The sequence below is a fragment of the Pseudonocardia sp. ZF1 genome, assembly GCF_056835605.1.
The window spans coordinates 1,182,241-1,238,661 of record NZ_JAJNBY010000001.1; the positions used below are offsets into that span (position 1 = coordinate 1,182,241).

At 74.6% G+C, this 56,421-nt stretch carries 54 protein-coding genes (2 of these 54 cut by a window edge); 28 read left to right on the forward strand and 26 right to left on the reverse strand.

The features are described 5' to 3' along the window. The 4 genes in view from ZF1_RS06015 to ZF1_RS06030 are tightly spaced (at most 5 nt apart) and all read left to right on the forward strand, a layout consistent with a single transcriptional unit that may run on beyond the window. Positions 1–228, forward strand: partial view of an energy-coupling factor ABC transporter substrate-binding protein gene (locus ZF1_RS06015; protein ID WP_062400669.1) — the 3' portion only. It extends 63 nt beyond the left edge of the window; 228 of the gene's 291 nt are visible here — the last part of the coding sequence; its start codon lies beyond the left edge, outside the window; it ends in the stop codon at positions 226–228. Next, positions 228–959 carry a cobalt ECF transporter T component CbiQ gene (gene cbiQ / locus ZF1_RS06020; protein WP_251785570.1) on the forward strand — a complete coding sequence of 244 codons (732 nt, stop codon included), beginning with the start codon at positions 228–230 and terminating at the stop codon, positions 957–959. Before ZF1_RS06015 ends, cbiQ begins: the two co-directional genes overlap by 1 nt. Beyond that, positions 956–1,804 (forward strand): energy-coupling factor ABC transporter ATP-binding protein, encoded by an 849-nt coding sequence (locus tag ZF1_RS06025; RefSeq protein WP_482636681.1) that lies wholly within the window; start codon positions 956–958, stop codon positions 1,802–1,804. Before cbiQ ends, ZF1_RS06025 begins: the two co-directional genes overlap by 4 nt. A 5-nt stretch (positions 1,805–1,809) precedes the next feature. After that, a complete protein-coding gene (locus ZF1_RS06030; RefSeq protein ID WP_405419013.1) occupies positions 1,810–2,643 on the forward strand; it encodes an SAM-dependent methyltransferase in 834 nt (277 codons plus the stop codon). Between the two features lie 6 nt (positions 2,644–2,649). On the opposite strand, the gene ZF1_RS06035 is transcribed toward ZF1_RS06030, so the two are convergent. Further along, entirely contained in the window at positions 2,650–3,465 is an 816-nt protein-coding gene (locus ZF1_RS06035) for a crotonase/enoyl-CoA hydratase family protein (protein ID WP_208819873.1), read from the reverse strand. A gap of 79 nt (positions 3,466–3,544) precedes the next feature. On the opposite strand from ZF1_RS06035, the gene ZF1_RS06040 reads away from it, so the two are divergent. After that, the gene (locus ZF1_RS06040; protein ID WP_482636682.1) at positions 3,545–4,774 is read left to right on the forward strand and encodes an MFS transporter; all 1,230 of its coding nucleotides are present in this window, start codon (positions 3,545–3,547) and stop codon (positions 4,772–4,774) included. A 9-nt stretch (positions 4,775–4,783) separates the two neighbouring features. Next, positions 4,784–5,572: a TrmH family RNA methyltransferase gene (locus ZF1_RS06045; protein WP_482636683.1), complete on the forward strand. Its 789-nt coding sequence runs from the start codon at positions 4,784–4,786 to the stop codon at positions 5,570–5,572. On the opposite strand, the gene ZF1_RS06050 is transcribed toward ZF1_RS06045, so the two are convergent. Together ZF1_RS06050 and ZF1_RS06055 are read right to left on the reverse strand one after the other, a co-directional pair. Then, positions 5,560–7,146, reverse strand: coding sequence for an AMP-binding protein (locus tag ZF1_RS06050; protein ID WP_482636684.1), 1,587 nt, complete (start codon positions 7,144–7,146; stop codon positions 5,560–5,562). The genes ZF1_RS06045 and ZF1_RS06050 overlap by 13 nt on opposite strands. 113 nt (positions 7,147–7,259) lie before the next feature. Then, on the reverse strand, positions 7,260–8,468 hold the full coding sequence (locus tag ZF1_RS06055) for an MFS transporter (RefSeq protein WP_482636685.1): 1,209 nt from the start codon (positions 8,466–8,468) through the stop codon (positions 7,260–7,262). A 45-nt stretch (positions 8,469–8,513) separates the two neighbouring features. Here ZF1_RS06055 and ZF1_RS06060 point away from each other — a divergent pair, with 45 nt between their 5' ends. Next, positions 8,514–9,719, forward strand: coding sequence for an ROK family transcriptional regulator (locus tag ZF1_RS06060; protein ID WP_476653967.1), 1,206 nt, complete (start codon positions 8,514–8,516; stop codon positions 9,717–9,719). 10 nt (positions 9,720–9,729) lie between these two features. On the opposite strand, the gene ZF1_RS06065 is transcribed toward ZF1_RS06060, so the two are convergent. Then, a complete protein-coding gene (locus tag ZF1_RS06065) occupies positions 9,730–11,466 on the reverse strand; it encodes a pyruvate dehydrogenase (protein ID WP_346106885.1) in 1,737 nt (578 codons plus the stop codon). Positions 11,467–11,660: 194 nt separating this feature from the next. Between ZF1_RS06065 and ZF1_RS06070 the strand changes: the two genes are divergently transcribed. Further along, positions 11,661–11,816: a hypothetical protein gene (locus tag ZF1_RS06070; RefSeq protein ID WP_178374212.1), complete on the forward strand. Its 156-nt coding sequence runs from the start codon at positions 11,661–11,663 to the stop codon at positions 11,814–11,816. A 128-nt stretch (positions 11,817–11,944) separates the two neighbouring features. Here the strand turns inward: ZF1_RS06070 and ZF1_RS06075 are convergent, their stop codons facing one another. Continuing rightward, entirely contained in the window at positions 11,945–12,832 is an 888-nt protein-coding gene (locus tag ZF1_RS06075; RefSeq protein ID WP_251785560.1) for a beta-keto acid cleavage family enzyme, read from the reverse strand. Between the two features lie 62 nt (positions 12,833–12,894). Here ZF1_RS06075 and aroQ point away from each other — a divergent pair, with 62 nt between their 5' ends. The 7 genes from aroQ to ZF1_RS06110 all read left to right on the forward strand — a co-directional run bounded on the left by aroQ (position 12,895) and on the right by ZF1_RS06110 (position 19,672). Next, positions 12,895–13,494, forward strand: coding sequence for a gamma subclass chorismate mutase AroQ (aroQ, locus tag ZF1_RS06080; RefSeq protein WP_482636686.1), 600 nt, complete (start codon positions 12,895–12,897; stop codon positions 13,492–13,494). 98 nt (positions 13,495–13,592) lie between these two features. Next, the gene (locus ZF1_RS06085) at positions 13,593–14,639 is read left to right on the forward strand and encodes a 2,5-dihydroxypyridine 5,6-dioxygenase NicX family protein (protein WP_251785558.1); all 1,047 of its coding nucleotides are present in this window, start codon (positions 13,593–13,595) and stop codon (positions 14,637–14,639) included. Then, the gene (locus ZF1_RS06090) at positions 14,636–15,397 is read left to right on the forward strand and encodes a maleate cis-trans isomerase family protein (RefSeq protein WP_459559834.1); all 762 of its coding nucleotides are present in this window, start codon (positions 14,636–14,638) and stop codon (positions 15,395–15,397) included. Before ZF1_RS06085 ends, ZF1_RS06090 begins: the two co-directional genes overlap by 4 nt. 200 nt (positions 15,398–15,597) lie before the next feature. Further along, a complete protein-coding gene (locus tag ZF1_RS06095) occupies positions 15,598–16,302 on the forward strand; it encodes a GntR family transcriptional regulator (protein ID WP_482636687.1) in 705 nt (234 codons plus the stop codon). Continuing rightward, positions 16,299–17,300 (forward strand): ADP-ribosylglycohydrolase family protein, encoded by a 1,002-nt coding sequence (locus ZF1_RS06100; RefSeq protein ID WP_482636688.1) that lies wholly within the window; start codon positions 16,299–16,301, stop codon positions 17,298–17,300. The genes ZF1_RS06095 and ZF1_RS06100 overlap by 4 nt, the downstream gene beginning before the upstream one ends. 12 nt (positions 17,301–17,312) lie before the next feature. Further along, complete coding sequence (locus ZF1_RS06105; RefSeq protein WP_062400696.1) at positions 17,313–18,758, forward strand: purine-cytosine permease family protein; 1,446 nt, start codon at positions 17,313–17,315, stop codon at positions 18,756–18,758. Next, positions 18,755–19,672, forward strand: a complete 918-nt coding sequence (locus ZF1_RS06110; protein WP_482636689.1) for a PfkB family carbohydrate kinase — start codon at positions 18,755–18,757, stop codon at positions 19,670–19,672. Before ZF1_RS06105 ends, ZF1_RS06110 begins: the two co-directional genes overlap by 4 nt. A 222-nt stretch (positions 19,673–19,894) precedes the next feature. Here the strand turns inward: ZF1_RS06110 and ZF1_RS06115 are convergent, their stop codons facing one another. From ZF1_RS06115 to ZF1_RS06160, 10 genes are all read right to left on the reverse strand, one after another. Beyond that, the gene (locus ZF1_RS06115; RefSeq protein ID WP_476653972.1) at positions 19,895–20,380 is read right to left on the reverse strand and encodes a hypothetical protein; all 486 of its coding nucleotides are present in this window, start codon (positions 20,378–20,380) and stop codon (positions 19,895–19,897) included. Positions 20,381–20,460: 80 nt separating this feature from the next. Beyond that, complete coding sequence (locus ZF1_RS06120; RefSeq protein ID WP_405418998.1) at positions 20,461–21,318, reverse strand: alpha/beta fold hydrolase; 858 nt, start codon at positions 21,316–21,318, stop codon at positions 20,461–20,463. Further along, positions 21,315–21,968, reverse strand: coding sequence for an isochorismatase family protein (locus ZF1_RS06125; RefSeq protein WP_346106905.1), 654 nt, complete (start codon positions 21,966–21,968; stop codon positions 21,315–21,317). Before ZF1_RS06125 ends, ZF1_RS06120 begins: the two co-directional genes overlap by 4 nt. After that, positions 21,965–22,537 (reverse strand): (2Fe-2S)-binding protein, encoded by a 573-nt coding sequence (locus tag ZF1_RS06130; RefSeq protein ID WP_482636690.1) that lies wholly within the window; start codon positions 22,535–22,537, stop codon positions 21,965–21,967. Before ZF1_RS06130 ends, ZF1_RS06125 begins: the two co-directional genes overlap by 4 nt. Further along, on the reverse strand, positions 22,534–24,888 hold the full coding sequence (locus ZF1_RS06135) for a xanthine dehydrogenase family protein molybdopterin-binding subunit (protein WP_482636691.1): 2,355 nt from the start codon (positions 24,886–24,888) through the stop codon (positions 22,534–22,536). Before ZF1_RS06135 ends, ZF1_RS06130 begins: the two co-directional genes overlap by 4 nt. Then, positions 24,881–25,666 (reverse strand): FAD binding domain-containing protein, encoded by a 786-nt coding sequence (locus tag ZF1_RS06140; RefSeq protein ID WP_405418995.1) that lies wholly within the window; start codon positions 25,664–25,666, stop codon positions 24,881–24,883. Before ZF1_RS06140 ends, ZF1_RS06135 begins: the two co-directional genes overlap by 8 nt. Continuing rightward, entirely contained in the window at positions 25,663–27,069 is a 1,407-nt protein-coding gene (locus tag ZF1_RS06145; RefSeq protein ID WP_482636692.1) for an MFS transporter, read from the reverse strand. Before ZF1_RS06145 ends, ZF1_RS06140 begins: the two co-directional genes overlap by 4 nt. Before the next feature lie 12 nt (positions 27,070–27,081). Next, positions 27,082–28,350: an FAD-dependent monooxygenase gene (locus tag ZF1_RS06150; RefSeq protein ID WP_405418991.1), complete on the reverse strand. Its 1,269-nt coding sequence runs from the start codon at positions 28,348–28,350 to the stop codon at positions 27,082–27,084. Between the two features lie 137 nt (positions 28,351–28,487). Further along, positions 28,488–28,988 (reverse strand): MarR family winged helix-turn-helix transcriptional regulator, encoded by a 501-nt coding sequence (locus ZF1_RS06155; RefSeq protein WP_244326204.1) that lies wholly within the window; start codon positions 28,986–28,988, stop codon positions 28,488–28,490. An 88-nt stretch (positions 28,989–29,076) separates the two neighbouring features. Then, positions 29,077–29,655: a TetR/AcrR family transcriptional regulator gene (locus ZF1_RS06160; protein ID WP_062400719.1), complete on the reverse strand. Its 579-nt coding sequence runs from the start codon at positions 29,653–29,655 to the stop codon at positions 29,077–29,079. Between the two features lie 176 nt (positions 29,656–29,831). On the opposite strand from ZF1_RS06160, the gene ZF1_RS06165 reads away from it, so the two are divergent. Further along, entirely contained in the window at positions 29,832–30,773 is a 942-nt protein-coding gene (locus ZF1_RS06165; protein WP_178374202.1) for an SDR family NAD(P)-dependent oxidoreductase, read from the forward strand. Between the two features lie 84 nt (positions 30,774–30,857). Here the strand turns inward: ZF1_RS06165 and ZF1_RS06170 are convergent, their stop codons facing one another. Next, a complete protein-coding gene (locus ZF1_RS06170) occupies positions 30,858–32,510 on the reverse strand; it encodes a glycoside hydrolase family 13 protein (protein ID WP_482636693.1) in 1,653 nt (550 codons plus the stop codon). 93 nt (positions 32,511–32,603) lie between these two features. On the opposite strand from ZF1_RS06170, the gene ZF1_RS06175 reads away from it, so the two are divergent. Next, complete coding sequence (locus ZF1_RS06175; protein ID WP_357546044.1) at positions 32,604–33,608, forward strand: LacI family DNA-binding transcriptional regulator; 1,005 nt, start codon at positions 32,604–32,606, stop codon at positions 33,606–33,608. Here the strand turns inward: ZF1_RS06175 and ZF1_RS06180 are convergent. Further along, a complete protein-coding gene (locus ZF1_RS06180; RefSeq protein ID WP_482636694.1) occupies positions 33,601–35,682 on the reverse strand; it encodes a copper-translocating P-type ATPase in 2,082 nt (693 codons plus the stop codon). The genes ZF1_RS06175 and ZF1_RS06180 overlap by 8 nt on opposite strands. Positions 35,683–35,808: 126 nt before the next feature. On the opposite strand from ZF1_RS06180, the gene ZF1_RS06185 reads away from it, so the two are divergent. From ZF1_RS06185 to ZF1_RS06195, 3 genes are all read left to right on the forward strand, one after another. Further along, positions 35,809–36,027 carry a hypothetical protein gene (locus ZF1_RS06185; protein WP_145983253.1) on the forward strand — a complete coding sequence of 73 codons (219 nt, stop codon included), beginning with the start codon at positions 35,809–35,811 and terminating at the stop codon, positions 36,025–36,027. 17 nt (positions 36,028–36,044) lie between these two features. Further along, positions 36,045–36,419: a cupin domain-containing protein gene (locus ZF1_RS06190; protein ID WP_062400727.1), complete on the forward strand. Its 375-nt coding sequence runs from the start codon at positions 36,045–36,047 to the stop codon at positions 36,417–36,419. Positions 36,420–36,481: 62 nt separating this feature from the next. Next, complete coding sequence (locus ZF1_RS06195) at positions 36,482–36,904, forward strand: META domain-containing protein (RefSeq protein WP_482636695.1); 423 nt, start codon at positions 36,482–36,484, stop codon at positions 36,902–36,904. Between the two features lie 131 nt (positions 36,905–37,035). Here the strand turns inward: ZF1_RS06195 and ZF1_RS06200 are convergent, their stop codons facing one another. Beyond that, complete coding sequence (locus ZF1_RS06200) at positions 37,036–37,812, reverse strand: alpha/beta hydrolase (protein ID WP_073576200.1); 777 nt, start codon at positions 37,810–37,812, stop codon at positions 37,036–37,038. Positions 37,813–37,863: 51 nt separating this feature from the next. Between ZF1_RS06200 and ZF1_RS06205 the strand changes: the two genes are divergently transcribed. Both ZF1_RS06205 and ZF1_RS06210 read left to right on the forward strand, forming a co-directional pair. Beyond that, positions 37,864–39,075, forward strand: coding sequence for a macrolide family glycosyltransferase (locus ZF1_RS06205; protein WP_482636696.1), 1,212 nt, complete (start codon positions 37,864–37,866; stop codon positions 39,073–39,075). 129 nt (positions 39,076–39,204) lie between these two features. Beyond that, positions 39,205–40,728 carry an alpha/beta hydrolase gene (locus tag ZF1_RS06210; protein ID WP_482636697.1) on the forward strand — a complete coding sequence of 508 codons (1,524 nt, stop codon included), beginning with the start codon at positions 39,205–39,207 and terminating at the stop codon, positions 40,726–40,728. 16 nt (positions 40,729–40,744) lie between these two features. On the opposite strand, the gene ZF1_RS06215 is transcribed toward ZF1_RS06210, so the two are convergent. Beyond that, positions 40,745–41,767: a YdcF family protein gene (locus tag ZF1_RS06215; RefSeq protein ID WP_482636698.1), complete on the reverse strand. Its 1,023-nt coding sequence runs from the start codon at positions 41,765–41,767 to the stop codon at positions 40,745–40,747. Between the two features lie 145 nt (positions 41,768–41,912). On the opposite strand from ZF1_RS06215, the gene ZF1_RS06220 reads away from it, so the two are divergent. Further along, positions 41,913–43,337 (forward strand): ferredoxin reductase family protein, encoded by a 1,425-nt coding sequence (locus ZF1_RS06220; RefSeq protein ID WP_482636699.1) that lies wholly within the window; start codon positions 41,913–41,915, stop codon positions 43,335–43,337. 34 nt (positions 43,338–43,371) lie between these two features. Here ZF1_RS06220 and ZF1_RS06225 read toward each other — a convergent pair whose 3' ends face one another. The 5 genes from ZF1_RS06225 to ZF1_RS06245 form a co-directional block, all read right to left on the reverse strand. Continuing rightward, positions 43,372–43,950: a hypothetical protein gene (locus ZF1_RS06225; protein ID WP_482636700.1), complete on the reverse strand. Its 579-nt coding sequence runs from the start codon at positions 43,948–43,950 to the stop codon at positions 43,372–43,374. A gap of 109 nt (positions 43,951–44,059) precedes the next feature. Then, positions 44,060–45,472: a benzoyl-CoA 2,3-epoxidase subunit BoxB gene (boxB, locus tag ZF1_RS06230; RefSeq protein ID WP_062400733.1), complete on the reverse strand. Its 1,413-nt coding sequence runs from the start codon at positions 45,470–45,472 to the stop codon at positions 44,060–44,062. A gap of 3 nt (positions 45,473–45,475) precedes the next feature. Beyond that, positions 45,476–47,188: a 2,3-epoxybenzoyl-CoA dihydrolase gene (gene boxC, locus ZF1_RS06235; RefSeq protein WP_482636701.1), complete on the reverse strand. Its 1,713-nt coding sequence runs from the start codon at positions 47,186–47,188 to the stop codon at positions 45,476–45,478. Positions 47,189–47,289: 101 nt separating this feature from the next. Next, the gene (locus ZF1_RS06240; RefSeq protein WP_178374194.1) at positions 47,290–47,733 is read right to left on the reverse strand and encodes a GNAT family N-acetyltransferase; all 444 of its coding nucleotides are present in this window, start codon (positions 47,731–47,733) and stop codon (positions 47,290–47,292) included. 96 nt (positions 47,734–47,829) lie between these two features. Next, positions 47,830–49,497: a benzoate-CoA ligase family protein gene (locus ZF1_RS06245; RefSeq protein ID WP_482636702.1), complete on the reverse strand. Its 1,668-nt coding sequence runs from the start codon at positions 49,495–49,497 to the stop codon at positions 47,830–47,832. 127 nt (positions 49,498–49,624) lie between these two features. On the opposite strand from ZF1_RS06245, the gene ZF1_RS06250 reads away from it, so the two are divergent. Next, positions 49,625–50,431, forward strand: coding sequence for a PIG-L family deacetylase (locus ZF1_RS06250; protein WP_062400735.1), 807 nt, complete (start codon positions 49,625–49,627; stop codon positions 50,429–50,431). On the opposite strand, the gene ZF1_RS06255 is transcribed toward ZF1_RS06250, so the two are convergent. Continuing rightward, positions 50,424–51,545 carry an acyltransferase family protein gene (locus tag ZF1_RS06255; protein ID WP_482636703.1) on the reverse strand — a complete coding sequence of 374 codons (1,122 nt, stop codon included), beginning with the start codon at positions 51,543–51,545 and terminating at the stop codon, positions 50,424–50,426. The genes ZF1_RS06250 and ZF1_RS06255 overlap by 8 nt on opposite strands. Before the next feature lie 237 nt (positions 51,546–51,782). Between ZF1_RS06255 and ctaD the strand changes: the two genes are divergently transcribed. From ctaD to ZF1_RS06275, 4 genes are read left to right on the forward strand one after another with little or no spacing between them, the layout of a single operon-like run. Further along, complete coding sequence (gene ctaD, locus ZF1_RS06260; protein ID WP_062404257.1) at positions 51,783–53,537, forward strand: aa3-type cytochrome oxidase subunit I; 1,755 nt, start codon at positions 51,783–51,785, stop codon at positions 53,535–53,537. A gap of 58 nt (positions 53,538–53,595) precedes the next feature. Continuing rightward, positions 53,596–54,807 carry a phosphoserine phosphatase SerB gene (serB, locus tag ZF1_RS06265; RefSeq protein ID WP_482636704.1) on the forward strand — a complete coding sequence of 404 codons (1,212 nt, stop codon included), beginning with the start codon at positions 53,596–53,598 and terminating at the stop codon, positions 54,805–54,807. Continuing rightward, positions 54,804–55,559 carry a peptidyl-tRNA hydrolase gene (locus tag ZF1_RS06270; RefSeq protein ID WP_482636705.1) on the forward strand — a complete coding sequence of 252 codons (756 nt, stop codon included), beginning with the start codon at positions 54,804–54,806 and terminating at the stop codon, positions 55,557–55,559. The genes serB and ZF1_RS06270 overlap by 4 nt, the downstream gene beginning before the upstream one ends. A 10-nt stretch (positions 55,560–55,569) precedes the next feature. Next, on the forward strand, positions 55,570–56,190 hold the full coding sequence (locus tag ZF1_RS06275) for a carboxymuconolactone decarboxylase family protein (RefSeq protein WP_482636706.1): 621 nt from the start codon (positions 55,570–55,572) through the stop codon (positions 56,188–56,190). Between the two features lie 22 nt (positions 56,191–56,212). Here the strand turns inward: ZF1_RS06275 and ZF1_RS06280 are convergent, their stop codons facing one another. After that, on the reverse strand, positions 56,213–56,421 hold the 3' portion of the coding sequence (locus ZF1_RS06280) for an organic hydroperoxide resistance protein (RefSeq protein WP_482636707.1). 208 nt of this gene lie beyond the right edge of the window; the window shows 209 of its 417 coding nt (coding positions 209–417); its start codon lies beyond the right edge, outside the window; it ends in the stop codon at positions 56,213–56,215.

Sequence of the window (56,421 nt, forward strand, 5' to 3'; positions counted from 1 at the left end):
CCGGTGCTGTTCGTGCCCGGCGAGTACGCCGGGTCCGACGGCCAGGCGGGCGAGGCCATCGAGGCCACCGGCTACCAGCCGTGGTTCAGCCCGGTGTGGGAACCGCCGTCGGGCGAGATCGAGTCCGGCATCTTCGCGATGCAGGCCGCGGCCGGCGCGGGCGTGCTCGGCTACTGCATCGGCGTCGCCCGCACCCGCAGCCGGGAGAAGGCCGCCCGGCAGAGCTGATGCTGCTGATCGACGAGACCGCCCACGCCAACCGCTGGCGATCCCGGCACCCCGGGGAGAAGGCGTTCCTTGCCCTGGGGCTGCTGCTGCTCGCCGTCGCGCTCCCACCGTGGCCGGGGGCCGTGCTGACCGGTACCGCGGCGCTGGCGCTGCTGCTGGGCGGGGCCCGGGTGCCGTGGCGCACCGCGCTGCGGCTGCTCGCGCTGCCCCTCGGGTTCGTGATCGTGGGGGCGCTGCCCCTGCTGGTGACCGTGGGCGGGGACCCGTGGCTCGCGCTCGCGCCGGGCGGACCGGCCCGGGCGGCCGCGCTCGTCGGACGCTCGCTGGCGGCGGTGTCCTGCCTGATCCTCTTCGCCGCGACGACGCCGCTCGCCGACACCCTGCCCCGGCTGCGGTGGGTGCCGCCTGCCGTCCTGGAGATCACCCTGCTCGTCTACCGGATGCTGTTCCTGTTGCTGGACTCGCTGACCGCGGTCCGGGAGGCCCAGTCCCTCCGGATGGGATTCCGGACGCGGCGGACCACCTTCCGGTCGCTGGCCGGGCAGGGCGGGGCCGTGTTCGTCCGCGCCTTCGACCGTGCCCGCCGCCTCGAGGCCGGCCTCGCCTCCCGCGGCTACGACGGCTCGCTGCGCGTCCGGGTACCCGCCCGCACCGTCTCGCCCGCCTTCGTCGCGGCGAGCACGGTGCTGCTCGTCGCCGTGCCCGTACTGGCCCTGGCGGTCGTCCCGTGACCGCGGTCCTGGAGGCCCGCGGGCTGGTCTTCGCCTACCCGGACGGGCCGGTCGTGCTCGACGGGGCGGACCTCGTCGTCGACCCGGGGCGCAGGCTCGCGGTGCTCGGCCCCAACGGCGGCGGCAAGACCACCCTGTTCCGGCTGCTGCTCGGGCTGCTCGCCCCGTCGGCCGGGCAGGTCCTGCTCGACGGCGAGCCGGTCCGCCGCACCCGCCGCGGGCTGCTGCGGCTGCGCGAGTCCGCCCAGCTCGTCCTGCAGGACCCCGACGACCAGCTGTTCTCCGCCGACGTCGCGCAGGACGTGTCGTTCGGCCCGCTCAACCTCGGTCTCGACGAGACCGAGGTCGACGCCCGGGTGCACGACGCGCTGTCCGCCGTCGGCATCGCCGACCTCGCCGACCGGCCGACGCACCGGCTGTCGTTCGGGCAGCGCAAGCGGGTCGCGATCGCCGGGGCACTCGCCGTCCGGCCCCGGGTGCTGGTGCTCGACGAGCCGACCGCGGGCCTGGACCCGGCCGGGGTGGAGGAGCTCGTCGTCGTGCTGGCGGACCTGCAGTGCGCCGGGACCGCGGTCGTGCTGTCCACACACGACGTCGACCTCGCCCACCGCTGGGCCGACGACGTCGCCGTCGTCGCGCGCGGGCGCGTCCGGCGCGGCCCGGCCGCGGAGGTCCTCGGCGACGCCGCGCTGCTCTCCGACGCCCGGCTCGGTCCGGCCTGGGCGCCCGCGGTCGCGCGGCTGCTCGCGCTGGCGGGCCACCCCGGCGTCGCCCCCGGCACCGCGGCGGAGCTGCACGATGTCCTGTCGGGACTTGCGACCCGGGAGACACCGGCGAGAGGGTGACGCCCATGACCGCCCCGGAGCCCGTGCCCGACCCGGTGGACGAGATCGACCTGACGCTCCCCAACCCGGCCCGCGTCTACGACTACATGCTCGGCGGCGCCCACAACTTCGCCACCGACCGGGAGTTCGCCGAGCGGGTGCTCGCCGCCCTGCCCGACACCCGGGAGGTCGCGCTCGCCAACCGGGCCTTCCTCGGCCGGGCCGTGCGGGCCTGCCTGGACCGCGGGGTGCGCCAGTTCCTCGACCTCGGTTCCGGCATCCCGACCGCCGAGCCGGTGCACGAGATCGCCCACCGCGCCGACCCCGCGGCGCGCGTGGCCTACGTCGACGTCGAGCCGGTGTCGGTCGCGATGAGCCGCCAGATCCTGACCGGTGTGGACGGTGCTTCGATCACCGCCGCCGACCTCACCGACGCCGGGGCCGTGCTCGCCGCGCCGGGTGTCGCGGGCCTGCTCGACCCGACCGAGCCGGTCGCCGTGCTCGCGGTGTCGGTGCTGCACTTCGTCCGCGACGACGACCTGCTCGGGGCCCTGTTCGACCGCTACGTGACGGCGTTCGGGCCCGGCAGCATGCTCGTCGTGTCGCACGGCAGCACCGACGTCGACGACCCGCACACCGCCGAGCGGATGCGCACCATCGAGCGGTTCACCCGGGACACCGCGCAGCCGGCGCGCTCCCGCGACCGCGCCCTGCTGCGCCGGCTGTTCGTCGACCGGCCCGGGCACCGGCTGGAGCTGCTGGAACCGGGCCTGGTCGACGTCAGCGACTGGCGGGCCGAGGACGGGCAGCCACCCGCAGGGATGTACGCGGTCGTCGGGGAGGTCGTCGGGCGACGGTAGGGCGGGTCAGTTCCGGTAGACGCCCTGGCGCTTCTCCATGAACGCGCTGACGGCCTCGGTCAGGTCGGCCGAGACCAGCTGGCCGCCGTTCCAGGTGGCGATCTGGTCGAGCCCGTCGGCGACCGAGTGGTCGCGGGCGTAGGTGATCGCGTGCTTGGTGCCGCGCAGGGCCAGCGGCGACTTCGCGGCCAGCGACGCGGCCAGCTCGGCGACGCCCGCCTCCAGCGCGTCGGCGTCGGCGTACACGCCGTTGACCAGGCGCAGCTCCTTCGCCTCGGTGCCCGACACCGGCCGGCAGGTGTAGGCCATCTCGCGGGCCACACCCTCGCCGACGATCCGCGGCAGCCGCTGCAGCACGCCGACGTCGGCGGCCAGGCCCATGTCGACCTCCTTCAGCACGAACGACGCGTCGGCGGTCGCATAGCGCAGGTCGCAGGCGACGGCCAGGTCCAGGCCTGCCCCGAGGCAGACGCCCTGGATCGCGGCGACGACCGGCTTCCGGCAGCGCTCGATCGCGGTGAGGCAGTCCTGCAGGTCGAGGATGGTGCGGCGCAGCGCGTCGGCGCCGTGCCCCACCGAGTCGTCCGACGCGGTCTCGCGCAGCCCGCCCAGCATCGACACGTCGATGCCCGAGCAGAAGTGCCGCCCGTTGCCGCTGATCACCACGACCCGCACGGCGGGATCGGCGTCCAGCTCGCGCACCGCGTCGCGCAGCCCGAACCACATCGGCTCGTGCAACGCGTTCGCCGCCTTCGGGCGGTCCAGGCGCAGCCGCGCGACCCCGTCCGCCACCTCGACCGCGATCCCCGTCGGTTCACCCATGTCGTGTCACTCCGTCCTCGTCGCCGGTCCTCGCTGCGGAGGCTACCGGTAGGTAACCCCCGGCTGGCAGGATGCGACGGTGCGGCAGGGAGGCCGGGGGGACCGGACGTGGCTCGCGGCCTGCGGGCTGTTGTTCGCGACGGCCTTCGGCACGAACGTCCCGACCCCGCTGCTGCTGGTCTACCGGGCCGAGCTCGATCTGTCGGCGAGCACGCTCGCCGCGATCTTCGGGGTGTACGCGCTCGGGCTGGCGCCGTCGCTGCTGCTGGGCGGGCCGGCGTCGGACCGGTTCGGGCGGGTGCGGGTGCTGCTGCCGGTCGCCGCCGGGGTCGCCGGGGCGTCGCTGCTGTTCCTCGGCGGGGCGTCGGCCCTGTGGCTGCTGTTCGCGGCCCGGTTCCTGCAGGGGCTGGCGTCGGGTGCGGTGTTCTCGGTGGGCAGCGCCTGGCTGCAGGACCTCGCCGGGCCGGACGGCGCGCCGCGGGCCGCGCGGGCGGCGTCGGTCGCCCAGACCGCCGGCTTCTGCCTCGGGCCGCTGACCTCCGGGCTGCTCGCGACCTCCGGGCCGCTGCCGCTCGCCCTGCCCTACCTCGTGCACGTGGCCCTGGTGGTGGTGGCGGTCGCCGCGGTGCTCGCCACCGTCGGGACGGGGGCCCGCCCGGCCGGGCCGCCGTCCCGCGGCCTGCTGCCCCGGCCGGGCCTGACCCCGGCCGCGCGGCGGGTGTTCGTGCGGGTGGTCGTGCCGACCGCGGTGTGCGTGTACGCGTTCCCGTCGGTCGCGGTGACCGTGCTGCCGCTGCTGCTGCCCGGGATCTCCGGCGCGGTCGCGTTCACCGGGCTGCTCGCCGCGCTGACCCTGGGCACCGGGACGCTGGTACAGCCCTTCGCGCACCGCCTCGGCCGCCGCACCGGGCCCGCCGGGGCCGGGCTGGGCGCCCTCGGGGCCGCCGCCGCGACGGTCACCGCGCTGCTCGCGCCGCCCGGACCGGCCGCGGTCGCGGGTGTCGCGGTGGCCGGGGTGCTGTTCGGCGCGGGCGGCGGGCTCTGCCTCAACGCCGGGCTCACCCGCGTCGGCCGGCTGGCGCCGGCGTCCGGGCGGGGCGCGGTGAACGGGCTGTTCTACACCGCCGCCTACTCCGGGTTCGCCGCGCCCTGGCTGGCCACCGCATTCGTCGCGACGACGGCGCTCGCCGCCCCGCTGGCGGTGCTCGCCGCCGCGGCCGCGGTCACCGCCGGGTGGCTCGCGGTCCGCTCCGGAGACCCGGACGGGGCACCCGGTCCCGGCCGGTCCCCGGACGCCCCGCCGTCCTAGGCTCGTCGGGTGCCCGACCTGACCAGTACCGCCAACCCGCGTGTCAAGAACCTGGTCCGGCTGCGCACCCGCCGCCACCGCGACGCGGCGGCCGTCACCGTGATCGAGGGGCACGACGAGCTGGCGCTCGCGCTCGACGCCGGCGTCGAGCCGACCGAGGTGTACTGGGCGCCGGACCTCGTGCGGTCGGACGCGCTGCTGGCCCGGATGCCGTCGGCGCGGGTGTTCTCGGTGACCCGCGAGGTGTTCGCCCGGATCGCCTACCGCGAGTCCCCGGACGGCTGGCTCGCCGTGGCCCCGGCCCCCGGCCGCCCGCTCGACGAGCTGGACCTCGGCCCGGACCCGCTCGTGCTCGTCGCCGAGGGTGTCGAGAAGCCCGGCAACGTCGGGGCGATGCTGCGCACCGCCGAGGCGTGCGGGGTGGACGCGGTGGTGATCGCGACCCCGGAGCGCGGTGGCACCGACTTCGCCAACCCCAACGTGGTGCGGGCGTCGAAGGGGACGGTGTTCGCGGTGCCGGTCGCGTCCGCGTCCACCGCCGAGGTCCTCGACTGGCTCGACCGGCGCGGCATCGCCACCCTCGTGACCACCCCGGCCGGGACGACCGGGCTCGCCGGCGCCGACCTGACCGGGCCGACCGCGCTGGTCATCGGGACCGAGGCCACCGGGGTGACCGACGCGTGGCTCGACCGGGCCGACGCCACGGTGGTCATCCCGATGCGCGGGCGGGTCAACTCGCTCAACGCCTCGATCGCCGCGGCCGTGGTGCTCTACGAGGCGGTCCGTCAGCGCGGCTGACCGACGAGCTCGGCGCGCAGCCGCTTCTTGTCGGTCTTGCCGATCCCGGTCAGCGGGATCCGCTCGACGAACTCCACGGTGTCCGGCACGTACATCGCGCCGGCGCGGTCGGCGACCAGGCCGGTCAGCTCGTCCGGGCTCGGCGCCGGGGAGTCGGTGACGACGGCGGCGTGCACGGTCTCGGTGCCGTCGTCGTCGGGCACCCCGAAGACCGCGGCGTGCCGGACGGCCGGGTGCTCCATGAGCAGGTCCTCCAGCTCGGAGGTGTACACGTGCCCGCCCACGACGACGATCATGTCCTTGACCCGGTCGAGCAGGTGCAGGTAGCCGTCGGCGTCCTGGCGGGCGACGTCGCCGGTCCGCACCCACCCGTCGACGACGGTGGCGGCGGTCAGCTCCGGCTGCTTCCAGTAGCCGTCCATCTCCATGCCGGTGTGCACCCACAGCTCGCCGCGCCCGCCCGGGGCGACGGGGCGGCCGTCGGCGTCGGTGATCGCGATCCTGGTGGTGGGGATCGGCCGCCCGACGGTGCCGAGCAGGTCGGAGTTGCGGTGCTCCTCGGCGGTGAGCACGCTGATCCCGCCGGCCTCGGTCTGGCCGTAGAACTGGGTGAACACCGGGCCGATCCGGCGCAGCGCCTCGGCGGTGCGCCGCGGGTTGGCGGGGGCACCGCCGTAGACCAGCGACCGCAGCGACGACAGGTCGGTCCGGTCCAGGTCGGGGTGGTCGAGCAGGCGGTAGATCAGCGGCGGCAGCAGGAAGCCGTGGGTGATGCGCTCCCGCTCGACGGCGGCGAGGTAGGCGCCGGGCTCGAAGCCGTCCTGCAGGACGACGGTGCCGCCGTCGGTGAGGGTGCGGTCGGCGAGCGACCCCCCGACGTGGGCGACCGGCGTGGCGACGAGCAGGCGCGCGCCGGCGTCGCCGCTGCCGAACCCGCCTGTCCCGCGCCGCATCGCGGCACCGCGACGGTGGTGGTCGAAGGTGTAGGTGATGCCCTTCGGGTGGCCGGTGGTGCCGCCGGTGTGCCGGATCTGCTCGATGGCGTCCGGCCGGGCGCGGCCCCGGACCGGCTCGGTGGACGCCGTCGCGGCCTCGGCCGTCACGTCGGTGTCGGTGCCGTGCGGGCCGAGCCAGAGCACGTCGACGCCGGGGACCAGCGCGAGGACGGGCTCGGCGGCCGCCGCGGCGTCGGCGTCGGCGAGGACGAGCGGCGCCTCGACGTCGTCGACGATGCGGGCCTGCGCGGCGGCGGACAGGCCCTCGTGCGGCTGGGCGATGCCCGCCCCGAGCAGCGTCACCGCGAGCCGCGCGACGACCGCCTCGGGCGTGTTGCCGGCCAGCAGCGCCACGACCCGGCCCGGCTCGGCCCGGCCGTCGAGGGCGTGGGCGAGCCGGTGCACGGAGTCCACGAGCTCGCCCGCGGTGATCCTGCGGTCGCGGTGCACCAGGGCCTCGCGGCCGCGGTCGGCGGCGAGGGCGTCGAGGAGCTCCTCGACGTCGCTGTGCAGCGCGGCCCCGCTCTGCGTGGCGGCACCGTTGCGCGGCGCGGTGGCGCTGTCCGGATCGGCGGACATGTCCGGGCTCCTCTCGACGAGATCGTTGTCTTACGCAACGATCAACTCGAGGGCAGGCTTCCCAGAGGTGATCTGATCGACACCTCTCGCTTGTGTGACCTACCAGGCGGTCCTCAGGCGGCCAGGGCGAGCTCCTCACGCCGCTCGGAGCGCTCCATCCGGACCGCCACACCCAACGCGGCCAGCCCCAGCAGCGGCAGCACGGTGGCGACCGCGGCGGGCGCGGTCCAGCCCCATCCGGCGGCCAGGACCAGGGCGCCCAGCGCGGCCCCGAGGGCGTTGGACACGTTGAACGCGGCGTGGTGCAGTGCCGCGCCCAGGGTCGGACCCTCGCGACCGGCGTCCATCAGCCGGGTCGCCAGCGCCGGGGTGGTCGCGGTGGTGGTGAACGCCAGTGCGAACAGCGTGACCAGCGCGAACACCGGCGAGGACGCGGTGAGTGCGAACAGGGCCATCGACACCGCGGCGGCGGCGAGCCCCGAGGCGATCGTGCGGACCGGCGCAGCCTCGGCGAGCCGGCCGCCGACCTGGTTGCCCAGCGTCATCCCGAGCCCGAACACGGCCAGTGCGAGCGGCACGGCCGCGGTGGCGAGCCCGGACACCTCGGTGAGCACCGGGGTGATGTAGCTGTACACGGCGAACGAGCCGCCGAACCCGGTCGCGATGACCGCCATCGTGATCCAGACCTGGCCGCGGCGCAGCGCCGACAGCTCACCCAGCACCGAGCCGCGGCGCTCGTCGCGGACGTCGGGGACCAGTCGCCAGACGGCCAGCATCGTGAGCGCCGCGACGGCGCCGACGGTCAGGTAGGCCGCGGACCAGCCCGCGTTCTGCCCGAGCCAGGTCGCGCCCGGGACGCCGACGATGTTGGCGATCATCAGCCCGCTCATCACCGTCGCGATCGCCCGTGGCCGCCGCTCGCGGGGGACCAGGGAGGCGGCGAGCACCGAGGCCGTGCCGAAGTAGGCGCCGTGCGGCAGCCCGGCCAGGAACCGGGTGGCGACGAAGGTGCCGAACGTCGGGGCGAACGCCGACAGCACGTTGGTCACCGCCAGCGCGCCCGCCAGGGCCAGGACGAGGTGCTTGCGGGGCCACCGCGCGCCGAGCACGGCGAGCACCGGCGCGCCGACGACGACGCCGAGCGCGTAGGCGCTGATGGCCGTGCCGGCCTGCGGCACGGTGGCACCGAGGTCGGCGGCGAAGGCCGGCAGCAGACCCATCGAGGCGAACTCGGTGGTGCCGATGGCCAGACCGCCGAGGGCCATCGCGGCGAGCGCGGGCCCGGTGGTGGAAGACTGGGACGGGGTGAGAGCCTTTTTCATCGTGACACGAGGATAAATCTCGGGAGGCCGGAGGTGTCAAACCGGATGACGTCGATGTCGGCCGGTTCACGTTCCGGCACGGAGGCGCCCGGGCGCGCCGAGACCGACCGCTGGCGCGCCACCGCCGAGGTCCTGGACGAGGTCCGCCGCGAACCCGGCCTCACCCGCGTCGAGCTCGCCCGGCGGCTGCGCCTGGCCAGCGGCTCGGCCACCGAGATCGCGGCCCGGCTGCGCGACCTCGGCTGGGTCACCGAGGAGCGTGCCCCCTGCGGCGGGCGCGGGCGACCGACCACGACCCTGACGCCCAACCCGGACGGGCCGGGCGTCGTCGCCGTCGACGTGCGGTTCGAGGGCTGGCGGGCCGGGTTCGCCGGGCTCGACGGAGCCCCGGTCGCGGTGCGCTCGGGGCGGCACCGCCGTCGCTACCCCGACGCCGTCGCCGCGGAGCTGGCCGGGGTGGTCGGTGAGCTGGTCGCGGACGCGCCCGGACCGGTCGTGGCGGTCGGGATCGGGGTCGCGGCGACCGTCGTCGACGAGTACCTGGCCGAGACGGGCGGCGGGCAGGGCTGGAGCCCGCTCGACGTGCGCCGGATCGGCGCCGGGCTGGGCCTGCCCGTACTGGTCGGCAACGACGCGAACCTGGCCGGGGTCGCCGAGGTCCGGGACGGGGCCGCGGCCGGCGCGGGCACCGCGCTGTTCCTCACCGTCGAGGTGGGCATCGGCGGTGCGCTGCTGCTCGGGGGGCGGGCCCAGACCGGCGCCCGCGGCGCGGCGGGGGAACTGGGGCACCTGCCCTTCGGCGATCCGGCCGCCCGGTGCGCCTGCGGTGCCCGCGGCTGCTGGACCACCGGGGTCGACGGCCGGGCGCTCGCCCGGATGCTGGGCGAGCCGGAGCCGGACGCCCCCTACAGCTACGCCCGCGCGGTGCTCGACCGTGCCGCGGCGGGTGAGCCCGGACCGTCGGCCGCGGTCACGGGCGCGTCGGCGGCACTGGCCCGCGGCGTCGCCGGGCTGGTCAACGCGCACGACCCGGAGGTCGTCGTGCTGGCCGGGCTCGGGCCCGCGCTGCGGGCCGCGGCGCCCGAGGCGTTCGCCGTCGCCTACGACGCCGGGCTGATGGCCTTCCGCCGCGCCGTCGCGCCGCCGGTGCACGACGACGCGCACGGCGAGGACGGCGTGCTCCGGGGTGCCGCCGCGATCGCGCTCGACCACGCGGTCTCGGCCCCCGGGCTCGCCGCACGCGCCGGCTGACCCGCCCCGCTCAGGGCCGGGGGATCGACCGCAGGTTGCTGCGCGCCAGCTCGACCATCTTCCCGACGCCGCCGTCGAGCACCGTGCGGGTCGCGGCGAGTGCGAACCCGCGGACCTGCGCGGCGGTGATGTGCGGCGGGATGGACAGCGCGTTCGGGTCGGTGCGCACGTCGACCAGCGCCGGACCGCGGTGGTCCAGCGCCCGGCGCAGCGCGGCGCGCACGTCGGACGGGTCGTCGACGGCCTCGGCGTACAGCCCGGCGGCGCGGGCGATCCCGGCCAGGTCGGCCGGGCCGTGGTCGGTCTGGAACGACGGGTAGCCCGCCACCATCATCTCCAGCCGGATCATGCCCAGCGACCCGTTGTTGAACGCGACGACGGTGAGCGGCAGGTCGTGCTCGGCCGCGGTCAGCAGCTCGCCGAGCAGCATCGTCAGCCCGCCGTCGCCGGACAGCGACACCACCTGCCGGTCCGGGTACGCGAACTGGGCGCCGATCGCGTGCGGCAGGGCGTTCGCCATCGTCCCGTGCCGGTAGGAGCCGATGATCCGGCGCCGGCCGTTGGGGGACAGGTAGCGGGCCGCCCACACGTTGCACATGCCGGTGTCGACGGTGGCGACGGCGTCGTCGGCCATCTCCTCGTCGAGGACCGCCGCGACGTGCTCGGGATGGATCGGGCGCAGGTCGGAGACCTTGCGGGTGTAGGCGCCGACCACCTTCTCCAGCGCCTCGGCGTGCCTGCGCAGCATCCGGTCCAGGAAGGAGCGGTCGGTCTTCTCCGCGATCCGCGGCAGCAGCGCGTCCAGGGTGGACGCGGCGTCGCCGTGCACACCCAGCTCCAGCAGCGTGCGACGCCCGAGGCGCGCGGGGTCGGTGTCGATCTGGACGGTCCGCGCCTGCGGCAGGAACGAGTCGTAGGGGAAGTCGGTGCCGATCAGGACGAGCAGGTCGGCCTCGTGCGTCGCCTCGTAGCAGGCGCCGTAGCCGAGCAGCCCGGACATGCCGACGTCGTGGGCGTTGTCGTACTGGATCCACTCCTTGCCGCGCAGCGAGTGGCCGATCGGCGCCTTCACCTTCTCGGCGAGGGCGAGCACCTGCTCGCGGGCGTGCTCGATCCCGGCGCCGACGAACAGCGTCACGGTGTCCGCGGCGTCGACGAGCCGGGCCAGCTCGGCCACCTGGTCCTCGGACGGCGCCACGACGCCGGTGGGCGGGGACAGGTGCGAGGTGCCGGTGTCGTTCGGGGCGTCGAGCGCGCTGACGTCGCCGGGCAGGACCAGCACCGCCACGTCGGACTCGGCGAGCGCGGTCTGCATCGCGATCCGCTGCATCCGGGGCATCTGCTCGGGCCGCGAGATCAGCTCGCAGTACGCCGAGCACTCGGTGAACAGCCGCTCCGGGTGGGTCTCCTGGAAGTAGCCGGTGCCGATCTGGACCGAGGGGATGTGCGAGGCGATCGCCAGCACCGGCGCACCGGTGCGGTGGGCGTCCATCAGGCCCTGGATCAGGTGCGTGTTGCCGGGGCCGCAGCTGCCGGCACAGACCGCGAGCCGCCCGGTGAGCTGGGCCTCCGCGGCGGCCGCGAGCGCGGCGGCCTCCTCGTTGTGCACGTGCACCCACCGGATGCGGCCGTCGCGGCGGATCGCGTCCGCGATCGGGTTGAGGCTGTCACCGACCAGGCCGTAGATCCGTTCGACGCCGGCCTGGTGCAGCAGCTCGATCATCTGGTCGGCCACGGTGCGGCCCATGTGGTCCTCCTCGCGCTCGGGTGCGAGAGCCGTGTTCCCCTCCGGTGGCGGACCGAACCGTTCCGGCGTGTGACGGTCCCCGCGCACCGTCCGGCGCACGGCAGGTCACGACTCGAACATCGGAATCGATTCCCGCGCTGCGGCGTCCCCCGGACGTGAGTACTTTCTCCTCACATTCCTGGGAGGGACACGAAATGATCATTCTCGGTCTGATCCTGCTGCTGGTGGGGTATTTCACCAGCATCTCCATTCTCTACTACCTCGGTGGTCTGCTGGTCATCGTCGGTGTGGTCCTGCTGATCCTGGGAGCGATCGGACGGCCGGTGGGCGGGCGGAAAGCCTGGTTCTGACCGGGCCGGCCGGACCCGGCCGCGGACATCCGCGGACCGGGTGACGGCCGGCGTCGTCGAATTCTCCGCGGGGGTGCGTGCCCGGGTCGACCGGAAACGCACCCCCGCGGTGTGTCACGGCGAAAGGATCACCCGCGCGGCCGGATTCCGAGAATGTCGCGGGCGGCCGCGGGGGAGGCCGGTGTCGCGCCCACCCGGTCCAGCACCCGCAGGGCACCGTCGAGCAGCTCCCGGTTCGACGGCGCCGTGCCCCGGCCGTCGTCGAAGTCCTCCAGGCCGACCCGCAGGTGCCCGCCGCGGCGCACCGCCAGCTCGGCCAGCCCGGAGGCGACGACGTCACCGCCCAACACGGCCACCGACCACGGCAGGCCCGAGGGCTCCAGCAGTTCCAGGTAGGCCTCCAGCGCGGCGGGCGTCGGCGGCAGCCCGAACTGCAGCCGGTCGGCGAAGTACAGCTTCACGATCGCCCCCGGCGGGACCCTCCCGTGCCGGTGCAGGGTCAGCGTGGTGCGCAGGAACCCCGGCTCGAAGATCGAGATGCTCGGGGCGGCGCCCAGCTCGGCGGTGCGGGCGAACATGTACTCGGTGTCGGCGAAGGAGTTCTGGTACGGCTCCGGCGCCGCCGCGTCCGGGCAGGTGCCGTCGTCGAGCAGGCCGACGTTGACCGAGCCGGGGTCGACCAGTGTCATGTGTCCGCGCCGGCCCAGCTCCTCGACGTGCGCCCACCGCCGGGTCACCGGGATGTCGCGGGCCCCGGCCGCCATCGTCGGGTAGAGCAGTGCGTCGGGGTGCGCGGCCAGGACCGGGTCCCAGGCCGCCAGGTACGGCTCGACGGCGTGCACCCCGTCGACGGTGAACATCGGCTCGTCGTTGTGGTGGTGCACGATCGCCGCGCCCGCGTCGAGCACGTCGACGGCCTGGTCGGCCACCTCCGCCGGGGTGCGGGGCACGCGCGGGTTGCGCTCCCGCGTCGTCGTGCCGTTCAGCGCCACTTCCAGGATGACCGCGGTGTCCACGCCCGCCAGCATCGCCGCAGGCGGCGGTGGGGCGCGACCGCTGCGGTCGTAGGCTCGCCGCTGTGATCGGCACACGCGGTACCGCACTGGCCGGGTCGCTCCTGGTCCTGGGACTGCTGGCCGGGTGCGGCGACCAGCCCCTCCCGCTGACCGAGGGGCCGCCCGGCGCGTCCCCGGCCGACGGGCTCATCCGAGTCGTGCAGCTGTCCGCGCAGCGCGCCCAGGTCTCCGACCAGGTCGCCGCGGCGAAGTTCGGGACCGGGGCGGCCGTCACCGACCCGGCGCGGGAGGCGGCCGTCGTCGCGCAGGCGCGGGCGGACGCGACCCGCGACGGCGTCGACCCCGACTGGACGGCCCGGATCGTCGCCGACCAGATCGCGGCGAGCACCCAGGTGCAGAACGACCTGATCCGGCAGTGGACCGACCGGCCCGACACGCGTCCGGCGCAGCGGCCCGAGCTGGCCCGGGTGCGGCCGCGGCTCGACCGGATCGGCGACGAGCTCGTGGCCGCCCTGAAGCTGGCCGGACCGGCACGGGCGAACGAGGAGTGCCCGTCGACCCTGGCCCAGGCCGCGGTCGAGCAGGCGCAGGGGCTCGACGAGGTCCACCGCAACGCCCTCGGGCGGTCGCTGAAGTCCGTCTGCGACGGCGCCCCCGGCTGATCCGCCCCGTGTGACGGTGCCGTTTCCGCTCGCCCGAAGGTCTTGCGTATCCGGATAGTACGTGCTCGGATTAATAGAACGAGACACGGAGGGGCGCGATGGACCAGAACCTGTTCAACGACATCTGCCTGCAGCAGCTGACGCTGTCGGGCGTGCACGAGGGGGAGACGGTCGTCGTGCTCACCCGGGGCGCGGAACGGACCGAGTACGCCGACGCGTTCCTCTGGGCGATCCAGAAGCTGGGCGCGACCGGCTACCACATGCGGCTGCCGTCGCCGGCGAGCGCGGGCGGCGCCTGGGCGGTCGGCGACTCCGGCCTGGGGAACATCCCCCTGGCCGTGGACGCCCTCAAGGCCGCGGACATGGTCGTGGACTGCACGTTCCTGCTGTTCAGCGCCGAGCAGTTCGCCATCCAGGACGCGGGCACCCGCATCCTCACCGCGGTGGAGCCGCCCGAGCTGCTGGCCCGGCTGATGCCGACCACCGAGCTGCGCGAGCGCGTCGAGACCGGCGCGGAGCTGCTGGCCAAGGCCTCGACCATGCGGATCACCAGCCCGCACGGCACCGACGTGACCTACCAGCTCGGCATGTACCCGACGCTGAGCGAGTACGGCTACACCGACACCCCCGGTCGCTGGGACCACTGGCCCGCGGCGTTCGTGTTCACCGGCGGTTCCGACGACGGTGTCGACGGGAAGATCGTCCTCGCCCCCGGGGACGTGCTGCTGCCGTTCAACACCTACGTGCAGACCCCGGTGGAGATCACCATCGAGCAGGGCTTCATCCGCGACATCCGCGGCGGCGCCGGCTCCTCCGGTCTCGACGCGGACCTGCTCCGCTCCTACATCGAGTCCTTCGACGACCCGCGCGGCTACGGCATGAGCCACGTCGGCTGGGGCCTCGACGAGCGCGCCCACTGGCACGGCCTGACCCAGTTCGGCGGCGGCATGGGCATGGAGCTGCGCAGCTTCTACGGCAACGTCATGTTCTCCATCGGCCCGAACAACGAGCTCGGCGGCCCGAACGACACCGCCTGTCACTTCGACATCCCGATGCGCGGCAACTCCCTGTTCCTCGACGACGAGCTGATCGTCGACGCCGGCGAGCTGACCGTGCCCGAGATGAGGCCGGTGAACCGCCGATGAGCGGAGACCGCCCCCGCGACCATCACGTGGGCATGATCGTGCCGAGCTCCAACCTGACGATGGAGACCGAGCTCCCGCGGATGCTGCGCGCCCGGGAGGACGTGCTGCCCGAGGACCGGTTCGTCTTCCACGCGGCGCGGGCCCGGATGCAGCACGTGACCCCCGAGCAGCTGCGCGCGATGAACGCCCAGGCCCAGCGGGCCGCGGCCGAGCTGGCCGACGCCCGGCCGGACGTCGTCGCGACGGCCTGCCTGGTCGCGATCATGGCGCAGGGCCCCGGCTACCACTGCACCGCCGAGGACGACATCACCGCCGCGCTGCGGGCGGAGGGCTCCGACGCCCCCGTCGTCTCCAGCGCCGGAGCGCTGCTGTCGGGGATCGCCGCGCTCGGTGCGACGCGGGTCGCGATCATCACCCCGTACATGGAGCCGCTGACGAAGGCGGTCGTGGACTACATCGAGGACGCGGGGGTCGAGGTCGTCGACTCGCTGTCGCTGCAGGTGCCCGACAACCTCGCCGTCGCCCGGCTCGATCCGGCCGACCTGCGCGAGCACTGGCGCAGGCTGGACCTGACCGGCGCCGACGCGCTGGTGCTCAGCGCGTGCGTGCAGATGCCGTCGCTGCCGTCGATCGAGGCGGTGCAGGACGAGGCCGGCATCCCGGTCCTGTCCGCCGCCACCGCGACCACGCACCGCATCCTCACCGGGCTCGGGCTGGAGCCACGGGTGCCCGGGGCGGGGGCGCTGCTCGCCGGCTGAGGCCGTACGACCGGGACCCGCGTGCCGCGCCGGCACGCGGGTCGTCGTCGTGTCCGCGGGCCGGGTGTCCACGTGGTCCTCCTCCGAGGAGTGCGGGGTCCCCGGAGGATGCGCCCGGCTCCGCGCAGCTGGATCACGGGGCGCCGGGCGTCCGGGACGGGGGGTGGACGCGGCCGACCCTGTGCTGTACATGTTTGTACATGTCTGAACAGGGTGGGCGCTCCAAGAGGGCGCGCCTCGTCGAGGACCTCGCCGGGCGGATCCGCTCCGGCCGGTTGCCGCACGGCGAGCAGCTCCCGGGGGAGAACCAGCTCGCCCGCACCTACGCCGTCTCCCGCGGCACCGTCCGCAGCGCACTGGCCGAGCTGGCCCGTCGCGACCTGATCACCACCGAGACCGGCGTCGGGTCGTTCGTGACCTTCGACGGGTCCCCGCTGGACCAGCGGCTCGGCTGGGCGCAGGCGCTCGCCGCGTCCGGCGCGGCCGTGAGCACCGAGCTGCTCGGCATCTCGCCCGGCGGCGACCCCGGCCCCACCGGGTACGAGGGGCCGCTGGTCACCGTGCGCCGGCTGCGCCGCGCCGGGACCGTTCCGGTGTCGCTGGAGACGGCGTCGCTGCCCGCGACCGGCGCGCTGGCGCAGCTGCCCGCGACCGGGCTGGTCGACGGCTCGATCACCGCCACCCTCGCCGCCACCGGGCTGACCGGCGTCGGGGGGGAGCAGTGGATCTCGGTGGCCCCGCTCGGCGCCGCGGACGCCGCCACCCTCGAACGCGCCCCCGGCGAGCCGTTCCTGCAGGCCGTGCGGGTCACCCGGGACGCGACCGGCGGGCTCGTCGAGCACGTGGTCAGCCTCCTGGACCCGCAGCGCTTCCGGTTCCACCTCGAGTTCGGCGGCGGGCGGTGAACCCGGCCCGCGACCGCGCGCTCGGCGCGCTGCTCGGCCTGGCCGTCGGCGACGCGCTCGGCATGCCCACCCAGTCGCTGTCCCGGTCGGCGATCGCCGAGCGCTACGGCGTCGTCGACCGGCTCCTCGACGGCGCCGACGACCAGCCGATCGCCCCGAAGCTCCCCGCCGGCACCGTCACCGACGACACCGAGCAGGCGCTGCTGCTCGCCCGGATCCTGCTCGACCACGACGGCCGGGTCCCGCCCCGGGTGTTCGCCTCCTCCCTGGAGAAGTGGGAGCAGGACATGATCCGGCGCGGGTCGCTGGACCTGCTCGGCCCCTCCACCCGCCGGGCCCTGACCCGGCTCGCGGACGGCGAGCCCCCCGAGATCGCCGGCCGCGACGGCGTCACCAACGGCGCCGCGATGCGTGTCGCGCCCGTCGGCATCGCGTACGCCGGCCCGCGGCTCCTCGACGCCGTCGTCGAGTCGGCGGTCGTCACCCACCACACCGCACCCGGGATCGCGGCCGCCGCCGCGGTGGCCGCCGCGGTGTCGGCCGGGGTGTCCGGCGCGGGGCTCCCTGCCGCGCTGGACGCCGCGCTCGACGCCGCCCGGGCCGGTGCGCGACGCGGCGGCTGGGCGGCCGGCGCCGACGTCGCCGCCCGCCTCGACGTCGCGTTCCGGGTCCTGCCCGGGCTCGGCCGGGCCGCGCTCGCCGACACCCTTGTCGGCGTCGTCGGCACCTCGGTCACCGCGACCGAGTCCGTCGTCGCCGCCCTCGGGCTCGCCGCCGCCCTCGGCGACGACCCGCGGGCCGCGCTGGTCACCGCCGCCTCGCTGGGTGGTGACACCGACACCGTCGCCGCGATCTGCGGCGCGGTCCTCGGGGCGGTGCACGGCGCCGCCGCACTGCCCGCCGACCTCGTGGGCACCGTCCGCCGGGTCAACGCACCCCTGCTCGACCCCCTCGACGACGTGGTCGAGGGACTGCTCCACCTCCGGTCCACCTCCTGAACGGAGGCCGCCATGGCCACCAGCACCACCGACACCGGTACCACCGCCGAGGGCGGCGCCCTCGAGACCCGGGGCATCGAACCGGTCCCCGTCGCCGAGCGCCACGGCCGGCCCGGCCAGCTCTTCTGGGTCTGGTTCGCCGCGAACATCTCCATCCTCGGCCTCCCGCTCGGCGCGACCCTGGTCGCGTCCGGGCTGAACATCACCCAGGCCGTGCTCGCCGCGGTGCTCGGCAGCGTCGGGTCGTTCGCGATCGTCGGCGCGGTGTCGATCGCCGGTCGGCGCGGCGGGGCGCCCGGCCTGACCCTGTCGCGCGCGGTGTTCGGCGCCCGCGGCAACATCGGACCGACCCTGGTGTCGCTGCTGTCGCGGCTGGGCTGGGAGACGGTGAACACCACCACGGCCGCGTTCGCGTTGCTGTCGCTGGTCACGATCGTCGCGGGCACCAGCCCGTCGGCGAAGGACCACCCGGTGATCACGATCGCCTGCATCGCGGTGTTCGTGCTGTGCACGGTGCTCGTCGCCGGGCTGGGGCACGCGGTGCTCGTGGCGGTGCAGCGCTGGGCGACCTGGGTGTTCGGTGCGCTGAACATCGTCGTCGGCGGGTTCCTGGTCGCCACCGTCGACTGGGCCGCGGTCGCCGCGGCGGCCCCCGCGCCGTCGGGTGCGGTCGTCGCCGCGGTCGGGGTGATCGCCGCCGGGACCGGCATCGGCTGGGCCAACGCCTCGGCCGACATGTCCCGCTACCAGTCCCCGTCGGTGCGCGCCGGGTCGCTGGTCGCCTCGGCCGCGGCCGGCGCGGGCATCCCGCTGGTCCTGCTGATCTCGCTGGGCAGCCTGCTCGCCGCCGGGGACCCGACCCTGGCCACCGCGGACGACCCGGTCGCCGCGATCCGCGACCTGCTCCCCGCGTGGATGGCGATCCCGTACCTGGTCGCCGCGTTCGGCGGGCTGCTGCTGTCCAACCACCTGTCGGTCTACTCGGCCGGGCTGACCACCCTGACCCTGGGCGTGCGGCTGCCGCGGGTGTACGCCGTCGTCGTCGACGTGCTGGTGACCTTCGCCGGCGCGATCTACTTCATGCTGATCGCCGACGGGTTCTACCCGCCGTTCATCGCCTTCATCAGCGCCCTCGCCGTCCCGATCACCGCCTGGGTCGGGGTGTTCGCCGTCGACATGCTGCGTCGCCGCCACTACGACCCGGTGGCCCTGATGGACACCTCGCGCGGCAGCGGCTACTGGTACCGCGGCGGGATCGAGCCGCGGGCGACGGCGGCCTGGGCGCTGGCGATCGTCGTCGGCTACCTGTTCGCCACCGTCGGGCCGTCGGCGCAGCCGTGGTTCACCGGGCCGCTGGCCGGCACCTGGTTCGGCGAGAACGGGCTGGCCTGGGTGATCACCTTCGTCGTCGCCGCCGGGGTGTACGCCGCGCTGGGCGGGGCCCGGGAGCAGCGGTGACCGGCAGGCTCGTCCACTCCGGACAGGTCCTGGTCGACCTGGTCATGCGGGTGCCCGCGCTGCCCCCGCCCGGCGGGGACGTGCTCGCCACCGGCACGACGATGCTGCCCGGCGGCGGGTTCAACGTCCTCGCCGCGGCCGCTCGGGCCGGGGCCGAGGTCCTCTACGCCGGCGGGCACGGCACCGGTCCGCACGGTGACCTCGTGCGGGCCGCGCTGGCCGCGGAGGGCGTCACGGCGACCGCGCCGCCCGATCCCGGCGGCGACACCGGCGTCTGCGTGACCCTGGTCGACCCGTCCGGGGAACGGACCTTCGTCACCGGCAGCGGGGTCGAGACCGCGCCGCCCGCCGGGCTCCCGTCGACCACCGCCGACGACGTGCTCTACGTCTCCGGCTACAGCCTGCTCGTCCCGGACAAGGCCGCGTCGCTGGTCGCCGCGGCCGAGGAGTCGTCGGCGACGGTCCTGCTCGATCCGGGGCCCCTGGTCACGGACGTGCCGGACGCGCTGTGGGAGCGGATGCTCGCCGCCACCGGGGTGCTGAGCACCAACGCGCGGGAGGCGCGGCTGCTCACCGGGGAGCCGACCGCGGCGCGTGCCGCCGGGGCCCTGGCCCGGCGGTTGCGCGACGACGCGGCCGTGGTCGTCCGCGACGGTGCCGCCGGCTGCGTGGTCGTCCGCGACGGGGCGGTGGAGGCCGTCCCGGCGCCGGTGGTCGACGCCGTCGACACCAACGGGGCCGGGGACGCCCACTGCGGGGTCCTGGCCGCGGAGCTGCTGCGCGGCACGGCATGGTCCGAGGCGGTCGCGCGGGCCGGCGCGGCCGCGGCGCTCGCGGTCACCCGGTACGGGCCGGCCACCGCGCCGACCCGGGCGGAGCTCGACGCGTTCCTCGCCGGGGCCGCCGCGGGGTGACGGCGCGCTCCGACGGGCGAACTGCGCTCCGACGGGCCGGCTGCGCTCCGTCGGGCACGCTCCGTCGGCAGCGAGCTCCGTCGGCAGGCGCATCCGTCGGCGCGGTGCGGGCCGCCGGTCGGCGCGGTTCCACCCCGTTCATGATCACCGGTTGTGGAGCGCGGAGGTCGTCGAGCACACTCCTGGCTCCACAACCGGTGATCATGGACGGGGGCAGGGTCCTCAGGTCCCGGCGCCGGCGGCCGTCGCCATGCCCTGGGCGGTCTCCTGGACCGCGCGGAAGGCCGGGCCGCAGACGGCGGCGTCGCCCTCGGCGAGGGTGCCCGGGTCGGCCTGGCAGCCCTTCGCGGCGAAGTCGTCGAGCGCCTTCCCGACGAGGTCGGCCTGCGCGGCCGCGGCCGGTGCGTCCTGGCGGACCTGGGGCAGGGCGTTGCGGATCTCGGTGGTGAACCGGCCGCAGCGCGGGAAGACCGTCGCCGGGTCGCTCGACCAGCAGGGGTCCTGGGCGTAGAAGCGGAACTTGGTCCGCAGCGCCTCCAGCCCCGGGGCGCCGACCCGCTCCGAGGCGGTCTGTCCCGGCCAGCGCTCGGTGTCCTGCGCCGACGAGGCGGCGGGGCGGTCGGCGGAGCAGCCGGCGAGGAGCAGGGCGGCCACCAGCACGGTGGCCGCCCGCAGCAGGGAGGCGGTCGGGCGCGGACACGGTTGCACACCGCGACGGTAGGCCCGTCCGATCCGCCCCGCCGCTCCGGCCCGGGGCGTCGGACGGGTCCGGCCGGCCCCGGAGCGGGTCAGCCCCGGTCCGGGCCGCCCAGCGCCCCGCGCAGCAGCCCCAGCGCCTCGGCCGGGTTGTCCCAGAACACCATGTGCCCGGCGTCCGGGACGGCGACGAGCCGGGCGTCGGGCCGGGCGGCGGCGATCTCGGCGACCCCGGACGCGGGCACGACGGGGGAGTCCGCGCCGTACAGCAGGGTCACCGGCGCCGGGACGTGCGGCCACGCGTCGAAGAAGTCCTCGGACTCGAACCCGGCGTGCGTCGCGGCGATCGCGGCCTCGTCGCAGGAGGACAGCCAGCGCGCGCGCAGCTCCTGCTCGCGGCGTGGCCAGCGCGGCCAGGACCGGGCGACCCCGTCGGCGTCGGTGCCGCGCTGCGCCTCGTGCAGCTGGCCCAGGAACGCCTCCAGCGTCGTCGGGTACGGCGCGCGGCCGGGGCCGGACAGCGGCGGATCGACGAGCACGGCGCCGCCGACGGGCCGGCGCGTCGCGGCGACGGCGGCGATCCGGGCGCCCATCGAGTGCCCGAACAGGATGGTGTCGGGGCCGAGCTCCAGCGCGTCGAGCACCGCCAGGACGTCGCCGGCGTAGTCGTCGAGGGTCCACGAGGTGCCGCTGCCGGACAGCCCGCGGCCGCGGACGTCGAGCACCACCGGGCGGCACAGGTCGACGAGCTCGCGGGCGACGAAGTCCATCGTCACCGCCGGGCTGGTGATGCCGGGCAGGACCAGGACGGGGGCGCCGTCGCCGCCGTAGTCGAGGGCGTGCAGCGCCAGGTCGCCGCGGCGGACCCAGCGGGACACGGCGGGGACGTCGGCGAGGTCGGCGAGCGCGTCCTGGCGGACCTGCCGGACCAGGGTGGACGTGACGGTCACAGGAGTCCCTTCAGGTAGGCGAGCGCGTCGTCGAGACCGAGCACGTCGCCGTACTTCGCGTGGATGTCGAACAGGTTCGCCTCGTGCGGCCCGGCCGCGCGGTCGCCGACGCAGTCCCGCGGCACCAGCACACCGAACCCGGACTGGACGGCGTCGACGGCGCTCGCGCGGACGCAGCCCGAGGTGGTGGCCCCGCACACGAGCACGGTGTCCACACCGGACGACCGCAGCAGGGTCGCGAGCCCGGTGTCGAAGAACGCCGACGCGCCCTTCTTGGTGAGCGTGTGGTCGGTGCCGCGGACGTCGAGCCGGGGGTCGAAGCCGACGGCGGCCGAGCCCTCGACCAGCGAGCGCATCCCGGGTGCCTTCACCAGCCAGGGCAGGGTGTCGAGCTCGGCGGGGGTGTAGGCGATCGTCGTCCACACCACCGGCGCGCCGAGCGTGCGGGCCGCCTCGACCAGCGTCGAGGTCGCCGCGACGACCTCGGACAGCTCGCTGCCGGTGGGCAGCGCGGGGTCGGTGAACCCGACCGTCAGGTCCACGACGACGACCGCGGGCCGGGTCCCGCGCCGGGCGGCGGCGCCGAACCCGGCGGTCGCGTAGGTCGCGTCGGTACCGGCCCCGTGCAGACCGGTGGGGTGCGGGCTCATGCGGATGCTCCGTCCAGTGCGGACTGCGGTGCGGACTGCGGTGCGGACTGTGTCGCGTGCTGCGGGGCGGAGTCCAGTGCGGACTGCAGCGCGGCGCGGCGGCGGCCCGCGCAGTCCTCCACGGCGTCGACGATGGTCTGGTAGCCGGTGCACCGGCACAGGTTCGACGCCACGACCTCGCGGATCTCCTCGCGGCTCGCGTCGGGCTCCTCGGCGAGGTAGCCCTCGGCCAGCATCAGGAACCCGGGTGTGCAGAACCCGCACTGCAGCCCGTGGTGCTCGCCGAAGCACTGCTGCAGGTCCGACAGCCCGCCGTCGGGCCCGGACAGCGACTCGACCGTGCGGATCGCGGCGTTCTCCACCTGCACGGCGAACAGCAGGCAGGCGCGGGCGGGCGCGTCGTCGACGAGCACGGTGCACGCCCCGCAGATGCCGTGCTCGCAGCCGACGTGGGTGCCGGTCAGCCCCAGGTCGTGGCGGAGCACGTCGGCCAGCGTGCGGCGCGGTGGGATCGCCAGCTCGTGACGCTCCCCGTTGACGGTCAGCTCGACCAGCTGGATGTCGGTCACGGTGCCTCCCGGTTCAGCGCGGCGAACAGGTCCGCGCGCGACAGTGGGGTGGAGTCCAGCTCGACGCCGGTGGGGCGCAGCGCGTCGTTGACGGCGTTGAGCACGGCCGCGGGCGCGCCGATGGTCCCGCCCTCTCCCGCACCCTTCGCGCCGTCGGCGGTGAACGCGCACGGCGTCTCGAGGTGCTCGATCCGCACGTCCGGGATCTCGGCGGCGGTCGGGACCTTGTACTCCATGAAGCTCGGCGCGAGCGGCTGGCCGAGCTCGTCGTAGACGACCTGCTCGAACAGCGCCCCGGCGATGCCCTGGGCGATGCAGCCGCGGGCCTGCCCCTCGACGACGCGCGGGTGGATGGCGACGCCGCAGTCCTCGACGCAGACGTAGCGCAGGATCTCCACGCCGCCGGTGCCCGGGTCGAGCGCGACGACGCAGCCGTGGGTGGCGTTGGAGAACGTGCCGTCGCCGCCGACGTCGAAGCTCGCCGTCGCGGTCAGGCCCGGCCCGACCTCCTTGGGCAGCAGGTGCGCGCGCAGGTAGGCGACGTCGGCCAGCTCGGCGTAGGAGAACGTGCGGTCCCCGGCGCGCACCCCGCCGCGGCCGTCGAGCTCGGCCGAGTCCACGTCGGCGTCGGCCAGGTGGGCGGCCAGCGCGCGCAGCTGGTCGCCCAGCTTCACCGCCGCCGCGGCCGCCGCGGACCCGCCGATCGTCACCGAGCGGGACGCGAACGAGCCCCAGCCGTAGGTGATCCGGTCGGTGTCGCCCTGGACGATCTTGACCTTGTCGTAGGGCAGGCCGAGCCGGTCGGCGACGATCTGGGCGAAGGTCGTCTCGTGGCTCTGGCCGTGCGACAGCGTGCCGGTGGTGACGGTGACCGTGCCGTCGAGGTCCATCGTGATCTGGGACAGGTCGAACCCGGGGACGACCTGCATCCTCCGCGCCGCGAACGCGCCGGAGCCGTAGCCGGTGCGCTCGGAGAAGCAGGAGTAGCCGATGCCCAGCACCCGGCCGTCGGGCAGGGTGCGCCCGGGCCAGCCCTCGTCGCGCAGCACCTGCTCGCACAGGTCGAGGGACTCCCGGTAGGAGCCCGGGTCGTAGGTGATGGCGTTGACCCCGCGGTAGGGGAACTCGGTGATCAGGTTGCGCCGGCGGACGTCCAGCGCGTCGAGCCCGAGCTCGCGGGCGGCGCGCTCCATCAGCCGCTCCATCACCATCACGTACTGCGGCCGGGACACCCCGCGGTACGGCGCGGTCGGCGCCTTGTTCGTGGTGACCGCGCGCCCGCGCACCCGGTAGGCGGGGACCCGGTAGACGCCGGGCGTCTCCGCCGAGGCCATCAGCGGCTCGATCCCGGCCGTGAACGGGTAGCAGGAGTAGGCGCCCATGTCGCAGACGACGTCGGACTCCAGGGCGAGGATCTCCCCGTCGGCGGTGAACGCGGCGCGGGCAGTGTAGTGCTGCTCGCGGGCCAGGAAGCTCGCGGTCAGCGCCTCGCGCCGGTCCTCGATCCACTTCACCGGACGGCGGAGGCGCCGCGCGGCGGCCGCGGCGGCGATCTCCTCCCGGCCGACGACGCACTTCTGCCCGAACCCGCCGCCCATGTCCGGCACGACGACCCGGACCTGCTTCTCGTCGAGCCCGGCGCAGCGGGCCAGGACCGTGCGGACCTGGTGCGGGACCTGGGTGCAGGTGCGCACCACCAGCTGCTCGTCGCGGTCGTCCCAGTCGGCGACGACGCCGCGGGTCTCCAGCGGCAGCGCGTTCTGCCGCCCGGTGCGGGCCTCCACGGTGACCACCGTGTGCGCCTCGTCGAAGATGCCGTCGATGCCCTCGGTGGCGAACAGCGACACGTCGACGAGCACGTTGCCGGGGGCCTCGTCGTGCACCAGGGGACCGGCCGCGGCCAGCGCGGCGGTCTCGGTCACCACCGGGTCGAGCGGGTCGAGCTCGACGACGGCGGCCTCCACCCCGTCCTCGGCGGCATAGGGGTCGGTGGCGATCACGACGGCCAGGGGCTCGCCGACGTAGCGGACCTTGTCGCCGGCCAGCACGGGCATCGAGGTGGGGACGAACTCCTCGAGCGGCCGGTCGAGGAGCGCGGTGATGTCGCCCAGGGCGAGATCGGCGGCGTCGAACGCGGCGACGACGCCGGGCACCCGCCGGACCTCGGACAGGTCGACGTCGACCACCCGGGCGTGCGCCTCGGTGCTGCGCACGAACGCCGCGTGCAGCATCCGGGGCAGGGTGATGTCGTCGACGAAGCGGCCGCGGCCGGTGAGCAGCCGCGGGTCCTCCCGGCGCGGGACGGACGCGCCGACCCAGCTGCCGTCGCGGCGGAATCCGGGCTCAGCCACGGGCGGCCTCCTCCCGGGCCCGGGCGACGAGGGTGCGGACCAGCCCGCGGCGGTACTCCGCGGGGATCCCGGCCTCGTCGCGCAGCTCCAGACCGTCGGCGACCTCGTCCGGCGTGCCGGCGTCGGGCACCAGCACCGGGACGGCGCCGACCCCGCCGAGCACGACCTCCTCGGTGTCCAGGTCCACCCCCGCCGCGACGACGGCGAAGTCGCCCCGGCGGTCGGCGTACTCGGTGAGCGCCGCCCGCGGCGCGGGACGGGGGAAGACGATCTCCACCATCACCTCGTCGGGGTCCAGGGCGGTGGTGAACGGGCCGAGGAAGAACTCCCGCGCCCGGACCTCCCGGCGCCCGCCCGGCCCCTCGGCGACGACGACGGCGTCGAGCAGCACGGCCAGCAGGCACCACTCGGCGGTGGCGTCGCCGTGCGCGATCGACCCGCCGACGGTGCCACGGGTGCGGATGGGCAGGTGCCCGACCCAGCGCATCGCGGCGGACAGGACCGCGAAGTCCGGCCCGAGGTCGGCCCGTTCGACGGCCCGGTGGGTGGTGAGCGCGCCGATCCGCAGCGCCCCGTCGGCGTGGTGGATGCCGGCCAGGCCCGGCACGTGGGTGAGGTCGATCAGGTGCCCGGGACGGGCCATCCGGTAGTTCATCATCGCGACCAGGCTCTGCCCGCCGGCGAGCAGCTTGGGCTCGTCGTCGGCCAGCTCGGTCAGCAGGTCGACCGCCCCGCGCACCGACGACGCCCGGTGGTAGGTGAACGCGGCGGGCTTCACGCCTTCTCCACCCGCTCCACCGCCGGCGCGTCGAGCGTCTCCTCGTCGCCGGTGATGCGGTCCAGCTCGCGGCCCCGGGTCTCGGGGGCGCCGAGGGCCATGAAGGTCACGGCGGCGAACACGAGCAGCGCCATCAGGGTGAAGGTCAGCGGCAGGCCGAGCACCGGCCACAGCAGGCTGCCGAAGATCAGCGGGACGAACCCGGTGACCGCCCGGCTCGACGACGACGCCCAGCCGAAGCCCGAGGCCCGCAGCTCGGTCGGGTAGAGCTCGGAGACGTAGGCGTACATCACCGGGATGACGACCAGGGCGAAGAAGCCGAACACCGCGATCATCGCGACCGCCGCCGTCGGCGAGCCCATGACCAGCGAGAACACGACCAGCGACAGTGCGGCGCACGGACCGGCGACGCCGATGACCCACTTGCGGCCGACGACCTCGACCAGCAGCACCGAGGTGATGACACCGAGGATGCCGACCGCGTTCATGACGGTGGTGGAGGCGAACGCGGCCACCTCGCCCATGCCCTGGGCGCGCAGGATCGACGGCATCCAGGACAGCGCGGCGTAGTAGACGACCATGACGGTGATGAACAGCGACCAGGCGACGCCGGTGATGCGCGGGTTGAACGCCCACACCATCCTCAGCTGCTCGCCCAGGGCGCCGAGACCGCGGCGGCGCGAGGTGGTCGGCTCCGGTGCGGCGGCGGTGATCGCGTACTGCTCCACCGGGGCGCCGGTGCGGCGGACCATGTCGTCGATGACGGTGCGGGCCTCGGCCTCGCGGCCGGTGCGGGCCAGGTAGATCGGGGACTCCGGGACACCGCGGCGGATCCAGAACAGCAGCAGCGCGGGCAGCACCATCAGCGCGAGCATCCAGCGCCAGTTGCCCTCGACCGGCACGAGCAGTGTCGCCGAGAGCCCGGCGAGGGTGGTGCCGACCGGCCACCAGCCGTCCATCGCGGCGAGCACCTTGCCCCGGTAGCGCCGGGGTGAGAACTCGCTGACGATCGCGTAGTCGACCGGGATGCAGCCGCCGAGCCCGATGCCGGCCAGGAAGCGCAGCGCCAGGAAGATCTCCCAGCTGGGGGAGAAGGCGCCGAGCACCGAGAACAGGGCGAAGATCAGCAGGGTGATGCTGAAGACCCGCTTGCGGCCCATCCGGTCGGCGATCGTGCCGAACGCGACGGCGCCGACGGCCATGCCGATGAGGTTGGCCGTCGCGACGAGGCCGCGCTGGCCGGTCGAGAGGTCGAACTCGACGCCGAGCAGCGGGGTGAGGAAGCCGTTGAGGGCGACGTCCCAGGCGTCGAACATGTAGCCGAGGCCGCCGATGAGGAAGATCTTCCCCTGGACGCCCCAGCGCCAGGGCAGGTCCTGGACGACCTGGTCTCCGGTACGCATGTCGGTGCTCCTCTATCGGGCGAAGGGGTAGGTGACGGACTCGTCGTCCGGGTCGTTCAGCGGGGAGCCCCGCCACAGCCAGTCGTAGGACACGTCGGACTCGCCCTGGAAGCGGCGCAGCTTCTCGTCGCGTTCGCGCTGCTCGGGGCCGTCGGGCAGGTGGTAGAAGTCCATGTTCTGCAGCGAGGCGTCCTGCACGACACCCGCGTGCTTGGCACGGCGCTGCACGTAGCGGGCGAGCGCGGTGTCGATCCCGCCGCGGCCGACCGCGCCGAGCTCCTCGGCCAGCACGGCGGCGTCCTCCATCGCCTGGGAGGCGCCCTGGGCCTGGTAGGGGAGCATCGCGTGGCAGGCGTCGCCGAGCAGGGCGACCCGGCCGTCGAGCCAGACCGGGTCGCGGCGGCGCCGGTACAGCGCCCAGACCGAGACGTCGTCCTTGGCCTTGGACAGCATCGCCGGGACGCGGTCGTCCCAGTCGGCGAAGTCGGCGACGAGGTCCTCGGCGGTCGCCGGGGCGCTCCAGTCGCGCTCGACCTGCTCGGTGCAGGGCACGATCGCGACGACGTTGAGGTACTCGCCGCGGCGGATCATGTAGTGCACCAGGTGCTTGCCGGGGCCGTACCAGATCGTGGAGTGGTAGCGGTCGAGCAGGAACCGGGTCGCAGGGTCCGCGGCGATCAGCTCGCCGGGGATCAGGGCGCGGTAGGCCATCTCGCCGGAGAAGACGAGGGTGTCGTCGAACCCGGCGAGGTCGCGGACACCGGACCGGATGCCGTCCGCGCCGACCAGCACGTCGCCCGCGACGCGCAGCCCGCGCGCGGTGACGGCGACCGGGCGGTCCGGGTCGGTGCGGTCGAGTTCGACGACCTTCGCGTCGGTGTGCACGGTGACCGCGGGGCCGGGGCCGTCCGGGTCGAGGCATGCCTCGAGCAGGATCCGGTGCAGGTCGGCGCGGTGGTAGTGCCAGTACGGGGCGCCGTAGGTGTCGACGACCTGCTGCCCGAGCGGGAGCTGGGCGATGATCGAGCCGTCGGCCCAGCGGCGCCGCACCTGGTCCTGCGGGGCGGTGTGGATCCGCTCCAGCGACCGGCGCAGCCCCAGGCCGAACAGGATCCGGCTGGCGTTGGGGGCGGTCTGGATGCCGGCACCGACCTCGCCGAGCTGCGGCGCGGCCTCCAGCACGGTGGCCCGGAAGCCCTGACGGCGCAGGGCCAGTGCGGCGGTCAGTCCGCCGAGACCGCCGCCCGTGACCGTGATCTCCAGGGACTGGCTGGGTGCCACGACTACCTCCTCGCGTCCGTCGGGCCTGTGACGTGGCCCGCACGAGAAGTAATCCGAGCACGTACTATCCGGATACGCAAGGTTTTCGTGCGAACGACCCGGAAGGGAAACCGGGACGTAACCCGGGCGGCCGGGGCTCAGTCGTTGCCGGGCAACGACGTCCGCTCCGCGACGGCCTCCCAGTGTGCGCCGAGGGTGTTGAGCAGGCCGGCGATCTCCGAGCGCCGGTCCTCGGGCACCGCGGCGAGCAGCTCCGCGTCCAGGCGCCGGGTCCGGCGGGTGACCTCGACGAGGGCGGCCGCGCCGTCGTCGGTGAGGGAGAGGATCTTGCGCCGGGCGTCGCGGGGGGACTCGGTGCGCTCGATCAGTCCGCGGCGCTCCATCCGGCGGCAGACGTCGGCCATCGTCGAGGTGTCCAGGGCGACCGCGCCGGCCAGCGAGCTCTGGTCGGACTCCGGGTAGGCACGGATCGCCGAGAGCACCGCGAACTGCGGGCCGGTCAGCACCGGGTCGACGTGGCGGCTCCAGGCGGCGAGGTAGGCCTGGTACATCCGGCGCGCCCCGTAGCCGGGGGCGGCGACGAGGTCGGCCGGGGGAGCGGGGGCGACGCCTGTTCCGCCGCGCAACAGCTCACCCATCATGCCTCCGTGCTCGTCCGGGCCGGGGCCCTCGTCCGCAGGAGATCCTACGTGTCCGGACGATCACCCGGGGTGGCCGGGCCGGGGCTCAGCGCGGGCGCAGGCCGTCGACGAGCAGGTCCAGCAGGCGTCCGGCCTGCTCGCGGCCCTGCGGATCGGCGACGGCCATGCAGATCCCGCTGGTGCCGACGAGCACGTCCGCGGCGTCGACGTCGTCGCGCAGGGTGCCGTCGGCGATGCCTGCCTTCTGGAGCAGGCGGACCGCCTCGACCATCCGCTCGCGGCTCTGCGCGAACGGGTTGTGCCCGCAGGCCACGAGAGCGTGCAGCGAGTCCGCGAGGTGCTTCTTGGTGATCACGTAGTCGACGAAGCGGTCCATCCAGGCCCGCAGTGCCCGGTCCGCGGGCAGCTCGGTGCGCAGCTGTTCGGCGGCGGCGCAGAGCCGGTCGAGCTCGTTGCGGTACACGGCCTCGACCAGGGAGTCCCGGTTCGGGAAGTGCCGGTAGAGCGTGCCGATGCCGACTCCGGCGTCCTTCGCGATGCCGTCGAGGGTCGTGGCGGGGCCGCCACGGCTCTCCGCGGTGAACGCGCGCACGGCCGCGGCCAGCAGCAGCTCACGGTTGCGCGCGGCGTCCGCACGCAGGCCGGAACGTGTGCTGGTGCCCATGGCGGTGCCTCCTCGGGTGGGACTGACGATCCCACGATACGTCTTGCGATCCGGAGGATGCTCCGGATAGAGTCCGGAGTCATACGGAGGATCCTCCGTTTACTTGTCCCCGGGGACACGGCGACGCAACGACGACGTCACCGACCGCGTACCCGGTGCTCAGAAGGGATCACGCCATGCTGTTCCGCTCCACGACCGACCGATCCCGTCCGCTGTCCACCACCGGCACCTCCCGTGCCGTCCTGCCGGCCGCACCGGCCGGGACCACCGCCTCCGACGTGCTCGCCGGCGTCGACCTCACCGGCCGGCGCGCCGTCGTCACCGGTGCGACCACCGGGGTCGGCCTCGCTGCCGCCCGCGCACTGGCCGCCGCCGGGGCCGAGGTCACCCTCGCCGTGCGCGACGCCGAGGCCGGTGCCGTCGCCCGCGACGGCATCGTCGCCGACACCGGCAACGAGCGTGTCGCCGTCGGCGAGCTCGACCTGTCCGACCAGCGCTCCATCGCCCGCTTCGTGCGCCTGTGGGACGGTCCGCTGCACATGCTCGTGCACGCCGCGGCCGTCACCGGTGCCCCGCTGACCCGCACCGTCGACGACTGGGAGCTGCACCTGGCCGTCAACCACCTCGGGCCGGCGTCGCTCACCTCGGGGCTGCACTGGGCGCTCACCGCGGTCGACGGGGCGCGGGTGGTCACCGTGACCTCCGCGGCCCACCGGGACGCGGCGTTCGACCCGGAGGACCCGCACTTCTCCGACGAGCGCTACGACGCCCACCTCGCCCACGCCCGGTCCCGCAGCGCGGCGCTGCTGCACGCGGTCGAGGCCGCGCGTCGCTGGTCGGGCGACGGGATCGCGGTGAACGCGGCCGACCCCGGCCCGGCGGGGGCCGACCCCGAGCAGGGTGCCGCCACGGTCGTGCTGGCAGCGGCGTCGCCGTTGGTCGGGGGGATCAGCGGGCGCTACTTCGCCGGGCTCGCGGAGGCGGGGCCGGCCGGGCCGGGCGTGGCGGGCGGGGTCGCCACGCACGCACTCGACCCGGTCGCCGCACGGCGGGTCTGGCGCTGGACCGAGCGCACGCTGCGCGAGGTCTGGTTCGCCGGGCTGCCGATCGTGGCCTGACCCCGGGGACTGCCCCGAGGGGAACCCTCGTGGCGCTAGAAGCCACGAGAGTTCCCCTGGGGGCGTCCGGGACGGGCGCGCCGGTCAGTGGCGCAGCCACACCGCGGTGTCGGCGGGGACCTCGCCGCGGGCGGTGAGCGGGCCGCTGGACAGCATCACCTCGGCGTCCTCGGGCAGCGACACCGGCGCCGAGGAGACGTTCACCAGGCAGGTGAAGCCGCCGTCGCCGGAGTCCGAGGTGCGGGCCAGGGCCAGCGTGCCCTCCGGCGACTCCTGCCAGGTCAGCGCGCCGCCGCCGAGTGCGGGGTGCGCGCGGCGGAGCGCCAGTGCGTCCCGGTAGAGGTGCAGCACCGAGTCCGGGTCGGCCTCCTGTGCGTCGGCCGCATGCCGGGCGAACACCTCCGGCTGCGGCAGCCACGGCGTCCCGGACGGGCCGAACCCGAAGCCGGGCTCGCCCGCGGACCAGGGCAGCGGGACGCGGCAGCCGTCGCGGCCGCGCAGCGTGTGCCCGGACAGCTCCCAGGTCGGGTCGTCGAGCCGGTCGGTCGGGATGTCCTCGACCTCGGGCAGCCCGAGCTCCTCGCCCTGGTATAGGTACGCGGTACCGGGCAGCGCGAGCATCAGCAGCGTCGCCGCGCGGGCCCGGCGCAGGCCGAGCTCGGGGTCGGCGGGCAGGGCGATCACGTCGTCGAGGTTCCAGCCGCGCCCGGCCTCGGGCTTGCGGGCCAGTCGGCTCGGGTGCCGGCAGACGTCGTGGTTGGACAGCACCCAGGTCGCCGGTGCGCCGACCCGGGTGTTCTCGGCGATCGCGTCGTCGATGTTGGCGCGCAGGTCGTCGGCCAGCCAGGCGGCGGTGAGGAAGTTGAAGCTGAACGCGGTCTGCAGCTCGTCCGGGCGCAGGTAGCGGGCCAGGCGCTGCGGATCCGGCACCCAGGCCTCGGCGACGAACACCCGCGGCGGGTCGTAGGTGTCGCCGATCCGGCGCCACGACCGGAAGATGTCGTGGACGCCGTCGCGGTCGAGGTAGGGGTGGCCGCCGTCCTGGGCGTCGTTGACGCCCTCGACGATGTCGGGCAGCCCGGGCTCCTTCACCATCGAGTTCGCGACGTCGACCCGGAACCCGTCCACGCCCCGGTCGAACCAGAAGCGCAGGGTCTCCTCGAAGTCGGCACGGACCTCCGGGTGCTCCCAGTTCACGTCCGGCTGCCGGATGTCGAACAGGTGCAGGTACCACTGCTCCGGCGTCCCGTCGGAGGACACGACCCGCTCCCACGCGGGCCCGCCGAACATCGACTCCCAGTTGTTCGGCGGGAGCTCACCGTTCTCGCCGCGGCCGTCGCGGAACAGGTAGCGCTCGCGCTCGGGCGAGCCGGGGCCCGCGGCCAGCGCCTGCCGGAACCACACGTGCTCGTCGGAGTGGTGGTTCGGGACGATGTCGAGCAGCACCCGGATGTCGCGCGCGTGGGCCTCGGCGATCAGGGCCTCGGCCTGCGCGGTGTCGCCGAACATGGGGTTGATCGCGCGGTAGTCGGCCACGTCGTAGCCGCCGTCGGCCAGCGGCGACGGGTACCAGGGGTTGATCCAGATCGCGTCGACGCCCAGGCGGGCGAGATGGTCGAGCCTGCTGCGCAGACCGGCGAGGTCACCGGTCCCGTCGCCGTTCCCGTCGGCGAAGCTGCGGATGTAGACCTGGTAGACGACGGCGTTGCGCCACCAGTCCTGCTCGTGCACGGACATGATGCTCCCGGGTACGGATCGTGGGGCGGGGCGGTGTTGCAGAGTGTTTCATCCGGTTGCAACCGCTGTCGAGGCGCGGGCACGATGACGCCCGTGACGGACGAGCCGGTGCGCGAGGTCGTACGCCGGGTGGGTGTCCGGCGGGTCGCCGAGCTCGCCGGGGTCTCCCCGGCGACGGTGTCGCGCGCCCTGCGCGAGGGCACCCCCGTCTCGCACGACACCCGCGAACGTGTCCGCCGGGCGGCGGCCTCCCTCGGCTACTCCCTCCCCGTCCGGCCGCTGACGGTCGCCGTGCTCGCCCGCTTCCCGACCCGCTGGTTCTTCGCCGAGGCCGTCGCCGGGGTGGAGGGCGTGCTGTCCGCGGCCGGGCACGTCACCCAGCTCCACAACCTCGGCGACCCGGACGCGCGGGCGCACTTCTTCGCGACACTGCCGGTGCGCGGGCGCGCCGACGGGCTGATCGTCGTCGCCTCGGCGATCGACACCACCGAGGCCGCGGCGCTGGACGCGCTGGGGATCCCGGTCGTCGTGCTCGGCGGGGACATGCCGGGACGGCCGCGGATCGGCATCGACGACCGCGCCGGAGCCCGCACCGCCGTCCGGCACCTGCTCGGGCTCGGCCACCGCGGCGTCGCGCTGGTGTCGTTCGACCCCGACGAGGCCAACGGCCGCGCCACGACCACCGACCGGCGCGACGGCTGGGCCGACGCGCACGCCGAGGCCGGGCGGCCCCGCGGCCCGGTCGTCGCCCCCGGGGCCGGGGTGGCCGACGGCGACGCCGCGGCCGCCGAGCTGCTCTCCCTCCCGGTGATGCCGACCGCGGTGTTCGCGATGTCCGACGAGCTCGCCGTCGGCGTGCTGCGCACCCTGCGCCGTGCCGGAGTGGCGGTGCCGGGCCAGGTGTCGGTGGTCGGGTTCGACGACCACGACTCGGCCGCCGTCGCCGAGCTCACCACGGTCGCCCAGCCGGTCCGCCGCCAGGGCGAGCTCGCCGCCCGGGCACTGCTCGCCGCGCTGGGCGGCGACGCCCCCGGCGACGTCGAGGTCCCGACCCGGCTGGTGGTCCGGGCGACGACGGCGCCACCCCGGGTCAGCTGACCAGCCGGTCCGGGCGCAGCTCCACCCGGCGCAGCAGCTGCGCGTTGAGCGCGACGACGACCGTGGACAGGCTCATCAGCAGGGCGCCGACCGCGGGCGGGAGCACGAACCCGACCGGTGCGAGCACCCCGGCCGCGAGCGGCACCGAGACCAGGTTGTAGCCGGCCGCCCACCACAGGTTCTGCAGCATCTTCCGGTACCCGGCGCGGGACAGCGCGATCACCGACAGCACCCCGCGCGGGTCGGACGAGGCCAGGACCACCCCGGCCGAGGCGACCGCGACGTCGGTGCCGGCGCCGATCGCGATCCCGACGTCGGCCCGGGCCAGCGCCGGGGCGTCGTTCACGCCGTCGCCGACCATCGCGACGACCGCGCCGCGGTCCTGGAGCCGGGCCACCGCCTCGTCCTTGCCCTCGGGCAGCACCTCGGCGACGACCTCGTCGACGCCCAGGTCGCGGGCGACCGCCTCGGCCACCGGGCGCGCGTCACCGGTGAGCATCACGACCCGTACGCCGCGGGCGTGCAGGGTGTCCACCGCGGCCCGGGACTCCGGGCGGACCGCGTCGGCGAGGGCGAGCGCGCCCACCACCTCGCCGGGGTCCGCACCGGCCACCACGTACAGCACGGTGGCGCCGTCGTCGCTCCACCGGTGCACGTCGCCGGTCAGCTCGGCGGGCACCTCGAGACCACGCTCGCGCAGCAGCGCCGGACCCCCGACGGCGACCGGCCGCCCGTCGACGGTGGCGGACACCCCGCGTCCGGTGTGCGAGCGGAACCCGTGTGCGGCCGGGACGGCCCGCCCGTCCGCCGCGGCGACGACGGCGCGGGCCAGCGGGTGCTCGCTGTCGACCTCGACGGCGGCGGCCAGGGCCAGGGTGTCCGCAGCGCCCGCGGTCCCGACGACCCGCGGGCTGCCGGTGGTGAGCGTGCCGGTCTTGTCGAACAGCACGGTGTCGACGGTGCGGGTGCGCTCCAGCGCGAGCCGGTCGGTGACCAGTACCCCGGAGCGTGCCGCGCGGGCCGTGGAGATCGCGATGACCAGCGGGATCGCCAGCCCGAGCGCGTGCGGGCAGGCGATGACGAGCACGGTGACGGTGCGGGTGACCGCCTGCGCGGTGTCGCCGAGCAGCGTCCACGCGGCGAAGGTCGCCACCCCGGCACCCGCGGCGAACCAGAACAGCAGCGCCGCCGCGCGGTCGGCGAGTGCCTGGGCCCGGGAGCGAGAACCCTGCGCGTTCTCCACCAGGCGGCGGATGCCCGACAGCGCCGTGTCCTCGCCGACGGCGTCGACCCGGACCCGCAGCGCCGAGTCGGTGGCGACGGTGCCCGCCACCACCCGGTCGCCGGTGCCGCGCGGGACCGGCCGGGACTCGCCGGTGATCATCGACTCGTCCACCTCGGCGGCACCGTCGACGACCGTGCCGTCGGCGGGCACCCGGGCGCCCGACCGGACCAGCACGACGTCGCCGACGGTCAGGTCGGCCGGTGCGACCGTGCCGACCGTGCCGTCGGCGCCGACCCGCTCGGCGGTGTCGGGCAGCAGCGCGGCCAGCGCGTCGAGGGCCCCGGACGCCTGCCCGAGCGCACGCATCTCGAGCCAGTGCCCGAGCAGCATGATCACGACCAGCAGCGCCAGCTCCCACCAGAAGTCCAGCCCGCCGACGCCGAGCGAACTCAGCATGCTCGCCACCCACGCGACGCCCACGGCCATGCCGATGAGCAGCATCATCCCGGGCCGGCGCGCCCGGATCTCGGCGACGGCGCCGGACAGGAACGGCCACCCCGGCCAGAAGAGGATCACGGTGCCGAGCACCGGGGGGATCCACGCCGACCACGCCGGGGGCGAGTACCCGAGCAGCATCCCGGTCATCGCGCTGAACCCGACGACGGGGACGGCGAGCACCAGCGCGACGACGAACCGGTCGCGGAACACCGCCGCGTGGCCCGCATGCCCGTGTCCCGTGTGGCCGCCGCGGCCGCCGTGTCCGTCGTGTCCGGCGTGGGTCCCGGGGGCGCCGCCGGGGTGCGTCCCGTGCTCCTGCGGGGCGGAGGCCGCCCGTGGCTCGTCGTGCATCGTCTACCTCCCGACGTCGTGGACGCCCGCTGCAGCGCATATACCCCCCCAGGGTATTCCCGGTCGACGGGCCGCGCGGGGTACCGTCGTGGTCGTCCCGCGGGGACACCACGGGAGGTGGTCGGCGTGGTCCGGGTCGAGGGGCACTGGCGCAACCGCAGCTGGGTCGCCGCGCACTACCGGCACCCGATGCGGCCCGGTGCCGACCAGACGGTGCTCGTCCTGCCGCACGCCCGGACGGTGTGCATCGACCTGTCCGCGCACGGTGGACCGTTCCCCGCCGAGCCGGTGGACGGGCGCCCCGCACCGGCGCTGCCCGCACCCCGGCCGCCCGCCGAGCGCTGAGGCGGCAGGATGGTGCCGTGCCGAAGCTGATCGAGAACGCCAGCCGGGTCACCGCCGCCGGGACCCCGCCGAAGACCATCGACGAGTACGTCGGGCGGGTGAACTCCGGCGACGGCCGGGTCTCGGTCGCCCACATGCGCAGCCCGTCGGGCTGGGCCGAGCCCGGCCAGACCCCGGAGTTCGACGAGTACACCCTGGTCCTGCGCGGCGCACTGCGGGTCGAGTTCGACGGCGGGGAGCTCGACGTCGCCGCCGGGCAGGCCGTGCACACCGCGCCGGGGGAGTGGGTGCGCTACAGCTCACCCGGCCCCGACGGGGCGGAGTACGTGGCCGTCTGCCTGCCCGCCTTCGAGATCGGTGCCGCGCACCGCGACGACGAGCCCGGGAGCTGATCCGGCCCCGTGGCGCCGCGCCTCGGGAGCGGTCGGGGACCCCGATCCGGTACACCTGGGGCGTGACGATCCGGACGGTTGCCCTCGCCGCCCTCACCGCGCTCCTGCTGGCCGGATGCGGCACCGGCGGTGCCTCGGTCGGCGGTGCGCAGACCGCCGGCCCGCGCGCGGCCACGGCCGCCGACCTCACCGGCGTCCGCTGGTTGCCCGCCGACGGCACCGCGCAGGGCCGGGCGTTCGCCGAGTTCGCCGCGGACGGCACCTGGACCGGCTCGGACGGCTGCAACGGCCAGAGCGGCGACTGGAGCCTCGGCGACGGCGGCACCCTGCGGGCGTCGGCGGGCCTCAGCACGATGATCGGCTGCGAGAACGTGCCCGTCGCGCGCTGGGTCTCCGAGGCCGTCCGCGTCGAGACCGAGGGCGACGCCCTGCTCCTGCACCCCGCGTCGGGCGAGCCCGTGCGCCTGGTGCGCGCACCCCGCTGACACCGAGGCGCACGTTCCCGCCCCGCGGAGGGCGCGAACGTGCTCCTCGACGCGGGTGCCGGTCGTCGAGCGTCGAGCGTCGCGGAACCGTGCCGCCGACCACGGGAGTGCAGCGCCCGGTCCGGGGCGGATCAGCGCGGCAGCGGCAGCCAGTCCAGGACGTCGCGGATCCGGGCGTCCCAGTAGCCCCACTCGTGCTCGCCGGGGCCGAACGCGGTGCTCACGGACACCCCGGCGGCCCGGGCCAGCTCGGCGAAGCGCACCGACTGCGGGTGCAGCGGGTCCTCGGTCCCCGCGCACACGTACAGCGCGGGCGCCGCGGCCGGGTCGAGCCGGGCGAGCAGGGTGGACAGGTCCGCCTCGGTGCCGGCCACCGGGGCGCCGTCGAGGATCCGCTCCCAGATCCGGGGGTCCTCCTCGCGGGGCGGGCCCGCGGCCAGCGCGGCGAGGTCGAGCGCCCCGGACAGCGACGCCGCGGCCGCGAACCGGCCGGGCTCGGCCAGCGCCCAGGACAGCGCGCCGTAGCCGCCCATCGACAGCCCCGCCACGAACGTCTCCGCCGGGTCGGCCGACACCCGGAAGAACCGTGCCACCAGCGCCGGGAGCTCCTCGGTCACCCAGGTGCGGTAGCGGCCGCCGTAGGCCTGGTCGGTGTAGAAGCTGCGGTGCACCTGCGGCATGACGACGGCGAGACCCAGCTCGTCGGCGTACCGCTCGACGGCGGTGTAGCGGGTCCAGGCGGTGTCGTCGTCGGACAGGCCGTGCAGCAGGTAGAGCACCGGTGGCGGGGCGTCGAGGTCGCGCACCCCGGCGCCGATGCGGGTCCGCGACGGCTGGGGCAGCAGCACCGTGACCGAGGTGGCCAGTCCGAGGGAGTCGGCGACGACGTCGCAGCGCAGCCGGGCCATTCCGGTGATCCTCGTCGGCGCGCGACCGGCCGGTCAAGGCACACTCTGGTCGTGCACGTCCTCATGTCGACCACCGCCGCGCACGGCCACGTCCACCCGAACCTGCCGGTGATGGCCGAGCTGGTCGCCCGCGGCCACCGTGTCACCTACCCGGTCCCGGAGCGGTTCGCCGAGGCCGTCGCCGCGACGGGGGCGACGCCGCTGCGGATCCGCACCGATCTGCCCGACCCGGCGAAGGGCGAGCAGTGGCCCGACGGCGGGATCGAGGCCATGCGGCTGTTCTCCGCCGAGGCCCGCTCCGCCTACGACCAGATCGCCGACGCGCTGCAGTACGAGCACCCCGACGTCGTCTGCTACGACGGCAGCGGCTGGGCCGGGCACGCGTTCTCCCGGGTCCGGGGCATCCCGCGGGTGGAGCTGTCCCCGCACATGGTGGCCTGGGACGGCTTCGAGACCGACATGGCCGAGGCCTTCGCGTTCCTGGAGACCCCCGAGGGGCTCGCCTGGCGCGGCGAGCTGGACGCCTGGCTGGACGAGGTCGGCGCCGGTGTCGGGAGCCGGGAGTTCCTCGGCCGCCCGGACCGCTCGGTGGCGCTGATCCCCGAGGCGATGCAGCCCGAGCTCGACCGGGTCGACCGCGACCGCTACACCTTCGTCGGCCCGGTCATCGGCGACCGCTCGCACCAGGGGCTGTGGCCCAAGCCGAAGGCCCCGCTGCTGCTGGTGTCGCTCGGCTCGGCCTACACCGACCGGCCGCAGTTCTGGCGGGCCTGCATCGACGCCATGACCGGCACCGGCTGGCAGACCGTGCTCGCCACCGGCCCGCACGTCGCCCCGGCCGACCTCGGCGAGGTCCCCGACGACGTCACCGTCCGGGAATGGGTGCCGCAGCTGGCGGTGCTGGCGCACGCGTCGGCGTTCGTCACCCACGCCGGGATGGGCGGCTGCACCGAGGGGCTGTGGCACGGCGTCCCGATGGTCGCGGTCCCGCAGGCGGTGGACCAGTTCGGCAACGCCGACCGGATCGCCGCGCTCGGCGTGGGCGAGCACCTGCCCGCCGACGCGGTCACCCCGGAGACGCTGCGCGAGGCGGTGCTGCGGGTGTCCTCGTCGGAGGAGGTCGCGCGCCGCTGCGCCGAGGAGAAGGCGACCGCCCGCGCGGCCGGCGGGGCCGCGGCCGCCGCGGACGTCGTCGAGGGTCTGGCGCCGTCCGCGCTGTGTGCGGCGTGCGCCCTCGTCGGTGGCTGCGGGGGACGCCGCTGAGCCCGTCCCGACCCGCGCTGGTCCGTTCGGGGCACCGTCGGGCGTGGCGATTGTGGACACAGCGTTGCTAATGGCAACGTCTGCCTCTCGGTCGGGGGGCGGGCGCGTGCGCCCGGAGAGGTGGAGCCGGTGCGCAGGACGATCATCACGCTGCTCGTCGCCGTGGGGGTGGCGCTCGGGACGGCCGGTCCGGCCCTGGCCGCGCCCGCACCGCCCGCACCGCCGCCGCCGCCGGGACAGGGCATCACGTGGGGTCCGTGCACGAGCCCGTCGCTGCAGCAGGCCACGGCCGAGTGCGGCTTCCTGACGGTCCCGCTGGACCACGCGCAGCCCGCCGGCAAGAAGATCGAGATCGCGGTGTCGCGGATCCGGCACACCGTGCCTCAGGCGCAGTACCAGGGCGTCGTGCTGGTGAACCCCGGTGGCCCGGGCGGCCCCGGGCTGGGCCTGTCCCGGCTCGGCGGCGCCGTCCCGAAGAACGCCGGCGCCGCCTACGACTGGATCGGCTTCGACCCGCGCGGGGTGGGCACCAGCCGTCCCGCCCTGACCTGCGACGCCGACTACGGCGGTTACGCCCGCCCCGACTACCGGCCGGAGAACGGCGCCGAGGAGGCGTGGCTGCCGAAGGTCAAGGCCTACGCCCAGGCGTGCGGCAAGGCCGGCGGCGACCTGCTCGCGCACCTGCGCACCGAGGACACCGTCCGCGACATGGACCTGATCCGCCGGGCCCTGGGGGCACCGCAGATCAACTACTACGGCTTCTCCTACGGCACGATGCTCGGCCAGGTCTACGCCACGATGTTCCCGGACAAGGTCCGCCGGATGGTCCTCGACGGTGTCGTCGACCCCCGTGACTGGTGGTACCGGGCCAACCTGAACCAGGACGTCGCGTTCCAGCGCAACATCGAGACCTTCTTCGACTGGGTCGCCAAGAACGACGCCACCTACCACCTCGGCACCACCGGCGACGCCGTCGAGAAGCGCTTCCACGACCTCGCCGCGGAGTTCCGGAAGGCCCCGCTGGGCGGGCGGATCGGGTCCTCGGAGTGGACCGACATCTTCCTGCGCGCCGGCTACAACGTGGGGGAGTACACCTCCGTCGCCGACGCGTTCGTCGCCGGCACGAAGAAGGACGCGGCGAAGCTCAAGGCCGCCTACGACCAGGCGGGCTCGCCCACCGACGACAACAACTACGCCGTCTACCTCGCCACCCAGTGCACCGACGCCCCGTTCCCGCACGACTGGGCCACCTGGAAGCGCGACAACACCGCCACCGACCGGAAGGCGCCGTTCGAGACCTGGGGCAACGCCTGGTACAACGCGCCGTGCCGGGACTGGCCGGTGAAGCCCGGGCCCGCACCGAAGGTCGCCGGGACGCTGCGGGCCGGCCCGCTGCTGATCTCCGAGACCTACGACGGCGCCACCCCCTACGAGGGCGCACTCCAGGCCCGGCGGACCTTCCCCGGCTCGTCGCTGGTCGAGGGCGTCGGCGGGCACACCCACTCGTCGTCGCTGTCGGGGATCGCGTGCACCGACGACACGGTCGCCGACTACCTGCTCACCGGCGCGCTGCCGAAGCGCACCGGCGGGGACCGGTCGGACCGGCAGTGCCCGCCGCTGCCGCCGCCGTCCCCGGCGGCCGCGGGCGGGTGAGCCGGGCCCAGCCGGCTCAGCTGCCGACGAGCACGAGCACCAGCGGCACCGGGACGGCGACGAGGGCCAGCAGCACCGCGTTCGTCACCCGGTACTCGCGCAGCACCGCGACGAACTCGCGCAGCACCGCGCTGGGCCAGTAGTAGCCGGCGGTCGGTGCCCCCACGGCCTGGGCGTCGACGCCGAGCCGCCGGGCCAGCAGGGCCGCCCGGAACGCGTGGTAGTTGCTGGTCACGATGACCCCGGGGCCGTCGCCGACCAGTGCCGAGCTGAACCGCAGGTTCTCCTCGGTGGTCCGCGAGTCGGTCTCCGCGGTCAGCACCGCCGGGTCGGCGCCGTGCGCCGCGGCCCAGCGGGCCATCGCCTCGCCCTCGGCGAGCCGCTCGTCGTCACCCTTGCCACCGGACAGCACCAGCCGTCCGGCCCCGCGGCGGGTCAGCTCGTCCATCCCGGTCGCGATCCGCGACGCCAGCAGCGGCGGCACCTCGCTGCCGTGCAGCCCGGAGCCGAGCACGACCACCCAGTCCGCGGGCCGGTCGCGCACCAGCCACCGGTAGAGGCGCGCATAGCCGAGGAAGGCAGCGAACTGGAACGCCAGGAACGCAGCCGCGAGCAGGCAGGCCAGCCACAGCGCGCGCAACACGAGCGAGTGCAGCGCCAGCACCGGCCAGACCGCGACGATCAGGCCGATGATCGCCAGGCCGGTGAGCAGCGACAGCGAGTTGCCGAGCGAGAAGCGCTCCCGACGCAGCATGACCGCGCCGTTGAGGACGCAGAACACCGCGAACACGACCGTGATCAGCGGCGACAGCACCACGGCGAGCACGAGCGCACCGAACACGGGGTTGCCGCCCGACCCGGCGAGCGCGAGCACCCACCCGAGGCTCACCGCCGCGGCGAGCAGCCAGTAGGCGTTGCCCAGCCGTCGGGGGTCGCGCCGGATCCGCCGCACGGTGAACACGGTGACGACGACCGCGAGCACGACGGGCAGCACGACCGCGAGGACGGTCACGAGCAGGGTGAGGGACGAGTCGGACATCGACGACGATCCTTCTCCCCGCCCCACGGACCGGCCCCGGACGGCCCGGGCGGCCACCCGGTCGTGGCGGCCGGCGGTCGGCCCGGTGCGCCGGACCGGGTCCCGGCGACGGCGCCGCCCGGCGGTCGGGGAGGATGACGGCACCGTGTCGTCCCTCTTCGCCCCCACAGTGCGCGTGCCCGGTGGCCGCTTCAAGCCGGACCCACCGGTCCCCGCGCGCGACGTCGCCCGCGCCGACCGCCGGGTCCGCCGTGCCACGGGCGTCCTCGCCGCGCTCGCGGTCCTGCTCGTGCTCGCCTGGTGGGTCGACGGCGGGGGCGCGACCGGGCTGTTGGGGGGCGGCACCGGGGCCGTCGCCGAGACCGGACGGCTCTGCGGGCTGCTGGCGTCGCTGCTGCTGCTCGGGCAGGTGCTGCTCGCCGCCCGGATCCCGCTGCTGGAGCACGCGTTCGGCCAGCGGCACCTCATCGCGCTGCACCGCGGTACCGGGATCGCCTCGTTCGCCGGGATGCTGGCGCACGTCGGCTGCGCGAGCTGGGCGCACGGCCCCACCGGCGCGGGCCGCGTCCCCGCCGGGTTCTGGCAGCTGACGTGGACCTGGCCCGGGATGGTCGCGGCCTCGCTCGGCACCGTCCTGGTGGTGCTCGTCGTCGTGACCAGCGCGCGGTGGATCCGCACCCGGCTGCGCTACGAGTGGTGGCACCTGCTGCACCTGTGGGGCTACGCCGGGGTGTTCCTCGCGCTGCCGCACCAGCTGTGGGCGGGGCGGGAGTTCACCACCTCGCCGTCGCGGACGGTGTTCTGGTGGGGGCTGTGGTCCGCCGCGGTGCTCGCCGTCGTGGTCTGGCGGGTCGCGGTCCCGGTGCTCCGGTCGCGCCGCCACCGGATCACCGTCGCCGCGGTGCTGCCCGAGGGCGACGGCAGCGTGTCGGTGCACATGATCGGCGACCGGCTGCGCGAGCTCGGTGCCTCGGCCGGGCAGTTCTTCGTCTGGCGGTTCCGGTCCGGGCGTGGCTGGCCCGCGGGCAACCCGTACTCGCTGTCGGCACCGCCGACGGCCCGCTCGCTGCGGATCACCGTCAAACAGCTCGGCGACGGCAGCGCCGCCGTCCCGAACCTGCGGCAGGGCACCCGGGTCTACATCGAGGGCCCCTACGGACGGCTCACCCCGCGCACCCGGACCAGCCCGCGGGTCGCGCTGATCGGCGCGGGCGTCGGGATGACCCCGTTGCGTGCGCTGGCGGAGAAGTTCCTCAACGAGTCCGCCGACGTCGTGGTGGTGCACCGCTTCACCCGCGAGCCGCTGTTCGCACGGGAGTTCACCCGCCTCGCCCGGGAGCGGAACCTGCACGTGGTGGCCTCGCCCGGGCGTCGCCGGGGGGCGGGGTCGTGGTGGGGCGCCGACGCGGGCCGGGCCGACGACCTCGCCGCGCTGCGCGCCCGGATCCCCGACATCGCGGTGCGTGAGGTGTACGTGTGCGGTCCCGGCCGGTGGACCGCGATGGTCCGGCGGACCGTGCTCGGCGCCGGGGTGCCGGAGCGGCGCGTGCACGTGGAGAACTTCGGCTGACGACGCGTCCGGGAGCCCGGGCGGGGCGGGCGGGTCAGGGCGCCAGACGCTGCAGCAGCGCCATGACCTCACCGAGGGTCGTCTCGACCACCCGCAGGCGCTGCACCTCCTCGCCGCCGGGCGGCACGGGCGCGCCCGCCGCACCGGGACGACGACGGGGCAGCGCGGCCGGGCCGCCGGTGTCCGACGTGCCCGGAGCGGTCGACCCCGGGGCCGGTGACCCCGTGTCCGGTGCGGCCGGGCCCGGCGACCCCGTGCCCGCGGCGGCCGGGGACGCGGGCACCGGGGTCGCGGGAGCCGGGTCGTGCCGTCGTTCCAGCTCGTCGAGGCGCTGCAGGGTCGCCTGCAGGGTGGCCTCCGCGCTGTCCGCCCGGACCGTCTCCCGGCGGCCCTGTTCCACGAGCCGGGCGACCCAGCTCGCCCAGGCGTCGACCTCGGCCCGCCGGTAGCCCCACGGGGCGGTGCCGAACACCGGGGGCGACGCGTCGTCGGCGGTGACGCGGCCGAACCGGGCGGCCACCCCCGCGCCGCCGACCCGGTCGTCGACCCGGTCGGCGGTGTCGCCGGCGTCGTCGTCGCGTTGTGTGCCCGCCGCACCCCGTCCTGTGACCACGGGGTCAGTCAACGGGCCCGATGCGGGGTCACGCGAGCGCGACGGGCGGCGAACGGTCACCCGGTCGGCGAACGGTGACCACTCTCGGTGAACGGTCCGGTGTGGACGATCAGGCGAGGTGGACGTACTCGTACTCGAAGGGCTTGCCGTTGATCCCGTTCGACGGCGGCGCGATCCAGCCCGCGATCTTCCCGGGCTCGTAGACCGGGCGCATCAGGTTCTGCACGAACGTCCGGTCGGCCTCCGACGGCAGCCAGTCGTCCTGGCGGGACGCCCACACGTCGGCGGAGATCAGGTCGCCCTTCGGGGTGAGCTCGTGGGAGGAGAACAGCCCGACCTGCCGGTTGAACCCGACGTGCGGGAGGTACACGCGGTCGTCGAACCCGTTCTTCTCCAGGATGCGGTTCCAGCGCTTCAGCCCGGACTGGCAGTCCTTCACGTACTCGTTGCGCAGGTCCAGGTTCAGTGCCAGCAGGGCCGGGACCTCGTCGGTGACGACGCCGCCGTCGCGGACCTGCTCCATCCCGTAGCCGTCCTCGGTCAGCACGTGGTCGTCGCGGCGCCGCTCCTCCTGCCAGCGGCCCTTGAGTCCGGCGGTGAAGTAGTTCGCCGCGTTCGTCGACTGCTCGGAGCCGAACAGGTCGAGGCTGACCGAGTAGTGGAAGTTGATGTACTTCTGGATCACGTCCAGCGGGATGCCGCCGTGCGGGGCGATGTCGGCGGTGTCGTGCTCGCGCATCAGCTCGCAGGTCCGCTGGATCACCCGGTCGATGCCGGTGGTGCCCACGAACATGTGGTGGGCCTCCTCCTTCAACATGAACTCGCAGGTGCGCGAGAGCGGGTCGAAGGCGGACTCCTTCAGCGTGCCGAGCTGGTACTTGCCGTCCCGGTCGGTGAAGTAGGTGAACATGAAGAACGACAGCCAGTCCGGGGTCTCCTCGTTGAACGCGCCGAGGATGCGGGGGCTGTCCAGGTCGCCGGAGTTGCGCTGCAGCAGCGCCTCGGCCTCCTCGCGGCCGTTGCGGCCGAAGTAGGCGTGCAGCAGGTACACCATCGCCCAGAGGTGGCGGCCCTCCTCGACGTTGACCTGGAAGAGGTTGCGCAGGTCGTAGAGGCTGGGGGCGGTCTCGCCGAGGCGGCGCTGCTGCTCCACCGAGGCGGGCTCGGTGTCGCCCTGGATGACGATCAGGCGCTGCAGGTCGGCGCGGTACTCGCCGGGGACCTGCTGCCAGACCGGCTCGCCGCGGTTCTCGCCGAAGGCGATCCGGCGGTCGTCGGAGCGCTCGGCGAGGAACACGCCCCAGCGGTACTCCTCCATCGCGACGTGGCCGAACTGCGCCCAGCCCTCCTTGCCGACGTCGACGGCGGTGCGCAGGTAGACGTCCTGGGTCGGGACGGCCGGGCCCATCGTCTTCCACCAGGTGAGGAAGTTGGGCTGCCAGGACTCCAGGGCACGCTGCAGCTTGCGGTCCCCGGCGAGGTCGACGTTGTTGGGGATCTTCTCGGAGTAGTCGATGCTCATGGCTCACACCCGCTTGCGGTCGAAGTCGGCCCTGCGGCCCGTCCCGTACTTGCGCAGTGCGCCCTCCGGCCCGGAGGCGTTCGGGCGCACGAAGATCCAGTTCTGCCAGGCGGTGAGCCGGCCGAAGATGCGGCTCTCCATCGTCTCCGGCCCGACGAACCGGTGGTTGGCCTCCATCCCGGTCAGCGCGTCCGGCGAGAGCGAGGCCCGCTCCTCGAGCATGATGCGGACCTCGTCGTCCCAGTCGATGTCGTCCGGGGCGTCGGTGACCAGGCCCAGCTCCAGCGCCTCGGCCGCGGTGAGGCGGCGCCCCACTTCCTTGCGGAGCGTGGCGACGTGGTCGTCGTCGCCGTGGAAGCGGCTCGCGACCCGGGACGGTCCGTTGGGCATCGGGAAGGTGCCGAAGTTCGACGCCGTGAGCATGATCTGGGCCTCGTCGCCCTGCTCGTCGCCCTCGATCGTGCCGTCGAGCATGTACTGGCGGTCGCAGGCCAGGGCCAGCTCCAGCAGCGCACCGGCGAAGCAGGAGCCCGGCTCGACCAGCGCGATCAGGCTGCGGCTGGTGACGTCCAGACGCTTGAGCGTGCGCTTGAAGTAGTGCCGGATCTCGTTGACCAGCCAGTCGTCGCCGGAGTGCTGCTCGATGACGCGCTCGAAGGCCAGTGCGTCCTCGACGTCGCCCCGGGTGCGGATCACCCAGGTGCCCAGCTCGGGTTCGTTGCTGCGCAGCCGCAGGACCAGGTCGTCGAGCTGGCGGGTCATGGCCAGCGGCCAGAAGTCCGCGCCGAGGGCGTGCACGCGCTCGATGCTCTCCGGGACACCGCCCCCGGGCCCGTCGACGGTGATCTCCACCAGGCCCCGGTCACGGTCGAACTCGGCGCGCACGTGCGGGTAGGTGATGCCGTCGGCGGTCTCGGTGCGCTCCAGCGGGGGCAGCTCGATCCCGTCGTCCGCGGGCAGCCGCGTCGACGCCGCCGCGGCCTCGACGGCCCGCTCGGCCACCGTCTCGTCCCAGCGGCGCTTGGGGATCACCTCGTCGACGAGCTTCCACTCGACGGCCTGCTTCCCGCCGAGGCCCTCGGACCTCGTGGCGAAGACGTCGGCGCGGTCCTTGCGGACGCGGCGCTTGTCGGTGACGCGGGTGAGGCCGCCGGTGCCGGGCAGTACGCCGAGCAGCGGGACCTCGGGCAGCGCGACGGTGGAGGAGTTGTCATCGATCAGCAGGATCCGCTCGCAGGCCAGCGCCATCTCGTAGCCGCCGCCGGCGGCCGTGCCGTTGACGGCGGCGATCCAGGTCTGGCCGGAGTACGCGGTCGCGTCCTCGATGCCGTTGCGGGTCTCGTTGGTGAACTTGCAGAAGTTCACCTTCCACGGGTGCGAGGACCCGGCGAGCATCCGGATGTTCGCGCCCGCGCAGAAATTGCGGTCCTTGGCGCTGGTCAGCACGACGGCCCTGACCCGGGGATGGGTGAACCGCAGCCGCTGGGTGATGTCGTAGAGCTCGATGTCGACGCCGAGGTCGTAGGAGTTCATCTTCAGCTCGTAGCCGGGGACGAGGCCGCCCGCCTCGTCGACGTCGAGCTTCACGTACGCGACCGTGGGGTCGTCCGGGTCGAGCGCGAGCTGCCAGTGCCGGTAGCCCGACGGGTCGCGGTCGAAGTCCACCCGCGGGACGTCTCCGTCGTCCGGGTCGACGGACGGGTCTGCACTGCTCATGGACTCCGCTCCTCCACGCGTCGTTGCGGCCATCAAAGACTACAACCAGATGACGTGGCGACGGAAGAGTGTGGAGTATCGGGGTTGCGGCCCCGGCCGGTTCAGCCCTGGTTCTGCACCAGCGCGGCCGGGACCTGCTTGCGCAGCTCGCCGACGTCGTTGCGGGCGAAGCCGCGCGCGGTGAGCCAGGCGGTCACCGGCTCGGGGTCGGGGTGGCCGTGCGGCACGACGTTGTACAGGTAGTTCAGCCGCCGCCGGCCCGCCTCGGCCTCCAGCCGCTCCAGCACGAACGAGCCGACGCCGGAGTGCCGGGCCGCGGGGGCGACGAGGACCAGGATCTCGGCGTCACCCCAGCTGCCGTCGAGCCGGCCGTAGGCGACGGTCGTGCCGTCGGCGTCCTCGACACGCCACCACTCGTCGCCGAGCGGGTCGCCGTCGCCGGGACGGCCGAGGCCGAACAGCGCGGGGTCGAGACCGTCGAGCACCCGGCCCTTCCGGTCGTCCCAGGTCGCGGGGGTCTCCGGGATCCAGTCCCACGTGTCCACGCCGGCCTCCTCGCCCTCGGTGTGTCCGCCGAGTGAACCCCGGCGGAGCGGCCCGGGTCGAGCGAACGTCCTACATCGAGACACTCCGGACGGTTCTCAGACCACCGTCTCCGGGTCGCCGGGGTTCCCCCCGGCTCCCGGCAGCGCGGCGGCGTGCGCGCGCAGCCGGTAGCGCTGGATCTTCCCGGTGGGGGTCTTGGGCAGCTCGTCGACGGTGACCACGGCGCGCGGCCGCTTGAACGACGCCAGCCCCTCGCGGCAGAACGCGACCAGCTCGGCCTCCGACGGCGCCGCCGCCGGGTCGCGGGGCACGACGAACGCGACCGGCTTGTCCAGCCCGTCGTCGTCCGGGATCCCGACGACGACCGCCTCCGCGAGCCCCGGATGCTCCAGCAGGCGGGTCTCGACCTCGCCGGGGGAGACCCAGATGCCCCCGACCTTGAGGACGTCGTCGGCCCGGCCCAGGCAGGTCCACGACCCGTCCTCGCCGCGGACGTACTGGTCTCCGGTGCGCATCCAGCGGCCCTGGAACACCGCGCGGTTGACCTCGGTGCGGCACCAGTAGCCGGTGCACACCGAGTCGCCCGCGACGTAGAGCATGCCCTGCTCGCCGGGGCCGTCGATGACGCTGCCGTCCGGCCGTCGCAGCTCCACCTCGTAGCCGGGGACCGGGAAGCCGGAGCTCCCCGGCACGACCTCGCCCGGCCGGTTGGAGATGAAGATGTGCAGCGCCTCGGTGGAACCGATCCCGTCCAGGACCTCGAAGCCGTAGCGGTCGAGGACGCCGTGGAACATCCGCGCGGGCAGCGCCTCGCCCGCCGACGCGCCGCGGCGCACGGTGGCGAACCGCTCGCGCGGCAGGTCGGCGGCGATCATCGGGCCCCAGAAGCTGGGGACGGCGAAGAACAGCGTCGCGCCGTGCTGCTCGGCGAGGCGGGAGTAGTGCTCGGGGTTCGGCCGGGACGGTTCGAGGACCGTGCAGGCGCCGACCGAGAGCGGGAAGAACATCGAGTTGCCGATGCCGTAGGCGAAGAACAGCTTCGCGACCGACAGGCAGACGTCGTCGCGGTGGATCCCGAGGACCTGGCGGCCGTAGGTGTCGGCGACGAACCGGATGTCGTCGTGGCGGTGCATGGCGCCCTTGGGCTTACCGGTCGTGCCCGAGGTGTAGAGCCAGAGCGCCTGGGACTCCGCCCAGGTCGGGTGGGGATCGGGCAGCGGGTCGGCGCCGTCGAGCAGGGCGTCCCAGGTCAGGGAGGTGACCCCGGCGACCAGCGGGTCGGCCCCGGTCAGCACGACGCGCTCCAGGTCGGGCGCTCCCGCGACGGCCTCGGTGAGGTGCGCGGCGAACGCCTCGCCGCCGATCACGGTGGTCGCCCGCGAGTCCCGGACGAGCACGGCGAGCTCGCGTCCGGTCAGCATCGTCGAGCACGGCACGGCGACCGCGCCCGCCCACAGGGTCGCGAGGATCGCGGTGAACAGCTCGACGTCGTCGGGCATCACGAGCAGCACGCGCTGCTCGGGCCGCACGCCGGCCCGGCGCAGGGCCCCCGCGACGAGCCGGACCCGGTCGGTCAGGGCGGCGTAGGTGAGCGAGCCGCCGGGGAAACGGACGGCGGTGCGGCCGCCGTCCCCGGCCCCGACACGGGCGGCGGTGAGGTGCGCGGCGGCGTTGAACGCCTCCGGCGCCTGCTGCGCGCTGCGGGGGACGGGCACGGCGGTGTGGGCGGGATCGACGTTGTCGACGCTGACGACATCGGCCATGGTGGGTGGCTCCTGTGCCGGTTCGGGGACCTGTGATGCTACACACATCGGACGGCGCGTCAACGGTGTGTAGATCGACGACGGCCCGGTGCGGGGCGGCCGGGACCGGCTCCTAGGCTCACCGTCCGTGGGGACCCTCGTCAGCTTCCATGCCCATCCCGACGACGAGTCGATCGGCACCGCGGGCACGCTCGCCAAGGCCGCCGCGCTCGGCCACCGCGTCGTCCTCGTCTTCGCCACCCGTGGCGAGCTGGGGGAACCGGTACCCGGTGTCCTGGCCGAGGGGGAGCAGCTGCCGGTCCGCCGCTCCGCGGAGTGCCACGCCTCGGCCCGCGCCCTCGGCGTCGCCCGCGTGGAGTTCCTCGGCTACGTCGACTCCGGGATGATGGGCGAGCCCAGCAACGACGCCCCCTACTGCTTCTGGCAGGCCCCGGTGGAGCACGCGGCCAAGCGGCTCGCGCTGATCCTCGAGGAGGAGGAGGCCGACGTCCTCACCACCTACGACGACAACGGCGGCTACGGCCACCCCGACCACATCCAGGTGCACCGGGTCGGTGGCCGCGCCGGGGAACTCGCCGGGGTGCCGGTCGTCGCGCAGAACACCACCAACCGCGACTGGCTGCTCCGCGGCATGCGCGGGCTGCAGAAGGAGCGCGGCAGCGACTGGCAGATGCCCGAGATCCCCGACGACGGGTCGTTCGGCAAGCCCGAGTCCGAGATCACCCACCGGGTCGAGGCCGTCGAGTACGCCGAGACCAAGCGGGCCTCGATGCGCGCGCACGCCAGTCAGATGGGCCCCGACCACTTCATGCTGACGATGCCGGACCCGGTATTCGCGATGGGGCTGGGCACCGAGTTCTACATCGTCGACGCGCAGCCGAACCCGGCCACCGCGCCCGAGATCTGGACCGAGGTCTTCGAGCCGCTCAGGTGACGCCCGCGCGCCGGTCCCACGCCCGCATCAGCGCGGCGTGGGCCGGGCGTTCCACCAGCCGGGTCAGCGCCCAGCCGAGCAGCACCGCCGTCGCCAGCATCGCCGCGGACTGCGCCAGCGGTCCGGCTCCGAGGTCCTGCAGCCGGCGCATCAGCACGTAGCCGGCGGTCTGGTGCACCAGGTAGACGCCGTAGGAGATGCCGGCGAGCCTGCGCACCGCCGTCGCCAGCGGGGTGGGCATCCGCGAGCCCGGCCGGGGCAGCCGGGCCACCACGGCGACGAGCGCGATCCCGGCGCAGACCAGCGCGGCGGCGACGGCGTCGAGGTGGTCGAGGTCGATCCGCACGACGCCGTCGGGTCCCGGCTCGAGGCCGTGCACGAACTGGGCCAGGCCGCACACCGCCAGCAGGGCGATCGCGTGCGGGGTGCGCATCCGCCGCGTCGACCACAGCCACACCGCGATCCCGGCCACGAACAGGTGCAGCCGGTGGAACCCCAGCCCGTCGACGACGGTCCGGTACCACCACGGCGGGTCGGCGACGTCGCCCGGCCGCGCCCGCAGCGGCCACAGCAGCAGCGGGACGACCACCATCGCCCACAGCAGCACCCGCAGCCGCGGCCCGTACCCCCAGCGCGTCACGCTCAGCACCGCGGCGGCGGTGAACGCCATCAGCTGCAGCGGCAACGTCCAGAACGCCGGGTCGAGCCACGGGTAGCGCTCGGTGTCCCAGTTCCCCAGCATCAGCCAGTTGACGACCATCTCCCGTGCCGGCGGCGACGCCCAGTCCGGCGGGGACACGAAGCGCAGGGCCACCCAGGCCAGCGGCACCGCGACGACGAACGCCGGCAGCAGCCGCGCGACCCGCCCCCACCAGTAGCGCCCGGGGGAGTGGCGGCCGAGCGTCGCGCAGGCGAAGTAGGCCGAGACGACCAGCAGCAGGCTCGCCCCGACCTGGTGGTCGAAGGAGACGCTGCGCGGCGCCAGCTCCGGGTGGAGCACCGGGCCGAGGTGCGTGGCGTGGTAGAGCACGACCAGCAGCACGAAGGTGCTGCGCAGTACGTCCCAGCCGGGCTCCCGGCGACGGGTCCCCGGCGGGGGTGTCGGAACCACCACATCGTCACCGTCGCACACCGCCGGCGACCTGTTGATCCGGGTGAAGGGCGCCCTGAGTGCGCGGTCGGGGGCTGTCGGTTCTACTCTTCGTAGAGCACAATCGGCGCGCGCCGTGCGACGAGCCGGGACCCACGGAGTGGATCTCCCGGACCGGACGGGCGCCGCTCGCCGGTCGGGAAGTAGAGTCTGCCCGTCCGCGAGGACGTGCTCAGGTCAGGCAAGTGCATGGAGGCCCAGGTGACAGCCGTCGAGCCCAAGCCGATCTCGACGCGCCCGTATCCGGCGCGGCGTGAGGGCAAGGGATCCACGTTCCTCAAGATGTTGAGGACGACGGACCCGAAGGACATCGCGATCCTCTATCTGACGACGTCGTTCGGCTTCTTCGCCGTCGGCGGGGTCATGGCGCTGCTGATCCGCGCCGAGCTCGCGCGGCCGGAGCTCCAGTTCCTGTCGACCGAGCAGTACAACCAGCTGTTCACCATGCACGGCACGATCATGCTGCTGCTGTTCGCGACGCCGATCGTCTTCGGTTTCGCGAACTACATCGTGCCGCTGCAGATCGGTGCCCCCGACGTCGCGTTCCCGCGGCTCAACTCGTTCTCGTACTGGCTGTACCTGTTCGGCGGCATCATCGTCGTCTCCGGCTTCCTCACCCCGGGCGGCGCGGCGGACTTCGGCTGGTTCGCCTACACCCCGCTGTCGGACGCGGTGCGTTCGCCGGGGCCGGGCGGTGACCTCTGGATCATGGGTCTGGTCGTCTCCGGTCTGGGGACGATCCTCGGTGGCGTCAACTTCGTGACGACCATCGTCTGCATGCGCGCGCCGGGCATGACGATGTTCCGGATGCCGATCTTCACCTGGAACATCTTCATCACCGCGCTGCTGGTGCTGATCGCGTTCCCGATCCTGACCGCCGCGCTGCTGGCGCTGGCCGCGGACCGCCACCTCGGTGCGCAGATCTTCAACCCGGCCAACGGTGGTGTGGTGCTCTGGCAGCACCTGTTCTGGTTCTTCGGCCATCCGGAGGTCTACATCGTCGCGTTGCCGTTCTTCGGCATCGTCTCGGAGATCTTCCCGGTGTTCTCCCGCAAGCCGCTGTTCGGCTACAAGGGCCTGGTCTTCGCGACCATCGCCATCGCGGCGCTGTCGGTCGCGGTGTGGGCGCACCACATGTACGCCACCGGCGCGATCATGCTGTCGTTCTTCGCCTTCACCACGTTCCTCATCGCCATCCCGACGGGCGTCAAGTTCGTCAACTGGATCGGCACCCTGTGGAAGGGCAAGATCACCTACGAGACGCCGATGCTGTTCTCGGTCGGCTTCCTCGTCACGTTCCTCTTCGGCGGCCTGACCGGCATCCTGCTCGCGATGCCGCCGGTGGACTTCCACGTGTCGGACACCTACTTCGTCGTCGCGCACTTCCACTACGTGCTCTACGGCACGATCGTGTTCGCGACCTTCGGCGGGATCTACTTCTGGTTCCCGAAGATGACCGGCCGGTTCCTCGACGAGAAGCTCGGCAAGATCCACTTCTGGCTGACCTTCGTCGGGTTCCACCTGACGTTCCTGGTGCAGCACTGGCTGGGCAACGAGGGCTACCCGCGTCGCTACGCGGACTACCTGCCCTCGGACGGCTTCACCACGCTGAACACGATCTCCTCGATCGGCGCGTTCATCCTCGGTGCCTCGACGCTGCCGTTCTTCTACAACGTGTTCAAGAGCTACCGGTTCGGCCGGGTGTGCACCGTCGACGACCCGTGGGGCTTCGGCAACTCGCTGGAGTGGGCGACCTCGTCCCCGCCGCCGCGGCACAACTTCACCGAGCTGCCCCGGATCCGCTCCGAGCGCCCGGCGTTCGACCTGCACTACCCGCACCTGGTCGAGAAGGCGCGCGCCGAGGCGCACGTCGGCAACCGGGCGCACCCGACCGAGGTCCTCGCGCAGTCGGTCGGCAAGGAGTCCATGCCGGACGACGACCCCAAGTCGAACTGAGGTGTCGGCGGTCCACACCGTCCCTCCCGGTCCGGCCCGGCCCACCGTGCTCGTCACGGTGACCGGGCCGGACCGGCCTGGTGTCAGCTCCGTCCTGTTCACCGCGCTCACCGCGGCCGGAGTCGAGCTGCTCGACCTGGAACAGGTCGTGGTGAACGGCCGGCTCACCCTGGGCGCGCTCGTCGTGCCGGCGGGGGACCCGGAGGACCTGCAGGAGACGGTCGGCGCGGCGATGGACTCCATCGCCATGACCGTGCACATCGAGATCCAGCGCGACGGTCGTCAGGCCGCCCGGACGCCGTCGACGCACGTCGTCACGGTGCTGGGCAGGCCGATCACGGCCCGCGCGTTCGGCGCGATCGCCGCGGAGCTCGCCGCGGTCGGCGCCAACATCGACTCCATCCGCCGGGTCGCCGACTACCCGGTGACCGGGCTGGAGCTGCTCGTCTCCCCGGTCCCGGAGGGCGACGCCGACGCCTACCCGCCCGGCACGCTGCGCAGGCGGCTGGTCCGGGTGGCCCGGCAGGCGGGCGTCGACGTCGCGGTGGCCCGGGCCGGGCTGGCCCGGCGCAGCAAGCGGCTCATCGTGTTCGACGTCGACTCCACCCTGATCCAGGGCGAGGTCATCGAGATGCTGGCCGCCCGCGCCGGGGCCGGCGTCGAGGCCGAGGTCCGGCGGGTCACCGAGGAGGCCATGACGGGCCGGCTCGACTTCACCGAGTCGCTGACCCGCCGCGTCGCCGCGCTGGAGGGGCTGCCCGCCTCCGTCGTCGACGAGGTGGCCGCCGGGATCGAGCTGACCCCCGGCGCCCGCACCACGATCCGCACGCTGCGCAGGCTCGGCTACCGCTGCGGCGTCGTCTCGGGTGGGTTCACCCAGGTCATCGCCGGTCTCGCCCGCGAGCTCAAGCTCGACTTCGTGGCCGCGAACGAGCTGGAGATCTCCGGGGGGACGCTGACCGGGCGGGTCGTCGGCGAGGTCGTCGACCGGGCCGGGAAGGCTGTCGCGCTGCGCCGGTTCGCCGAGACCCACGACATCCCGCTCGACCAGACCGTCGCGGTCGGCGACGGCGCGAACGACATCGACATGCTCTCCACCGCCGGGCTCGGGGTGGCGTTCAACGCCAAGCAGGCGCTACGTGAGATCGCCGACACCTCGGTGTCGGTGCCCTACCTCGACGTCGTGCTGTTCGTCCTGGGCATCACCCGCACCGAGGTCGAGGCCGCCGACGCCGCCGAGGGTGTGCTCCGCCGGGTCCCGCTGGCGTGACCGGTCCCGCGCCGATCCTGCATCTGCTCGCGGGCCGCTACGGGGCCGGGGCGAGGGAGCGCGACATCGCGCCGGAGGCCGACGGCGTCGTCCGGGCGATGCCGGTCGTGCTGCGGATCGAGCGCGACCCGCTCCCCGGACGCACCGCGCTGCTGGAGGCCGCCGCGACGGCCGCGGTCGCCGTCTGCACCGACCCGCGTGCCCAGCCCGGCGGCGAATGGTCCGACGCCGTCGCCCCCTGGGTGGACGGGCGCATCCGCAAGATCGCCCGCCGGGCGCGCGGCGCGCACTGGCGTGCGGTCCAGGAGCTGCCCGGCGTGACGGTGCGGGTCGGCGACGCCGAGGCCCGCGCGCTGGTGCCCGGACCGGTCGACGAGACGCCGAAGGCGGTGTCGCGGCTGCAGATCGGGGGCACCGAGCTGCCCGTCGACGAGCCGGGCCCGCCCGATCCCGGCTCCCCGCTGGTGCTGCTGTCCCCGTACGCGGAGATGACGGTCGGCAAGGCCGCCGCGCAGGTCGGGCACGCCACGATGCTGCTCGGTGCGGCCCTCGGCTGGCCGGTCGGTGCGGCACCGGTGTGCGCGGTGCGGACCGCGGACCGGGCCGCCTGGGACCGGCTGTGCCCGGCCGCCGACGACGGCACCGACGGCGTGGTCGGGGTGCGCGACGCGGGCTTCACCGAGGTCGATCCGGGCACCATGACCTGCTTGGCAATGGCCCACGCCGCGTTTGCCGCCGCACCCCGGCGGTGATCCACCGGGTGTGACCACACATCCGTCTGCCGGCGCCCGTGACTGGGGCGGCCGGCTTCCCCGCAACGAGACCCTCGACCTCGACGACGAGCAGCGCGCCGCCGTCGACCGGATCCGCTCCGGTACGGCCCGCTGGGCCGAGGAGTCCGGCTTCGCCGCGACCGACGACGAGGGCGGCCTCATCGGCCCGTTCAACGCGTTCGTGCTGCGCCCACGACCGGGTGCGGCGTTCAACCGGTGGGTCGCGACCGACCGGCAGGAGTCGTCCCTGCCGGCGACCGTCCGCGAGGTCGTCATCCTGACCGTCGGCGCGGCCTGGGGTGCGGCCTACGAGCTGTACGCGCACACCGCCGTCGCCCGCTCGGTCGGGCTGGACGAGAACGCGGTGCAGGCCCTGCTCGACGGCACCGCGGCGCAGGTGCTGACCGGCGACGAGCTCGTCGTGCACCGCTTCGTCGACGAGCTGGTCCGCACCCACCGGGTCGCCGACGACACCTACGCCGCGGCCGAGGCCGCACTCGGCCGCGACGGGATGCTCGACACCGTCCACCTGACGGGCATGTACCTGTCGGTGTCGGCGCTGCTCAACGCCTTCGAGATCCCGGCGCCGGAGATCCCCCCGGCGCCGTGACCGGCAGGACGCCGTGGCCAGGTCAGACGGTCGCAGTGAGGCTGACCTCGACGTTGCCGCGGGTGGCCTTGGAGTACGGGCACACCTGGTGGGCGGCCTCGACGAGCTCGTCCGCGGCCGCCTGGTCCAGGCCCGGCAGGTGCGCGGTGATGTCGGCGGCCACGTGGAAGCTCACGTCGTCGGGCGCCAGCTGGATGGTGGCGGTGACCTGGGTGTCGTCGGGGACGGTGG

Excerpts from the sequence above, each read along its gene's own strand:
- cbiQ (WP_251785570.1), top strand. The coding sequence starts at position 228 with ATGCTGCTGATCGACGAGACCGCCCACGCCAACCGCTGGCGATCCCGG.
- ZF1_RS06030 (WP_405419013.1), top strand. The coding sequence starts at position 1,810 with ATGACCGCCCCGGAGCCCGTGCCCGACCCGGTGGACGAGATCGACCTG.
- ZF1_RS06035 (WP_208819873.1), bottom strand. The coding sequence starts at position 3,465 with ATGGGTGAACCGACGGGGATCGCGGTCGAGGTGGCGGACGGGGTCGCG.
- ZF1_RS06050 (WP_482636684.1), bottom strand. The coding sequence starts at position 7,146 with ATGTCCGCCGATCCGGACAGCGCCACCGCGCCGCGCAACGGTGCCGCC.
- ZF1_RS06055 (WP_482636685.1), bottom strand. The coding sequence starts at position 8,468 with ATGAAAAAGGCTCTCACCCCGTCCCAGTCTTCCACCACCGGGCCCGCG.
- ZF1_RS06060 (WP_476653967.1), top strand. The coding sequence starts at position 8,514 with ATGACGTCGATGTCGGCCGGTTCACGTTCCGGCACGGAGGCGCCCGGG.
- ZF1_RS06065 (WP_346106885.1), bottom strand. The coding sequence starts at position 11,466 with ATGGGCCGCACCGTGGCCGACCAGATGATCGAGCTGCTGCACCAGGCC.
- ZF1_RS06070 (WP_178374212.1), top strand. The coding sequence starts at position 11,661 with ATGATCATTCTCGGTCTGATCCTGCTGCTGGTGGGGTATTTCACCAGC.
- ZF1_RS06085 (WP_251785558.1), top strand. The coding sequence starts at position 13,593 with ATGGACCAGAACCTGTTCAACGACATCTGCCTGCAGCAGCTGACGCTG.
- ZF1_RS06090 (WP_459559834.1), top strand. The coding sequence starts at position 14,636 with ATGAGCGGAGACCGCCCCCGCGACCATCACGTGGGCATGATCGTGCCG.
- ZF1_RS06095 (WP_482636687.1), top strand. The coding sequence starts at position 15,598 with ATGTCTGAACAGGGTGGGCGCTCCAAGAGGGCGCGCCTCGTCGAGGAC.
- ZF1_RS06105 (WP_062400696.1), top strand. The coding sequence starts at position 17,313 with ATGGCCACCAGCACCACCGACACCGGTACCACCGCCGAGGGCGGCGCC.
- ZF1_RS06125 (WP_346106905.1), bottom strand. The coding sequence starts at position 21,968 with ATGAGCCCGCACCCCACCGGTCTGCACGGGGCCGGTACCGACGCGACC.
- ZF1_RS06145 (WP_482636692.1), bottom strand. The coding sequence starts at position 27,069 with ATGCGTACCGGAGACCAGGTCGTCCAGGACCTGCCCTGGCGCTGGGGC.
- ZF1_RS06155 (WP_244326204.1), bottom strand. The coding sequence starts at position 28,988 with ATGGGTGAGCTGTTGCGCGGCGGAACAGGCGTCGCCCCCGCTCCCCCG.
- ZF1_RS06160 (WP_062400719.1), bottom strand. The coding sequence starts at position 29,655 with ATGGGCACCAGCACACGTTCCGGCCTGCGTGCGGACGCCGCGCGCAAC.
- ZF1_RS06165 (WP_178374202.1), top strand. The coding sequence starts at position 29,832 with ATGCTGTTCCGCTCCACGACCGACCGATCCCGTCCGCTGTCCACCACC.
- ZF1_RS06170 (WP_482636693.1), bottom strand. The coding sequence starts at position 32,510 with ATGTCCGTGCACGAGCAGGACTGGTGGCGCAACGCCGTCGTCTACCAG.
- ZF1_RS06180 (WP_482636694.1), bottom strand. The coding sequence starts at position 35,682 with ATGCACGACGAGCCACGGGCGGCCTCCGCCCCGCAGGAGCACGGGACG.
- ZF1_RS06200 (WP_073576200.1), bottom strand. The coding sequence starts at position 37,812 with ATGGCCCGGCTGCGCTGCGACGTCGTCGCCGACTCCCTCGGACTGGCC.
- ZF1_RS06215 (WP_482636698.1), bottom strand. The coding sequence starts at position 41,767 with ATGTCCGACTCGTCCCTCACCCTGCTCGTGACCGTCCTCGCGGTCGTG.
- boxB (WP_062400733.1), bottom strand. The coding sequence starts at position 45,472 with ATGAGCATCGACTACTCCGAGAAGATCCCCAACAACGTCGACCTCGCC.
- boxC (WP_482636701.1), bottom strand. The coding sequence starts at position 47,188 with ATGAGCAGTGCAGACCCGTCCGTCGACCCGGACGACGGAGACGTCCCG.
- ZF1_RS06245 (WP_482636702.1), bottom strand. The coding sequence starts at position 49,497 with ATGGCCGATGTCGTCAGCGTCGACAACGTCGATCCCGCCCACACCGCC.